Here is a 57,671-nt window from a genome sequence, read left to right on the forward strand (position 1 = left end):
GGGACTCATGATCACCCTGATTGATCTTCCTTTTTCAATTTCGCCTGTGGTGGGCGGGTTGATCTTTGTATTGGTCTTTGGTTCGAATGGGTGGTTAGGGCCGTGGTTGTCCGAACATGATATTAAAATCATTTTTGCGCTGCCAGGCATTGTCATTGCAACGCTGTTTATTACCTTCCCGTTCGTAGCGAGGGAGTTGATTCCACTAATGGAGGACCAGGGAACCCGGGAAGAGGAAGCGGCGGTTACGCTAGGTGCTTCCGGGTGGCGAATCTTCTGGAGTGTAACCTTGCCCAACATCAAATGGGGACTGCTGTACGGTATTATTCTGTGTAATGCCCGCGCTATGGGCGAGTTCGGAGCCGTATCTGTGGTGTCCGGGCATATCCGCGGGGAGACCAATACGTTACCACTTCATGTCGAGATTTTGTATAACGAATATCAATTCTCGGCTTCATTTGCCGTAGCTTCCCTGCTCCTGATTCTGGCTCTCGCCACGTTGCTACTCAAGAGCTGGCTTGGACACAAAGCCGTTTCAGAAAAGTGATTATGAGAAGAAGAAAATACAGATTGACAGCTACTGGAAGCCCTGCTAATGTATAAACCAAGTATATAGGTTGGATAAGAATGATTTATAAATCCGTTGGATGACAGCGTACTTAGGAATATGGCGGGCAATAGCCCGAGAAGAGGAGGCGGCTCTATGGCTAAGCCGTTAAAAGTGGATGAGGTATGGTTGGACCGAATTGCCGGACAGCTGAATGACATGGAGTTTGGTTCATTGCATATCGTGGTGCACGAAGGTCAGATTGTGCAGATGGAGCGGACCGAACGCAAGCGTTTTGAAAACACGCCCTCAGGCAGCGCCTCCAAATCCGGAAGCACGGCACGAAGCAGTTCAGCCCGTTCACTACGCGGATCAAATGCGAGTGCGAAGGGATAGAGAGTGACGTGAAGGAAGCGAAGATAGGTGCATAAAAACACATGTAAAATCCAGAAACTCATGGGAAATGCATGTTCCAAACCATCCTACCTATTGGGCACGACTTGTCTCCATATGCTCTTTATACCAATGATTCGCTTCGAGCAGTACCTGTTGCCCACCTGCATCCATGAATTCTTCCACAAAGGTATCGAAATACCCCACAGGCTGATCGCCAGTGATGATGGAGATGTACGCTCTGTCTCTCATGCGAATCAATTCAGATGAATATTGAATGAGGGCAGGGGTTGCAACCTCCAGGCGATTATAGATACCATTCTCCGTCAACCCTGCAGATGCAGCCCACTGTTCACGTTTATCCGAGGGTGTACCTGGAACCGTCATCCCGATACTTGAGCCGATCATATTAATATAATTCTCCATTCTGTTGTATGGGTAAAGTAAATGGAACGAGTTTGAATCTTCAACGCTCCAATTCCAGTGTTTTCCTGGAAGGCCATACTCCATTTTGATCTGCTCCTCCGGATCGGGGTTGGCACTTACATAATCGAGTATCTCCAAAATTTTCTCCAGTTTTCCCGGCTCCTTCGCAGCCTCAGCACCTATAGCAATAAAATTCATCAGCAGATTGTTCCCTTTTGAACCGCTATGTCCATCAGGACCAATAACAGGAGAACCAAATACAACCTCTGCAGTTGCGTTCTTCTGTAACAGCTCATTAACATTGAACGAGGCCCCCACTGGAGTTTCTTGGCCATTTTCATTAAGGACACTGTAGTCTCCCTCTTGATTCCAATGATAATAGTTGCCCATCGAGGTCATCCCAATTTTTCCATTAATAAAAGCATGGGATAGATGTTTATAGCCGCCTTTATTTTCGCCGGTTATAAACTCAGGGTCGATAATCCCGTCCCGATACCACTTTTGCATATAAGTCAGGGCTTTTTTCATCTCAGGCTGCAAAGCACCGATCACGAGTTGGTTGTTTTTTTCATTAAAATACAGTTGCTCGGTGAAAACGGACTGTCCAAAAGCGCCAAACACCACATTTAAGCCCTCTCTGGATAGGCCATACGTATCTTGTTTACCATTCCCGTCCGGATCATCTTTGGCAAAAGCATACATAACCGTTTCAAATTCATCTAATGTCTTTGGCACCTCCAGACCAAGCTGCTTAAGCCAGTCCTCTCGGTATACAACAGGGGTTCGATAGATGTTGGTCTGATTAATAGCCGGAATTCCATATAAGCCACCGTTTATTTTTCCATACTCTAAATAACGTGAATCATAATCGCGAATTCGCTGTACGATATTTGGCGCATATTGTTCAAGAACTTCCGGGGGAATTTCCGCTAAGACCCCTTGCATTTGATACTTAAGCAGATCATGCGGTTGTCTGATCCGGAACAGATCGGGTATTTTCCCTTGAGCAAGCTCCAGGTCCAGCAGTTCCTCGTATCGCTTGTTCTCAAGATTCCACACCTCCAGATCGACATCAAACCGATCCTCAATATAGGTAATCATCTCGGCGTCTTCAGGAACAGGGATATTTTGATGCATGGTCCAGGATATCGTATACTGCGGTGCTGTATCCTTCTCAGCGCTTGCTAGATGGTCTTGCTGTTGCACTTGTGCTGTTTCTCTTCCTAAAAAGGTACACCCACTTGTAAATACGATAAGGAGGAGCATTGCGGAATATAGACATAACTTTCTTGAAAGGTTGATGTTCATAGCAGTTCCTTTCCTGATTTCAAATTCTATATAGGTTTAATCAAAGAATATTTACACGGACACTCCGATGACAGAACAACCTTCCGATCGCTGTTATTCCCAGATTTCTTTTGATCCCTTCTCTAAAGGAAGAAATCCGGGAATAGCGTATGCTTCCGAAGTAGCTTTCTTTCAGAAAGCTTTTAGGCGAACGCTTCGCTTCTTCAGGTTCTTTCTGTCCTCTCCGTTTTTGTGTAAATGTTAAATTGATCCTATATAGATCCCTGCTCCATTAGATTGCGCATGAAGTTTTTTGGCGTACAGCCGTGGATTTCTTTGAACTTCTTAATGAAATAAGCAGGGGTTCGGTAACCGACAGTACTTGCGACCTGCTCAACTGTGATTTCACGCTGTGTCATGAGTTCCCGTGCGCGTTCCATTCTCTGATTCGTAACATATTCGGAATAAACAATCCCGGTTTCTTCCTTGAAAAGTTTACTGAGATATTTAGGGCTGATGAATACTTGCTCTGAGACATGATCCAGCGTGAGATCGCCTGATAAGTGCTCGTGAATATAGGCTTTGACAGCCGAGATGGTATCCACACTTCGTACCTCACTTCGCTTCTCCATCTGCATCACAAATTCGGTCACAAGATGAATCATCCATTCTGAATAGCGGTTGATATTGTAGAACAATGAAAATTGCTTGTACATATTCAATGAACTCGCCTCGGTGGGTTGCAGGCGCACCTGATTAATACACTCAGCGTAAATAGATAACGTTTTTAATAAGATGATCCGACTGTATTCGGCTGAATAGGGGCCTTCTTTTATTGTAGCGACCAATTCCTGAATGGCCTGAACTGTGCCGTGCACATCCCGAGCCTGCAATTTCTTTTCAAAGTTTACGAGGTATGACTCCGGAATTTCCAAACTGCTGACTTCTCTGTTCAGAAGATCAAGATCCTGAATGGCAGACTGCTCGGGAAAGAAGTAGCTGTATCGAATCAGGGTATTCGCCTGATGATAGCTTGTGTGAATCTTCGTGAAGTGTTCTACCCATCCGCCTAACGATAGTACAAATTCCAGACCAAATCTGCTGCTCGCCTCAGCGTGAATAAAGTCTACAATGTGATCAGAGAGCGGTTCTTCGGGTTGGTTGGTACAGATGATTACTGCTATTTTGTGATCCTGCAATTCCTCTGCCAGCAGTTGAGTTCCATCCATTTCTGCGATCTCCAGTTGCTGGATCATCGTATACAACGTATGCTGCAACTGTCGTGGCTGCAGATCCTTCCACTTCTCATTGACGGGGTCAATGACAATGCAGCGAAAGCGAGAGTAGGCCATTGAAATGTGAACAGACTGGAGCTGTTCCGTAAGTTCCTCGGGTGTAAATCGGTTATTTAACATATTGAGCATGATACTATGCTTAATCATTCTGTGATTGGCCTGTAAAGTTTCTTCAAGACTATCAACTTTATTGGACAGACTGTTAAACGTTGTATCGATGAACCGATATTCGTCCTGCTTTAAGCTGGTTGGGCTATCCATCCGGCTCTTGATGTTATTCATGATTCGTTTAAGAGGACTATAGTTGGCCCTGGTAAAGATGGACGACATCGCTATTCCAACCGCAACAGCCAATAAACCGAGAAGAACCGAAATCTCCTTCAAGCTATCCAATTTATAATAGAAGCTTTCATTAGGTGTGGTTGTGTAGATTCTCCATGCATTTCCTTTAAATTGATCTTGGGTAACGACATGAGAGTCATAGTTAAATACAGGTGTGAAGCTCTCATCTGAAGAATGAAAGGTGAGCAGCGCCTGCGTCAGATTATCCTCCGTGGAGCTACCTATCAACGTTTTGTCCGCGGCAGATATGACGGTTCCGTCCTGATCGATGATTAATGTATTTGCATAGTCAGCAGGGAGCATATTTTTAATGATCTGACTGATCGCTGATTCTTTGATATCAATCGCAATCATGGCCTTACTGTCTTGTCCAGACGATTGAAACGGGTAACTATGGACATAGGAAATTAGAGGACTCATCTTGCCTTGTTCCCGTGATTCGATATAAGCATCCTGAGGCACCATGCGAGTCTTCATCCATAAGGAGCTTTCTGGAGTCTCTTTCATCGCAGTAATCCAATCCGTCGTATGATCCACACTCGAAGGCGTGTCCTCATAGAGCAATAGCCCATATACAGATGAGACGATGAAGTGGTTCTTCGTATCGTACACATGAATAGCTTCAATGAGATCGGAGTAATTTTGCACCATATTTTTGAGGGACTGTTCAATGTCCAGGATTTTGCTATGGTTTCCTTTTAAGCTATCTAGATCGATACTAGCGGCGTTACCGAGTGCCAGGGACAGATAGACCTGATTCACCTTCTGGATAACGGAGCTCTCAATAGTATTGACAGTGCTTTTCAGTGACAGCTGATTATTGATTCGAATCTCTTTGCTGTATTGATGGGAGAAGAAGAGGTATAGAATGGAGCCGAAAAGAAGCGCAATGACAAGAACAACAGCAAGGTAGGAAAGAACCATCTTGGATCTTACAGTTTGAAATGGCTTATGCATTCTTTTTCCCCCTTCATGTCTCTTTTCTAAACAACTTCATCATTATATAGCAGGCCGAGGACTAGAAATCATGTTGATCGAAATTTAACAAACTCCCACTCCATAATTTACTTTTAGTTAATAAAGCGTTTACAAAAGTAGGTATTTTAATTGATAAATGTAGTATCTAACTCCATTTTTCTTGGCATATAAGCTCCAGAACGTACGATTTTGATATAAAACGGAATTTGTTCTATAGATGCGAAACGCTCCCTAATGCTACAGTAACGGCAGATCAGACATCTGTATAGAGTCTTTCTTACTCATTTGCAGATGCAGAAGCAAAAAAATAATTTACCATAACGGGAGCGTGTATTTGCAAGCCATGAGAAAACCACTTAAAAAGTCACTGGCATTACTTCTAATGTTGTCTATGGTAGGTCCGACATTTGCAGAGAAGAGTTTTGCAGCCGATCAGAAGATTCAGTTCTCTGATATTAAGGGACACTGGGCGGAAGCAAATATTCAAGCATGGGGTGATGAAGGATTAATTCGAGGTTACCTGGATCATTCATTTAAACCGAATACGTATATTACAAGAGCAGAATTTATGAATTTGGTAAACGGTGCCTTTGGATATTCCGGACAAGCTAAAATTACCTTTAATGATGTGTCTGAGAGTGCATGGTATTACGAAGCAATTTCTATTGCAAATGCGAATGGATATATAGATGGATACACCGATGGCACAATGAAGCCGCAAGATCCGATCACCCGTCAAGAAGCAGCTAAAGTGATCGCTGGCATTTTGAATCTGGAGTTAAATGAAACAGCAGCGAATGTATTTAGCGATTCATCGTCTATAGCGGCGTGGAGCAAGGGAGCTGTAGGTGGAGCGGCAGCAACGAAAATTATCTCCGGATATGCAGATGGAACCTTCAAACCGCTTAATTCCATTACTCGTGCCGAAGCGGTGTCTGCGCTCGTTAAAGCTGTGGAAACAGATGCTACTACAGCTGCCAAACCAGCTAAGCCAAAAGGAACGGCAACCGTTCTGAATGTTAATCCCCCAGCAGATGAAGCTCGGTTATCCGCCGTGAAGCACGGAGCCAATGCCGGAGACGACACCTTGAAAAATATTGCGGAAACCAATCCGTTTATTGATATTTTAGACGGTTTTGATCAAGTATGGTCCATGAACCTAGCGGATTGGAGAGATGGAACAGCGGCAACTAAAATTGGAGCTGACGGGAAAAATGCAAAGTATGGAGATGGACCGACTCCATATTATGACGGCTTTAAGAATGATCCAACCGTAGCTGTTGCTGATCAGAAAACATATGCAAATGAAGAGATCCGAAACAAAGCAACTTGGGAAGCCAATATCAAATATGTAGAAAAGGTCACGCAAAATCGCACAGGTGAAGAGACATTGGCAGCCTATTATGATGACCAAAGAGATAAGATCTATAGCGTGATGGAGGGCTTTGGTCCGTTGGCTAACACGTATGTAGATATCATCAAGCCAAAGACAAACGTTGAACGAACGGTGGACGAGATGAATGTGGTATTGACCGAAGAAACAGTGGAAGATGAAAGCCAAGGCATTGGAGATTGGGAAGCAAAGACGGAACTTGCAGACTTGGTTCATTTAGTTGATCTGGTTCGATTCAAAATTCCTGCCTCATCTAATCCCTCTAAATATTTCTACTCTTCCCCTAGACCGTGGAGAATGAATTCCAATGGAGAAGTGAAAGAAGTTGTTGACAGCAAAGGACTGCCTGTATGGGAAACCTTGGGCGAAGGTGAGAAAAAAGAAGTACCTTTGGCTTCAGGCGGCACCAAATCAACAGGAGAAAAACATTACCAGCAATACGAAACTAACGTTAAGCTTATTCCTGCGTTAACTTATGTCAAACGAATCGCTGAGGATGGAAGAGGGAAAGATGGTGCATTTCCGAGCGGACATACCAGTGCAGCATACTTATCCGTATTTCCTTTGGCATACGCTACACCAGAACGATTCACTGAATTGTTAACGAGAGCAGCTCAGTTGGGCGAGAATCGAATCGTAACGGGGATGCACTCACCGCTTGATGTTATAGGAGGAAGAATACAATCCACAGCCATGGCTGCATATGCACTTAATCAGGCTGAGAATAAAGATGTGTTAGAGAAAGGTTATAAGAATGCAGGAGAAGTATTTGGAGCTGCAGCCAAGGAAAAAAATATGAGTCTGTATGAGTATGCACATACCGTAACAGAGGATTACACGTTCAAGAGTGCTTACGATGAACACAAATGGGAAGATCATGATGCCAATAAAGCCTTCTATAGAGAAAAGATGACTTACGGTCTGCCACAAACCGGAACCAAAGGTTTGGCTCCAGTTGTACCGCAAGGAGCAGAAGCCCTGTTAGAAACACGTCAACCGTATTTAACAGATGAGCAACGCAGACAAGTATTGTATACAACATCCATTGACTCTGGATATCCTGTACTGGATGAATCCAAGGGCTGGGGTAGAATTGATCTGGTCACGGCTGCGGATGGATACGGTGCATTCTTGAACAATGTAACTGTGGATATGGACGCTTCCAAAGGGCGCTTCAATGCAGAAGACTGGTGGAGAAATGATATCACCGGTAGTGGAATGCTCACGAAAAAGGGAACAGGAAGCCTTACATTGGCAGGGAAAAATAGCTACACTGGCGGAACATTGCTGCAAGCAGGAACGCTGGTAGCTGAATCTGCAACTGCTTTTGGTACAGGTGATCTGTATGTAGAAAATGGAACAGTTGTCGTTGATGTCGACGGAGCACTCAACTTAGATAGAAACTTTACCATGGATAACGGTACGTTGGAATTGGTAGTGACTGACAACAACAGTCAGCTGAATGTTGGCAGAAAGCTCTATATTGATGGAGGAAGTCTCAAACTCGACTTGTCCAACTATAAGATTGAAGGTTCCAAAGATATTACGTTAATCACGGCTAATGGAATTACAGGTGAATTCGACAGTGTAACGGCAGATGGTTATGACGTGACTGTCACGTACGAAAAGGGCCGCGTCATTGCACATGTTGTAGCCAAATAAGTGAAGTAATTATCCATGATATAAAGTGAACTAAAGAATGTCACACATGCCACTTCGATGACAGAATAACCTTCCGATCACTGTTATCCCAGATTCTTTCCTTCTTCAAAGGAAAAAATCCGGGGATAAGCATATGCTTTCGATGGAGCTTTCTTTCCGAAAGGCTTTAGGCGTAGCGAATGCTTTCGAAGTAATTTTCTTACAGAAAACTTGTAGCTTCGCTTCTTCACGTTATTTCTGCCCTCTCCGTTTTTGTGTAGTTATTAAAATTCATTTTATATCGTTCAATTCTTCGCAAGAAAAGATTATAGAAAAGGGCTTAAACTACAATGTAGTTTAAGCCCTTTTTGCGTACAGATACGTTGGATATAGGGGATGTTTTCAACACGTGCTGAAAGCCGAAGTGTATCTGAACGTGTCCGGAGTAGGCAAGCGCTAAATACTGAATGTAAGAGCAAGCAATTAGGACGTCGCAAAAGCGATTTTCCTATTTTCCACTACCAATGAGAATTTTCGCTTCGTACGAGAGAGAAACGAGGTTTCCTCTCAGTCGCGATTGGAACAGAGCATGAACAGGGGTTGAGCGCTAACGAATATGAGGCGTCTTATTCAAGGGTTTGAAGCACCCGCAGAAATCTAAGGAATCTGAGACACGTTATATCGAAATGTACGGCGTTTTAGAGCGTTTTTATCGAGCGATTTTGGGAAATAACGTGTCTGAGGTTCTTTACAATTTTGAAAGAGGCTGTAGAGGTAATATAAGACGTCCTGTGTTCCTTATAAAATCGATAGGCTACTCAATAGGAACAGCCAGACGGGAGCTCGATAAATTTGGGATACTGACATTCATCATCGTATAGCATGCCGAGTAAGGAGACATGACCTGATCGGTGAAAATCCAGCCGAGGGAGGGCCAAGTCTCGTATCATCGATGTGGGTATCTAAGTTTAATCATACGGAAGCGGCTGAATCGTAGGTTATTCGTCGGTGTTGGTACCAGATGTACGACGTGTGTTTCCTTCCATCTCCGTAGAGACTTGCTTCGTTGGTTCCAGATCCGTATGTCCTGCGTAGGGGCGCTCACTTCGAGAGCGTGTCCCAGTCAACCCGAAACCCGAAGTGAATATAATCAGCTGTAATCCAAGGGCGTAGGGCGCAGCAATAGGTCCAATCAGATGGAGCAACGAGCATAGTGCGATCAGCAAGGAGAGCATTTTGGTTACTGTACTTGACCTATCCCGTCGTGGGCTGGCCCAGAGCAGGTAACCATATATTATGGTGATCATTATGGAAGTTGCGCGAATCCATGGCAAGATGCTGTCCCATGAGTCTACATGGACGTCCAACATCCGCTGACGAAATATCAGATCTGTAACTAGAAACCCTGTGGCTGCTAGTGCCAATGGTTCGGCTGCAGGCCGAAGGATGGTCCATACCGCTGTGCCCCAATGATCTGCATGAGTATCCCGGCTGAGTTCATCCGATAATACGGTGCATTCCCGTTCCAGTGCTCTGTGCATCAGTCCAATTCTGGCAGGGTCATGATCCTTAATACAGTCACGGATCTGGTCCTGTAGCTGAGGAGATAGGTAAGATGCAGCTTTGCAGGCTAACATTGCTGTTATCAGATCGTCATGTTCGTGTTCCGATCGTTCATAATTCCGATTTTCCTGGATGGTAAGTTGTCCCAAGAGGGCTGTACTTATGTATAATGTATCTCGTATCCTTCTCATTCGCCTTTCGTGGCTGCGGCGAACTTCAGTGGCAGACCATATGTATATCCCCAGAAGCAAAGCCATGACTCCAAACAGTACAGCCACAGCGCCTGGGCGCGATGTTAGATCTTCAATCCAACGTTGAAACACACTTGTTCCTCCTTTGCACCAACTTCACGTATCATGAAACACGCTTCACGTAAGCTTTCTCTCACTATTACACAGGAAGTAGATGAATTCAAGCAGAAAGGGGCACAATTCATGGATCATGTGAGTATTGAACACACACCACCCGCAGCGGTGGAGTATCTTGCCTTACGGCAGATTGCCGGCCTTAGTGCAATGAGCAGGGAAGGCGCAGAGATTGGATTACGGAATAGCCTGTTTGCCGTATGTCTGCGTGAAGAGGATATGCTGATAGGCATGGGGCGAGTGATTGGAGATGGAGGTTGTTTCTTTCAGGTCGTCGATATTGCTGTACACCCGGATGTTCAGGGAATGGGGTATGGAAAACTGATCATGAGCGAGATTATGAATTATCTGCGTGAAGCAGTACCTGCCCGTGGTTTGGTCAGTCTGCTGGCGGATGTTCCGGCTGATCAACTTTATGCTCAATTTGGATTTGAATACACCAGCCCAAAATCGGAGGGCATGTGGTGGAGGCAGGGAGAAGAAGGACCGACTACCTAGCGGAACGGAAACTGAAATTTTGAGATAAGAATAGACTTATGTCGTATGAAACTATCTTAGTATAGCCGCATTTAGCGGCTTTTTTGCATGATTCGTGTTGAGTGCTAGCGGAGAGAGGGGATACTTAAGAGTGTCGGTGCTTCTTCCGCTAGTTGAAGTAAAGATTATTTTTCTACATATAAGCTGTAAGAGATAGGTTTACAAGTTGTTTACATCCGGTTTAAGATGGCGTGAGCCGTTTAAGGTATATAACAATAGGATTAAGTATTAAAATAACGGTAAGTTGACAAGATGATATCTACAGAAAAGAGGGAATTCATATGAAAGTAGCCATTTTTGGAGCAACCGGAGCGATTGGCAAGATGATACTGTGGGAGCTGATGGATCGTGGGCATGAAGTGACAGCGGTGGTGCGTGACCCTTCGAAGGTTGAGATGGTTCATGAGCGTTTGCGTGTAGAACAGGGAGATCTGCTTAACCCGGATCAGGTGGCTGATTTTGCAGCGGGTCAGGAAGTGGTTGTGAGTGCATATGGACCGAAGTTTGGTGGAGAAGAAGAGATGCTGGAAGTGACACGTTCGTTGATCGAGGGCGTGCGCCGGGCAAAAGCAGGACGTCTGGTTGTAGTTGGTGGAGCGGGAAGCTTGCTAACCGATTCCGGGGATATGCTGATGGATACGCCGGGATTCCCGGAAGAAGTCAAACCACTGGCAAAAGCCCATGCAGAAGCATATGAGCTGATTGAAGCATCAGGTATTCACTGGACCTACATGAGCCCTGCTGCGACAATCACAACAGGACGTCGGACAGGCCAGTTCCGGGTTGGCATGAACCGTGTGATTACGGATGATATCGGGGAAAGCTCGATTTCCGTTGGCGATTTTGCAGCGGCTTTGGTGGATGAACTGGACGATCCGCAATTTATCCAAGCACGGTTTACGGTAGGTTATTAAGCGTAGACAGGCTTTGGAATGGATGATTTAATCTGAAGGTCTCGTACACGGATCGATAGAGTTTTCGATGATGTATCGAGTGGATTGTGGTAACTGGATGAGGTAAGAGGAAAGATAGCGATACACATATAAGATGCAGAGTTTAGGTGCAAAGTTGCTACTTTCAAGTATGAGATGAGCTTGTCACGGGGAGGGATGAACGTTGTTTATCGTAACCGCTGAACAGATGAGAGCTGTGGACGAGTATACCATTCATAAGCTGAGTATTCCTGCTGCCAGTCTAATGGAGAATGCAGGCCGAGCCATTGCTGAGGAAGTCATCAAGCTGTGCCGGGAAGGACAGGCAGAAGGCCGGCTTGTGGATTCAGAGCAGCTTGACTATAGCAGCCAGACCGATGCTAGGCGGGCACACACCGGGCCCGGCGATCGGCAAGGTTATGGTGGCGACATCATCGCCGATCCGGCGCTGGTGATGGAGCGCCCGGGAGATCAGCTGTGGTACATGCTGATCGGCAAGGGCAACAATGGCGGCGATGGGCTGGTGGCCGCGCGCCATTTGGTTGAAGCAGGGCTTGGCGTGACATTGGTCTACGCCGATGCCCCTGATGCACTGCGGGGCGAAGCCGCAGTGAAACGGGATGCCGCCGCGAAGCTTGGCATCCCTGCTCTTGTCCACGGGCGCGAAGCCGTGGACTTCAGCCGGTGCACAGGCATCGTGGATGCGCTGCTGGGCACCGGGTCGCGGGGAGCGCCGCGCGGAGCTTACGCGGCGCTGATTGAGGCGGCGAACGACAGCGGCAAGCCGGTCGTGTCCGCCGATGTGCCAAGCGGGCTGGACGCCGACACCGGAGAGGTGTACAAGCCCTGCATTCAAGCCCGGGTGACCGTATGTCTCGCGCTGCTTAAGCGCGGGCTGGTGCAGTACCCGGGCGCTTCTGCCGCGGGGCGCATTGTGGTGCGCGCCATCGGCATTCCCGCGCGGCTTGCGCCAGAGCATGGCCCCTCGGTCCGTCTGCTGACGGACGAGGTGCTGCGCGGTGCGCTGCGCGTGGATACAGGCCGTCTACGGGCACCGGACGGCCACAAGGGCACCTACGGCCACGTACTGTTGGCCGCAGGAAGTCTGCCGATGAGCGGCGCTGGCCTGCTCTCGGCCAAGGCCGCGCTGCGCGCAGGCTGCGGGCTCGCCACATGGGCGCTGCCCGCGGCACTGTTGCCGCATGTCATCGGCACCGTGCCCGAGCTCATGCTTGCTGCCGCCGCCGATGGCGACAGCGGCGAATGGAACGCGGCTTCCGCCGACGCCGTGCTGCGTCTTGCGGAGAGCCGCGACGTGCTCGCGACCGGCCCAGGCCTTGGCCGCTTCCAGGGCGACACAGACTGGCTGCGCCGTCTGTGGCAACAATCGGATCGTCCGCTCGTCATCGACGCGGACGCCCTCAACATGCTGGCAGACGCTGGCCCACATGGGCCTCGCGACTGGGGCCAGCGAAGTGCGGCGACAATCCTGACGCCGCACCCTGGCGAGATGGGCCGACTGCTGGGCATGTCGACCCAAGAGGTGCAGCGTGACCGCATTGGACACGCTGCAAAATACGCCCGCGAGCAGGGCGTGACCCTTGTGCTCAAAGGAGCACGAACGGTCATCGCAACGCCATCCTGCGAGGCGTACATCAACACCACCGGGCACGCCGGCATGGCGACTGGCGGTGCCGGAGACGTATTGACAGGCATCATCGCCGGTCTGCTTGCCCAGGGGCTCAGCGCGGAGCAAGCCGCCGCGTTCGGCGTATATCTCCACGGACAGGCCGCCGAACGCGCAGCCCTGCTGCGCGGTGACCCATCGTCCTTGCTGGCCGGAGATATCATCGATGCACTGTGAGGATGGGGCAGGTGTGGGACAAACTCTCGGTTTTGGGTTACTGCCTATGACGATTCGTTTTCAAACTGCAAGTGATCCAACGAAGCAGCGCACCAAAAGTAGATGAGTGAACGTTGTCCATTGTTCATTGCTCAGTACTCATTTGCTCAATGAACATTGATCAGTACTCAATGCTCAATACCCAATGCCCTAACGAACCTGATACACCTTATACCACGGTTTACATGGAGGAGCAAAAGCTAACGAATCTCATCCACGTTATCTCTGTGTATTTCAGAGAAAACACCTGAAAAACCGGACTAAATTAGGGAATAGAATGCCTGAGATTCGTTAGATTTTATAATCTGCAATTAATGGCCCAATAAGGTTTGCTCAGTTCGTTAAACGTTTGGATCTGAAATGTTGATGCCTTGTTATCTATATAAGTTGATCTAAAGAATATATACACTGGACACTCCGGTGACAGAACAACCTTCCGATCGCTATTATCCCCAGTTTTTTTTATAAATTAGGAAATCCGGAATAGCGTATGCTTCCGAGGCGGCTTTCTTTCAAAAAGCTTTTAGGCGAAGTATATGCTTCCGTGTCAGCTTTCTTTCAGATAGCTTTTAGCTCCACTTCTTCAGGTTCTTTCTGTCCTCTCCGTTTCGTGTAAATGTTTAGTTCAATCTATATACTTTCATATCTTTGAAACGAGTTAATGGTTGGATGAAACAATGATTAGTTACTGAAAAGGGGAGCCCTGTCATGATTCATGACAGGGCTCCCCTTTATTTGTTTGTTTGTATGTTCACGCTACCTGATCCTGGCTCGGCTATAACCTACCCATAACATGCCTATAATCTGCATCTAAACTACTTCTGATCTACGTCCAGCCCAAAATTCTCCCGGCTTACAGCCGGAATCGCAGCAGTTCCTGATGCATCTCTGCACTAATATCACGCAATGACTTCACCTTGATACTTGCATCAGCGAAGGAACGTTGTTGTTCCGACGTGGAGGCGGTGATCTCTTCACTGCTGGCAGCCGACTGCTCGGTGATGGCACTGATATTTTCGATGGCCTGTTGCACCTGTGTACTGAGTTCATTGGATTGTTGCATGTCCCCAGCAAGTTGATGGATACCCGTACTGATGCGCTCCACACTTTCACGAATAGCAGAGAAGGATTCGCGAGTCTGGCCAGTGGCTTGTTCCTGTTCGCCGAATAACTGCATGCTTTGTGCTACAGAGTTCTTCACCTTGTCCATGGAGGTTGTGATCTCGCCAACAGCTGCATAGATATGTTTGACCGATTGCGCAGATTGTTCGGCGAGTTTATTCACCTCGCCCGCAACAACAGCGAAGCCACGTCCGGCTTCTCCAGCGCGAGCAGCCTCTATGGAGGCATTTAACGAGAGCATGGTTGTTTGTTTGGCAATCTCCGATACATATGTCGTCATCGTAGTGATTCGAACCGCGCTTTCTTCCAGTTCCCGCACCGTTTGTTCTACCTCGGCCATCGCCGTACGATTCACTTCGGCCAAGCGGAGTTGCTCCGCTACAGCCTTATTACCTTCCTCAACGGTAGTTAATACTTCACGACCATCGATTACCGATTGGGAAGTGGACTCGAGATTGCTATTGAAGGTAGACTGCATTTTGTCCACAACCATCACCGTTTCACTCAGATCCTCGGCAATCTTTTGACTGCCAATTGAGAGTTCCTCCGTGGTGCGGGATACTTGCTGCACAATCGCTTGGGCTGTATCATTACCGCGGTCAATATCTTGTGCCATCAGATCGACACGATGACCCGCTTCACCAATCGACTGAATAATGCCGCGGATATTATGAGTCATGATACCGAAGGAGCGACTCAGGTCATCGAGTTCATCTTTGCCCCGAGATTCCGGTAATTGTCCGGTCAGGTCACCGTCCGCAATTTGTCCAGCGGCGTCTTTGAGTGTTCGAATACGCTTGGCAATCTGACGTGAAGTATACATGTTAAACAGCATCACGGCGACGAGCAATACGATAGCTCCTACCAGAGCGGCTTGCCACGTTTGCTGAATGTTACGTTCCAAATCGACGGTATATTGATCATAACGATCCCGAGTCATCTCATCTAACGAATAGATATCATTCTGTATGCCCCGAACCCGAGTGCTGTAACGTTTCGCTTCCGCACTGTTCATCGCACTCATCGCTTCGGTGGCTCCCTGGTTGAGAGCTTCTAATTTTGTCTCGATGGACTGAATAAGTTGTAACTGCTGATCTGTTTCGAGCAATCCGTCCGTAAGCTCCTGAATCATCGTTTGGCCTTCATCCAGCAAGCGAAGCACGGCGTCCTGGTTTCCTGCTGTCATGGAGAATGAGTAGACATCCAGCGCTTGCTGGGTCTGAATCTGATTGGCGTTCAGTTCACTCACCTTGAGCATGGCTGGTACCAGATTTTGATTTTTGGCATTCATGTTGAGCAATTGCATGATGATATAAGCGACTAGCACAAGGCATAGAAGTAGTGAAATTAGAGCATTAAGTATCAGTTTTCCCTGTAGTTTCATGTGCGTACCTCCTCGTATCCGATGGGTTATTGATCAAGCGTAATTTTGATTTGACCGGAAGAGATCTTAGCCTTCAGATCTTCGAAGGTTTGCTGTTGTTCATCACTGAGCGTGATATTATGTAGAGCAGTCAGACCCACGGCGTTCTCCGCCAGCCCCTCCACGATTTCCTTTTGAGGGAAGGTATGATTGTTTTGAACAAACGTGTTAACGGCATTATAGATAGAGACATCCACATTTTTCAGCATGGACGTAAGAATGGATTTTTCCGCCAAAAAGAATTGATCGGTATCTACACCGATGGCGTATTTCCCTAATTTCTGAATCTCCGTCAGTGCACCAACGCCTGTGAGACCAGCAGCTACGTAGATCACGTCAGCGCCCTTTTCCTGAATCATCTCTGCAGCCAGTTGTTCACCCAGCTCGGCATTGCCGAAGTCCCCTGCGTAGACGACATCAACGGTTGCATTCGGCTTGACAGCCAGAACACCTTGTTTAAAACCCTGCTCGAAATTACGAAGGACTGGTATCTCTATTCCACCAAGGAAGCCGACATGATCTTCCGTTGAAGCCATAGCGGCAATAACACCTGCCAGATAACTTCCTTCTTCCGCCCGGAATGAAATGGAGGCAATGTTAGGCAGTTCGGACTGACTGTCAATCATGAGGAACTGCTGGTCAGGATATTTGGCTGCAACTTTCTCCATATCCGCTTGGACAGCATCACTCAGGCCGATAACCAGATCGAATTTGGCTTGCGCAAACTCTTCAAATGCAGCTTCGGCATTGTCGCCCGGTTCACGATAGTCGAAGACAATGCTTTTCTCATTTCTGGCCTGAACCAGTCCATCAAAAGCAGCATCATTAAAAGAACGGTCACCCAGACCCACTTCCGTAAGCACGATCCCAACCTTTGTTCTTGTGTCTGTTGCCGTTGTTGTATTGTTGGGTGAACATGCCCCCAGGATTAGTACCGTCAGGATCATCATTATGGTGAGACCTAGACCTGCGCGTCTTTTCTTGTTTGTTTTCATGTGTGGTACCCTCATTTCTGTAGTCGCATTTTTCTGTTTTGCGTGATTCCTTAGCTCCAGGGAAGTACGTGTGCATGATGACACGTATGGTGAGGATTTCCCTTTATCTATATCGGTCAGAAAGGCACTGTGATTTATGGTGTGTAGTGAAAATTTACGAAAAAATAAGTATTTTTCATGAATTACACATTATTTTTACATTTCTCTGGTTAAAAGGGTACATAAATATCTACAGTATGTTGTTTACTGATGTTAGAAGTCGAAAAAAGGCACAACAGAGATGACATGAATCATCTCTGTTGTGCCTTAAAATTTCACCCTATACGGATGATAAGGTGATCATCCTATTATAAAAATGACGCGAGTTTTACCAAGCCGCAATCGAGCCATCCGCTCGGGTTTCCGTACCCCCGCATAATACGCCATTGTCCGGGTTGCGCCAGATGATCTGACCGCGTCCAAACTGGGATGGATCGAGTGCCACTTGAATATCATGTCCTTTGCGGGCGAGTGCCTGAGCGATATGCTGCGGGAAACCCGGTTCCACGAGAATTGTTTTGCCCTTCGTCCACTGCCAGCGCGGAGAATCCAAGGCGGCCTGTGGGTTCAGGTGATAATCGATCGTATTCATAACCACCTGCACATGACCTTGCGGTTGCATGAAACCACCCATGACACCGAATGGCCCAACCGCTTCGCTGCCACGGGTGAGGAACCCCGGAATGATCGTGTGATAGGTTCGTTTGCCTGGCTCCAGGGCGTTGGCATGATTAGGGTCCAGTGAGAAGTTGTGTCCACGATTCTGCAAAGCAATGCCTGTTCCCGGAACAACGAGCCCAGACCCGAAGCCCATATAGTTACTCTGGATAAACGAAACCATGTTGCCTTCACCATCAGCCGTAGCCAGATACACCGTTCCACTTGCACGTGGATCACCTGCCTCAGGTGCTCGTGCGGTATCACCAATGAGTTTGCGCCGTTCTTCCGCGTATGCCTCGGACAGGAGTTCCTCCACCGTCACACCCATTTTGCGTTCTTCAGTAATATATTTCTCCCCGTCGGCAAATGCCAGCTTCATAGCTTCAAGTTGCCGATGATATGCCAGAACGGATTCTTTCTCGTCAAAATCATATCCCTTCAGGAGATTAAGCGCCGCGAGAGCAATCAATCCTTGTCCATTCGGCGGAATCTCCCATACATCGTAACCACGATAGGAGACGGAGATGGGATCAACCCACTCCGGCTGAAAAGCCTTCAGATCTTCGCGAGTCAGATAACCACCGTGCTCTGCCATAAAGGAATGAATGCGCTCTGCCAGTTCTCCTTCGTAAAAGTCTCGTGCTTCGCTCTCGCCAATCTGGCGCAAAGTCGCCGCATGATCCGGCGAGCGCCACATCTCTCCAGCTGCGGGAACACGCCCGCCTGGAGCAAATGTCTCAAACCACGCCCGCCCTGCTTCCGCATCACCCTGGCGTGCATAGATCTCGGCTGCCCTTGCCCAGTGGCGGGCCAGCCCAGGCGCAAGCGGATAACCTTCCTCCGCATAGCGGATGGCCGGTTCTAGCGCTTCCGCCAGCGTGAGCCGCCCAAAACGGCGGCTCAGCTCAGCCCAACCCGCCGGTGCGCCAGGCACCGTCACCGGAACAACCCCAAGCTTCGGCATCTCCGTATGGCCTGCCGCTTGAAGCGCCTCAATGGATATGCCCTGAGGCGCAGGGCCGCTGGCATTCAGGCCATGCAGTTTGCCCTCGGTCCAGACGAGGGCAAAAGCATCGCCTCCAATGCCATTGGACGTTGGCTCCAGCACCGTGAGTGCTGCCGCAGTTGCAATGGCGGCATCGATGGCATTGCCGCCTTTTTTCAATACATCCAGACCAGCTTGTGCAGCCAGTGGCTGTGACGTGGCGACCATGCCTTGTTTCGCATACACAGGCACGCGGTAAGAGGGATACGGTTGGTAGAGTGGATCGAAGTTCATCAGGTTGTTCAGCTCCTTGTCGCTAGATGTCAGGCTCCGGCATAACCGGATCATACTCCTAACCCTCTTCGCAACTGGACAACCGATATCCTGCCACACCTGCCAAATCCAACCTGACATCAGCCTATGTCGTTACCATATCGCCGCCATTTACATGAATGCATTCACCTGTGACGTAGGATGAATCGCGGGAAGCGAGATAAACGTAGGCTGCCGCCAGTTCGTAAGGCTGACCAGCTCGACCCATGGGTGTATCTGTTCCAAATACCTGTACATCCTCAGCGGAGAAACTGGCAGGGATGAGCGGTGTCCAGATGGGTCCCGGGGCGACGGAATTCACACGGATTCCCTGTGCAGCGAGCGATTGGGCGAGTACACGAGTCAGCGATACGACGGCTCCTTTGGTAGAAGAGTAGTCGATCAGTTGAGTGTTACCTTTATATGCTGTAATGGAAGCCGTATTGATAATGGAGGCACCTCTGCACAGATGGGGGAGAGCGGCCTGAATCAGAAAGAAATAAGCGAACACATTGGTCTGAAAGGTGTGATACAGCTGTTCTTCTGTAATATCAACGATGCTTGGCTGCACATACTGTACGCCATGATTGTTGACCAGAATATCGATCTTCCCGTAGGTTTCCATGGTTGTGCGAATGACGGCTTCACAGTTTTTCTTTAAGCGGAGATCAATCTCGATTAAGAGACAGCGCTGTCCCAGTTCTTCGATCCGTTCACGAGTCCTTTCGGCATCTGTCCGTTCATATAGATAAGCAATGACGATATCCGCACCTTCCTTGGCAAAAGCGATGGCGGCCGCCCGGCCGATTCCACTGTCACCACCCGTAATAATGGCAACTTTACCTTGGAGTTTGCAGCTACCTATATAGGCAGGATCTTCACTGATCGGTTCAGGCACCATCAGAGTTTCCAGACCGGGTTGCTGGTCCTGATGCTGGGGTGGGAATGCCAGCTTTTGCTCCTTGCATACCGTTTTCTCACCATAAAAAGGATAGACAGGATTCATTCGCTTTACATCCTCCTCGAACGTTCATTGATACGGATAACCTATGCATTCGCCCAGAAGAAGGTGCGGGGGAAAACAGCAGAGCGGTTGTTTTTTGCGCAGAATATACCATAATAAGGATAGATCCTTAAATCGATGGAGGTGTCAGGAGCCACATGAATATTCAAGGAATTAATCATTTGTGCTTTTCCGTATCCAATCTGGAGCGGGCCATTACCTTTTATGAGCAGGCTCTCGGTGCCCAAATTCAGGTGAAAGGACGCAAACTGGCTTATTTTAAGCTTGCCGGTCTTTGGATTGCCCTGAATCAGGAGGATGTTATTCGCAACTATACGGAACGAACCTATACCCATATTGCATTTACCGTTACAGAAGAGGAGTTCGACGCGTCTGTGCAGCAGCTGCGAGCAGCGGGTGCTGACATTCTTCCCGGAAGGCTAAGAGATCCGCGGGATGCATTATCCGTTTATTTTACCGATCCGGATGGTCATTTGTTTGAACTGCATACAGGTACGATGAAGCAAAGGCTGGATTATTATCGCGAAGACAAAGATCATATGACCTTTTATACGTGAGTTTCATGTGCAAGTAGAGGTAAATGGTAATTAACGTATTTAAAGTCATTGCAATTATCCGTACAATACATCTTAGGTTCGCTGAAGTGTACACGGTATGTTCGGCTGCCAAACCATATGCACAAGGAGAGATGGACGTGGATAATAAAATATTCAAGCTTCGGATTGTTGCGAGCGGGTTGTCTATGGCCATTGTCATGTTGTTTTCATTGTACAATGGACATCTTCAAAATTCAGGGGAAGCTCTTCAGTCCCGTGTATCATTGGGCTACTCGTCAGATAAACAAATAACGGTTCACCCGCTTGATCTGAATGATCCTGTTCCTGAATAGTTGTTAGGAGAAGATGGGGGCCGTATTTATTTGATATAGGATTTATAGTCATCATAATTCATTTTCTGTTCTTGTCCGCTAAGAATTAAAAGTTTGTGGCTAATATCAGCCTCACGATCTGCATGGATGCGTTTAAGCAGATCGTAACTCATTCGAAGGAAGTAATAGCCTTCATTGGTGTTGTCTTTCTCATGAAATACAATGCCGAGAAGACGATATAGTTTTGCACGGAGCATGCCTTCATCTCGTTGATCCAGCAGTTTAAGAGCTTCCTTGATGGCTGTTTCGGCCAGTAAAGGTTGCCGTTCTTCGAGATAAATTTTACTGATTTCCTCTAATATAGAAGCCTTCTTGTGAGGCAGATTGCGTTTGTCGTAGATATCGGCGCATTCTGACAGCAAGGGAAGGGCTTCTTTTTTTTGTCCCATATGAAGTTGAATGACAGCCAGATTGTGAAGAGCAAGTACATAGGATTTACTATTTGCCTGTTTATATGAATCTACCGATTTCTTGGTCCAGTCATAACTTAAGAGCAAGTGTCCGTCCTGTTCGGACATATAATAGGCCTTGCCTAAACCCAGCGTAATTTCGCCATATAACTCCGGTTGCCCGGTCATTTGGGCTTCTTTTTCGGCTTTGAGATAATAATCCAGTCCCTTATCCACGTTACCGAGCCGCAAATGGGTTGTTCCGAGAAAGGTTAACGAACGGATATGTTTATCTTGCAGATGTTTGAGTTTGCTGCTGTAGGTATAGGACTGTTCGTAGTATTTACGGGCAGCGTGAAACAGTTCTGCATGAAATGCAGCTCTTCCCATTTCCAGGTAATAGTCGACAATGCGCTCCCGGTCTCCTGTTCGGGTGACTGTAAAAGCCGCAGTTTCCCCATCATCCAGAGCTTGGCGGTAATCGCCAAGCCTATTGTGGCTTCGCATGATGAGCAGATAGGCTTCCGTTTGATCCAGTGTATCTTCCGTCAGAGTCAGAACTTTCTGAGCCATACGGATACAGGCAGGATCATTCTGCTCAGCATAGTAGGCTTTGGCTTTGTCCAGGACAGCTTCACCAATATCGGTGTCCGTTGTCGCACTTCCTCCCAAGAAGTACTCCATTGGTGTATTGAGTCTGCGAGCAATGATTTTCAACATACGCTGAGAGGGAACGGCTCTGCCTTTTTCGATGAGGCTGATGTATGAGCGTGTCATATCCTCACCTGCCAGTTGTTTCTGAGACAGTCCAAGTTGCTCCCGGATTTCCCGAATTTTGGGTCCGATCATGATCATTCACCGTCCCTTGAATTAGTTTGTGATTACGTTGTGAAATGTGAGTTGTATATTGAATGCTTGGAATTGGTATTAACAAGGGGTAAGGCGTGCGAGAAATCCATTTACCTCCTTTTACAGTTTAAATCCAAATTGGGAGATTATAGAATGATAGTATCCAAGACGAAAGGAGGAATAAATCAATGATCATTAAAGCGACTCCCATTACATTGGAACAATTGAAGAACAAAGAGTTGGAAGCAGTACAATCGGAAGTGAACGTGCTGGGCGAAACACGTGAAGTTAGTGCTCGTGCAGTAGCAGCTCGTGCAGTATCTGCCCGTGCAGTAGCAGCTCGCGCAGTATCGGCTCGCGCAGTAGCAGCTCGTGCGGTATCTGCTCGTGCAGTAGCGGCTCGTGCATAATCCCTTGTATCTACTATGGCATTATGGTTAGTCCAATAGATGAGAGCTTCGGATGAAGCTCTCTCCCTATATTGAGAGTGCTCCGTATGATGGGTATAACGAGGTGTCCTAAACCGATGCATATCAAGCAAATATGGTCATACATTCCCAAGTTCGTCGTTCCTGTCCGGGAGTTGAGCGAACATCTGGGACTCAAACAAGCCCAGACCAAAGTGTTGGAGAAAATTCACGGTCTGAAACAGGTTCCGCAAGACAAAGACGGTGATCTGACTAAGCTGTTAGGACGTGTACTCGCCCAGGTGGTAAACAGTCCGACAGTTGTTCCATCTTCTATCAAGTATATCATTTATTGCCACACAATTCAGGAAAATTTTCCCTTTCCAATGAAGGTATTGCAAGGTTTGAAGCAGGCTTACGGTATGCATCATGCCATTGCGTTTTCACTGACACAGCAGAACTGTGCCTCAGGTCTGATTGCGTTGGATGTTGCTGCAACATTGCTGCCCTCTTTGGAAGAGGATGATCATATTTTAATCGTAACAGGTGAAAAAACGTTCAGTCCCATTGTACAGCTCATCCCCAATACAACCGTTATGGGCGAAGCTGCGGCCGCCATACTGGTTGGTAAATCCGGCCCGGGAAGCAGGATGATGGGGCTTACGAACGTAACCCTTGGACAATTCTGCAACGTGCTGACAGGTGATCCCGAGACGCTCAAGGAATTTCAGGAAATCTATACACCCCAGCTCTGTGATGTCATTCATGAGGCAATAGATGGGGCGGGCCTGACGTTGGAGGATATCCGTTATATTGTCCCGCACAATGTGAATCTGTCTTCATGGAAAAAGGTTGCTGCACGATTGTCCTATCCATTGGAGCGGGTGTACACATCCAATGTGGGAGAAATCGGGCACTGCTTCTGTTCCGATCCCTATATTAATCTGAAAGAGATTTCAGATCAGGGGCTTTTGCAGAAGGACGACTACTATTTGCTTGTCACGGTTGGGCTGGGAGCAACATTCAGCGTGGCGGTGATGCAGTTCGCAGAAGAACGAGGTGATGAGATTGACCACACTGTTGACCGGATTTTCGAGAAAGCTGAAGCAGGCGCTTACAGGTCATGATGAAGCTGTTTTTATTTATATAAACAATTTTGAAGTCGAAGAATACTGGAATGAGCAGGGGGTACTGAAGTTGCCTTCCCTGAGTGTTGGTTCGGCTGCTGACGTTGTAAACCGGATGGAGGAGCTGGGGATTTTCTTGGCAGGTGAACAGGATGTCGTATTGCTCAAGGAACTGCCGGATTCCAGGTTTATAGCAGATGCACAGGCCATCGGTTTTGGTCGATCACGTTTAATTGCTACTGAATATAATGAACCGGGATTGAACATTACGGCTAACATCCTGCATTGTCAGCGTACGCTGGACAGGCTGCGTGAACTTGCAGATAGACAGGATATACAGGCTTATCTGGTTCCCTTCGGAGCCTCGGATCAGGAAGAAGAACTATCCCAACGCACAGGTATTCCCCTTGCCGTACCACCGGCTGACATTTTCCGCAAAGTCAATGATAAGGGCTACTCCCGAAGGCTTAATGCCGAACTGGGTATCCGTCAGATTCCTGGCTGTGAGTGTTACTCCCTGGAGGAACTTACGTCCGGATTTGAAGATATGAAATCCGTGTTGGAACAGGGCGGGCGTATTGTTATGAAGGATTCGATGGGCGTCTCGGGCAAGGGAATCACCGTTATTGCAGATGAAGCCCGTTTCCACAAATGCATGAAATTGCTGGAGAAACAGGCAAGCAAGAATGGGACAAGAGCTGTGAATTATGTGCTGGAGCAGTGGATCAACAAAACATGTGATCTGAATTACCAGATTTTAATTCATCGGAGTGGTGAGGTTGAATTTCTTGGTGTAAAGGAATCATTGGTCGAACAAGGCGTTCATCAGGGGCATCTCATGCCACCACATCTTGGTGATTCGCAGATCGCGGTAATCCGGGGCGCTGCGTTGCAAATAGGTGCTGCGCTCCATCGGGATGGATACTACGGTGTAGCCGGTATCGATGCCATTCTGGATGAGGACGGAAGTGTGTGGCCTAATCTGGAGATCAATGCAAGGTTTAACATGTCGACGTATCAGACTGAGATCCAGAACCAGTGGATTCCTGAGGGGATGTTAGCTTTGGCCAAAAAATATACACTTCGTTTGAATCACCGCCTGGATTATGGAAAGTTAAGGTCAACACTTGGTCCTCTGTTATTTGATCCGCTGAAGGGCGAGGGGATACTTATCAACAATTTTGCAACGGTCAATGCGGCCTTCAAAGGTGAAGATCGTGTGTTCTCTGGTCGTCTCTATGGTGTCATTATTGCTCATTCGGCCGAGCAGCTACGGGCGACGGATGCTGCGGTTGAAGCCAAGTTATCATTCATAAACGAGGTGAAGTAGATGTCTGGAGATTATCAGATTCAAGGGCTTGCGATTTCGGCCATCGCTGCACAATTCGGTACACCATTATACGTCTATGACGCTGAGGTATTAGAGCGAGTATATGAAGAGCTTCGCAGCCTGCTGACTCCAAAGGTGGAATTGTTCTACTCATTAAAGGCTAATCCGAATATTTCAATTGTTCACCTGCTTCAGGGGCTTGGAGCCCAGGCAGAGGTCTGTTCCATGGCCGAATTACATACCGCACTACAGGCGGGTACAAATCCGGAGCGTATAATCTTCCTCGGACCAGGCAAGACCGACGCGGAGATAACCGCATGCATTCGTCATGGCATCTACGCAATCGTCTGTGAATCGTTTCAGGAGCTTAACCGCATTGAAGCCATTGCAGCTGAAGAGGGACGGATTGTCCCCGTGGCACTGAGAATCAATCCTTCTTTTACCGTGAAGGGCTCACGGCTGACGATGGGTGGCAAACCACGCCAGTTTGGCATGGATGAGGATACTGTGATGCAGGGGCGACAGCAATTGGAACGATGCTCACATGTGGATATTATCGGTCTGCATGTATACATGGGAACCCGTATGCTTGACGTGGAACCTATTGTGGAGAACACACGTCACATTCTGGAGCTTGCCGAACGGCTGGAGGAGCAACTGGGTATTCGGCTGCAGATGGTAGATGTGGGCGGTGGTCTCGGAGTTCCGTATTACGAGGGAGAACAGCCTCTGTCTGTGAGTGCCCTGTCTGCACAATTGAACCCTTTGTTCGAACAATTCAAGGAAAAACATCCTGACATCAGACTGTTCATGGAACTGGGAAGGTATCTGGTGGGAACCAGTGGGATGCTGGTTAGCCGAGCCTTATATGTCAAGGAGTCGTATGGAGAGACGTTTGTCGTGACTGATGGTGGTACCAATTGTCATATGGCTGCGGTCGGAATCGGCTCGTATGTGAAGCGTAATTTCCCGATTGCATCTTTGTCACGATACGGAGAATCCCCGGTTGCAGAGTTTAATATTACCGGCCCTTTGTGTACCCCGAATGATGTTATTGGCAAAAAAGTAAACCTGCCTCCCGTTGAACAAGGGGATTTAATTGGTGTATTTCATTCCGGTGCCTACGGCCCTACTGCTTCACCGACCCATTTTCTCAGTCATGGAAGTCCGGCTGAAGTGATGATTAGTGGTGGAGAAGCCCATCTGATTCGGGAAAGGGATACTCCCGAAGATCTACTGGGCAAACAGCGTTTGATCCCTGTTTCACATTCCGCAGTAACCAACAGATGAGGAGAGATGATCATGACAACCGCAGTATTGCTTGAAGAAATCAAAGGTGCCCTTGCCGAAGTGCTGAATATGGAAGAGAACCACGCTGTTACATGGGACACATCTTTATTTGATGAACTTCATCTGGATTCAACGTCTGTTCTGGAACTATTGATGACGTTGGAAGACCGTATTGAGGGGCTGGAGATCGACCCGGATGAACTGGAGCCAGATGTATTTAACACAGTGGGTTCGCTAGCCACATATATCGAAAAGCAACTCGTTGCTGCCTGATGGCGGCGCCTGTTACCATCCGGGACATGAAGGTCAGGCTGTTTACGGACAAGCAGCCTCCGTTCGAACATCTGGAGTTGTTAAGATTTCACAGTGATTTGTTGGCGGGGTCCCCCGTGGTACCCCAGTTTCATCTGCTGGAGGGTCGTTATAACAATGCCTATCATGATATGAGTGTACTACTGCTCGAAGAGTCGGGGCTGGATCAGATCATGGGAGACGTGGATGTTCTCCTGCTGGCCTATCATTTTCCCAATATTCGTCCAGATATCTCCATTGTCAACTATCTGATGGACCGTTATCAGGCACGGTTCCTGAGTTTTGCCGTGAACGATATGGGGTTCGGGGCACCGTTCGCGGCACTTCATATGCTCCAGCATTATCTGAACAGCGGCAACTACGATCGGGGAATGCTGCTTGTGCTTGATCAGACGTCTCTTCCCTACGAGACGGAAGGAGTGGGCGAGATTGTAGAACCGGACACGGGAGCTGTTCTGGTTCTGGATCGGTTGGCAGAAGGCGGTTCATCCCTTGTTGGTGTGGAAATACAATATGCCGAGAGTTCGATTGCCGAGACAGCAGAATTGTTGCTGGACAGGCTTTGCGTTCAGGTATCCGTTAATCTGGCTCAGATCAGGCTTCTTGTCCATCCGCTGTTGGAGCAGGAAGTGTCCGGTACCGAATGGTTTCATGCTACAGGCTGGCAAGGGAGTTACGATCCTGCCCACTGGAGCGCTGCACCATTCTTTGGTCTGAAGCAACTTCTTGAAGATCGGTGCACAGATGAATACATATGTCTGATGCACCTGGAGCCAGATGACAAGTTTATCTATGCACTTCTCATTCATGCAGGTGGATACGAAGAGCTGTAATCAGGAGGAGGGAAACGTCATGGGGCTGGGTATAGTGGATATCGGTGTGTATTTGCCTGATCAGATCGAAGAGCCTGAGGTTATCCTCGAATCCTTGGGACTGGGTAAAGGAGAGCTTCAATTACTGCGCAAATATCATCGTCTGAACGGTGTTCCAGTTACCCCTCCGGGTCAGCATCTGGATAATTCTATCGTTCGCGCGATTGGACAGCTTGTTGACAGACAACCCTTGCCTGCCATTGACCTTGTGCTCTATGCCCATTCAGCACATGTACAAGCACCAGGGGATTATAGGCCCTTGCAGCGGGCTCTGAGTGAATATGGGCTCGAGCATATCCCCTTTTATAGTATTTCACAGATGAACTGTGCGTCCTCGATAGCCGCTCTTCAATGGCTTGAACGAATCTCCCGTACACAGCCTGATATTCGTAATGTTTTATTGGTATGTGCCGATCAGTTTAATTTCATGCCACCCGACTGGAGATATATTCGAAAGTCTACGATTCTGGGTGACTCGGCTGTTGCCATGCTTCTATCCAGAAACTATGGTCAGCACATCTTACAGGCTGCTCATGTTCTTCGGGATACGAGGTTCCATACCGGATATTATGCGGAAGTGGAAGAGATGACGTCATTTAACAAGCTGTATGTGGATCATATCATTCGAGGTATGGAAGAGCTGCTGTCAGCAGAGGGCCTGACACTTCATGATGTAGATCATATCTTTCCCCACAACGTCAATTGGACTACATGGAAGGAGTTTTCAAAGCGTACAGGCGTGGATCAAAAACAAATTTACCTGGATAATATCCCGCGGATTGGACATACCTTCTCCACGGATGCGTTCATCAATCTAAGCTCTGGGCTAGAGAATGAATGGGTGCATAAGGGGGAGAGGTCCGTACTGGTCAGCATTGGGCTGGGCAGTTTTTTTGGTTTTGCGTTAATTGAGCATGGAGATTGTTGATCATGAGTCAATAGGAGGAGTGCATATGTCAGTCTTGAATTCTGATGAGGTAGGTACTGTGCCGGCTGGTACAGAGGCCGCAGGTCGTCCGGTACCCACTGTAACAGATCTGCTGGAAGCAGCAATGTTGCGTTTGGATACACGTCCCGTGTTGTTATGCCAAGGGGGGATAATACTGGCGACACCTGAACTCGTGAAAAGTGGGCCATGGATATGTCATGCAGAGACAGGCCATATCTACGAATGGAAACAGGTACGTGCGGATCGGGTGGAAGATCGGATGTTGGAGCCTTCAGGTCTTTTACTCTATCGAATATCGGAACTTCGGAATGAAGATGTGGCATTTTTTGAAAGACAAGATGATGTCACAGGTGATATAGCTGATCTTCGAAAACGGTTGCTTTATTTCCGTACTGAACTGTGCAACGCAGGATTGGAGCAAGTGCGTAATCATCTATCCAGTCGCAACTCAGGGGGGCAATCCACACTTCAGCATCAACTGGTCAAGGGCATGATTGCTGATGTTTTGACTGTACTATATATGGCTGAGACTATCCAGTCGGATGAATTCGTATTAGAGCAATCAGACATTTCGGAGGCGCGTACAAGTACATGGGTTCATCAAGAACTGGATGAGGCCTTCCGTCAATTGCAGCGTCTTGGAGGAGGATTTGGCTATTTGCGACATGCGATCTCGGCTTACGTGTATGCAGGTCAAATGGTCAAAAATATGCTGCTCATTCCGAAGGAGGCCTTCTGATGATTACACGATCTACCATTGCTGTTTTTGAGCAGGAAATGAAACAATATGCCACGGAATTACGTGATATTGGCCTGGTCATTGACCGTGAACCTGAGCGTATAGCTGAGTTCACACATCTGGTATCTCTGCAAACCATCAATCGCATGATGATCCCGCCGGAATATGGCGGTGAACCGATCGTCACTGTAGGTCAGGAACGATATTATGGTCTTTCCTGTCTGGAAAGAGTTATCGCGATTGAGGAACTGTCAGCAGGTGATGCCGGTGTATTTCTCGGGAGCCCGGGTCCATCGATGTCCAGTGTAATCATATCAGCTCTGGCTGACTCACAACAGAAGGAGCGGTACTATTCTCATTTTCTCAAGGGACCCGCATGGTCATTCTTCGCTCTTACTGAACCGGAAAAGGGCTCGGATGCTACGGGTATTGGCACACGAATTTCGCGGAACAAGGAAGGCAGACTGAACCTTGACGGACAGAAGTACTATATCGGTAATGGTAGTCGTGCCAGCATCGGACTGGTATTTGCTCAGACCAATCGTACGCCTCTCGGCATCCAGATTGCGCTGGTAGACACGTCTGTGCAGGGATTCAGCGCTACACCTCTGGATACGATGGGGGTTAGAGGTGTGCAATTGAGTCACCTCACGTTGGATGGTTTTCCGCTGGCAGAGGAAGATATCATCGGGCGTCATCTCAGTCCAACCAAGCGTGGATTATGGGGCGCGCTTCAGACCTTTCATCGCATGCGGCCTGGTGTCGCTGCACTTGCGCTTGGAGTCGCACGGGCAGCATATGATTATGTGAAGGAGCAGAGGTCTGTTTTCTCGGAGAGGGAGAAGGTGGAATTAGAGCGACTGGAGATGCGCCTGCATTCACTCCGTAGCATGATTCGCAGCGCAGCGGCGGAGATTGATGCGGATGTGCAGAAAGGGTATCTGGCTTCCCTGAGCAAAATTCGTGCTGGAGCACTGGCTGAGGAGGCCACGGAACTGGCGCTTGACCTGATGGGACCTGGTTCTATGATTGACCATCCTTTATTGAATAAATGGTATCGGGATGCGCGTGCCTTCGAATTCATGGAAGGAACTACCTCCATTCAGAAGATCAACGTTTTCCAAGCCTATGCCAATGGAAAAATGAAGCATGCCTGATACGCTGAATAACCCTCGTGCGATGTCTGTCTATGTTAATCATATCTGTTGGGTTACGGCCGAAGATCACTTGTATACCACGGACATGCTCGATGTTGAAGATTACTATTACTTATCTCCACACATATATATGGAAGAGAACTATTATGACAGGTCTATTGTGCGAACCCGCTCTTTGCGATCCGATGATCAACGGGTAACTGCCGGTGATCTTGCGCTAGTTGTCATGGAACCTTTGGCTTCTGGTACAAGTGAGTGCTGGGATCTGTTGATTCTGGCCCAGACCTATCCTGAACGCTACGCCATGAATCCACCTTTGGCCCGAATTCTGGAGTCTACCTCCTGGAAGGTGGACTATCCACTGGCACTTTCCCATATGGGGCCACTCGCTGCTACGGAAGGAATGCAGGCTGCAGCATGGACACTAGGGAGAGAGGAACGAGGGATGTTTGTTCTGGCGGAACAACGTGTAATTGAAGAGCACGACTCTCCCGGAGATCTGTCTGATATGGCTGTTGCCTTGGAGTTAAACAGACAGTCCGGTGCTCTTGCCGTGAATTATATAGGAAAGAGAACGGTTGACGATATCGAAGGGAGTGTTATGGCTTCAGAGATTATATCCATTATAGATGAGTTCATGGATGCTGGTCAGACGGAGAATATTCTTCTTCAATCCCGTTTACGTAGACACATAACCCCTTATTCGAAGCCAGGCATATCCTTGATCAAGTCAGTCTACCACGTACCTGAAACTATTGATTACCAAAGTGGCGACGTGTGGATACAGCTCGCTGAACAATTACAGAACGGAAATATAAAGGTGGATGATCGTGTTCTATTGATATCCTGGGATGGCGAACGGCTGTTATCAGCCTGCTGTGTACATGTAGTACATATGCCTGTCCTGACTCGTCTCACACTACATCAGGAAGTGAAGACATCATGAATGGAGGAGGAGATTGAATTTGAAAGGTCTGGATTACACTTCGGGATCGGTGAACCGGTTGTTAATCCGCACTGCAATACCGATGCTGCTTGCTTCTTTGGTTAACGTAACAACGCAGCTGGTCAATGTTTTTTTTATGGGTCATACCAGTCAGACCGTGTTATATGTGCTATCACTGTATATTCCCATTTCCTTTATCATGATTGCGCTTGTGGAAGCCATGCAATTGTCGGTTCAGGTTGCTGTCTCACGGAGCAGAGCGGAGGGTTCGCGAGCTTTTACATCGCTACTTGGGCATATGCTTGGCAGCGCAGCTATTTTTTCAATTGTTGCTGGCGGTGTGGTTATGCTGGTGTCGCCACTTCTCTCCTGGTTTTATGCCGTCCCTATAGATGTAAGGCCCATGTTTACCATTTATGTGGCGGGCATGATGGCAGCAGGTGTGCCCGCTGTGCTCGCAGCGGTGGGTGGTGCCGCATTGCGTGGGTTGGGCCGAGCTCAAGCGGCAGCGTGGAATTCCGTAGGTACGGCATCGCTCAACATTATGCTGGTGTACTGGTTCGTTTCGGTGGCTGGAATGGAATTGAAGGGAATTGTATACGCCAATCTTATTTCTTCAACACTCTCTTTGCTCATAAGCCTTCTGATTCTGATATTGAGGAAGGAATTTGTGTATGAACGGGTAACATTTGTGTGGAAACATCTCATTGCACTTCAGCAGGTAGGCATTCCCGTATTTATTTCGTACTGTCTTATCTTTTTGAGTACTTTCTTTTTCAACAAAATCGTCAGTCAATTTGGGGAAGGGGTAGTTGCTGGATTCGGAGTTGGATATCGAATTCAGACGATGGCTATACTGCCCGGAATCGTTATTGGATCGGCTATCGGGATCATGATTAATCATAACCTCAAAGAGGCTCATCGACCACGTGCATACGAGAGCTATCGCAGAGGTCTGGTACAGTCATTCATTCTTTATGCCGTAATTGCCGTATCCATCTGGGTATGGCGGGAACCGTTGACAGCTTTTCTGATTGCGGATCCCGTATCCCGTGCAGAAGCGGCCCGATATCTGGCAGTGGTTTCCCTTTCCTATCTGACCATGGGTCCTATGATGACAACGCTGCTTACCATGGAACAGAGTGGACGCGGCTATCAGGCCCTGCTTATGAATGCTGCATATTTTCTGCTTATTATTGTTGCAGGGTGGGGGCTGACACGAATCTTTGATCATGTGGGATACTTCTATGGCGTCATTGCCTTTGTTAATGCAGCGAGTTTATTATGCATCTTACCCGTGATCAGGCTGTTCAAAAAGGACTACACAGATTCATCCGGGCATAAACCAACTGACGCGGATGAGCAGGAGGGTCTAGCTGCTCAGAGTTATTCGACCTAGATATAACCAATATCAAATAGAGGAGGTCTCATTATGAAAGCTCCGGAACCTGTATACCTGGTACGCCGCATCGGCGATACGTTGATTGCAGCCGATGAGACGTTCAGCCAGTTCTATCAGATTGAACCCGCTGAAGAATTGGAGACACGTCCGATCCCCCAGCTAGATGGCATTGACCCTCCAGATGAGCCTTATTTCTCACTGGAACCTCTCGTAGGTCAAGATTCACCGCATCTCTATATGCTGGGTATTCCCTATTCGGGAGGTTCAGGTATGGAGGGATCAAAAGTCGCGGGATTTGAGCAATCTCTTCGGGCCGAATCATGGAAAAAGGTAATGTATCCAGCTCTGACGCAATCCCACATATCAGGACTATATGACATTGGCAGTGGCCAGAGATTGCTTGAATCAGTAATGATGCAGGATTTGGGTACTTGCCAAACAGATGATACGGATTCTTCCTACTCGAAGGGTCTTAACTCAGCTCTGGTATATACGGAAAGGGAAGAGGCGCTACTGTGCTGCATTGGTGGGGATCATTCCATTACGTATTCCATCCTGAAATCCATATTGAGTCGATCCAATGCAAGAATCATACTCGTCCAGTTTGATGCCCACCATGATTGCGGGGTGGATGCTATTCATCAGAATGAGATGCATCATGCCAATTTTGTGAGGCATCTACTGACGGAGGACGGTATCGCCGCAGTCGTGCAGATTGGTCTGCGCGGCCTTCGTTCTGTAGATCAGATGTACAAACATCCCAAATTGGTTCAGATTCCTGCAGAACAGATGACCCCGGAACGAGTGCGGACAACCCTGCTTGATATACAGCACAAGTTTCAGGCGGAAGTGGCCTATTTATCGTTTGATTTAGATTGTCTTGATCCTGGGAGTTTTCCTTATGTTGATTTTCCTATCAGTGGAGGCCCGTCATGGTTTAACACCCGAAACTGTGTGGTCGCAGCGCTGGAATCCTCCTTGCCCTATGTGGGCTTTGATATGGTGGAAGGGCAGGAAGCAGAATCGGATGAACGCATTCCGGGGCAATATGAGATGGCCCTCAGAATGCTTACGTATATGATGGATGGCATGCATCGAAATTACCTGCGACATGGAAAGGATGCTCTTAGAGTTTCTCAAGCCTTGGAGGGGACACGTAGATGATGAACTTTAGATCTTTATATGATATGTACCGTGAACAGGTCAGAGATGAACTTCATAAGGAGCGACAGGATGGCATTCATTTGGGGTCCTTTTATGCACTGATGAACATTATCAAGGAGATGGCTCCGCTTAAGCCGAAGCAGTCTGCTGAGTCCATCTGGATGGACTATCTCGCATTTCTTCGTACAATTAATGAGCACAAGAAAAGCCCCTATTCGTTTATGGAGTGGGATGAGGTAGAGGGGCGGGAACATCTGCAGGCAACGTTGCGTGAAGGTGGGGCATTATTAACCTGGCATTATGGTTTTGTAAGGCACAATATGATTACGATTGGACAGGAAATACGTGCAGGCCATATGTCTGCCAAGCTTCCATTCTATCTGATCGCCGAGCAGGAAACAGTGGAACAGGAGAAGAAGCTGTCCGGCTGGGAGGCCATCCGCAAGTATGCAGGTGCGGAACTGCTCAATGCGGAGGATGAGATGATTGGTATCAGGCTGTATTCCCATTTGCGGAAAGGTGGATCATTCAGTCTTTTTGTAGATGGACAGACCGGATTCAATACGGATAACCATGCTGTTGAACTACCTTTTCTAAGTTCGAAAATTCGCACTCGAAGTGGTATTTTTCGTATTTTGGCCAAAACACAAAAGCCAGTATGTGTATACTTTATGACCCTTACAGAGGACTTTCGTTCCAAGATCGTTTTTCTGCCGCCGGTTGTATTGGATCAGGATATTCAGGCTTCTGCTGATAGGATATACGAGCCATTTCGCGAGCAACTGTTAAGCCAGCCAGCATTGTGGCGTTTCTGGGACAGGCATCACCAGCAGGTCATCCACTGGAGAGATGATGAAACATCAATTACTGATGAAACAGTCAGCCGTGTGGACTGGATTTCCAAGCCACTTGATGGTTTTGGACAGTTAGGTCTGAACACGGACAGTGGAGCAATCTATAATATCAGTTCGTAGATGGAAGTGAGGAGGGGCGAAAAGATGCAGTCTTTTACTACTGAGAGGCGTAACAATCTGTCGGTGCACGTGCTGCCAACACACCAGTATGCCAATTATTACGTGCAGATTAACCTGATCAATGCTCAGCAAACCATACCCTCAGCTATATTTGTCATGATAGTCCGTTTGTTAATGAACAGCTGTCGTCGCTTTCCATCGAACAGGCTACTCCAGCAACAGTTATGGTCCCTGTATGGTGCAGACCTGACCTGTCGTTTTGATTACAAAGGCGATACTCAGATTGCCTCGATCACAATGCGCATACCTCGTATAACAGAAGATAAGTTAATAACTGGAACGCAGATGGAAGCCATACATAGCGCTGTGCAATTACTCGCAGGCTTGTTGTATGACCCAGCGGTTGATGATCATGGCATGTTCGATGAGATGCAAGTACAGGATGAAATGGCTTGGACTGAACATCATATCGCGCATGATGGAACGGATTGGGACAAGGTGGTGCAGAGCCGCTGTCTGGAATGGATGGGATATGAAGGGCAGAACCGTCAATTGGCTCTGGATGAACTACGGCATTGTGTCATATCTCATGAGTTGTGTCGGCACTATCAGGCATTGATCCAAATTCCGATCCATGTTCATGTTCTTGGCGATATCTATCCTGGGCGAATTATGGATCTGATCTGGGAACAATTTGAATGTGGGAACAGGGAAGTGTTCAAACGCTGTTGTTCGGAGAGGGAATCAGAACTACACCCAATCAACACACAATATCCAGGAGAGGATGAAGTAGAGGGGCGACAAGGTAATCCTGCCGAGCAGCGGGAGGCTGAAGCCATGATGATGGAACTGTTGGACATTCAACAGTGCAAGATCAATGTTACTTATAGTACAGATATTCGATATGGCTCTGCTTTATATCCGGCTTTGTTTGTATTCCATACCTTATTTGGAGCGACACCCGCGTCCCGGTTGCAGGTTGAATTACGTGAACGTTCCCAGTTGGTATATCAAGTTACCAGCACATTGGATGATTTTCGGGAAACGCTTCACATTACAACGGGCACCAGCAGTGCTAACGTGACGGCTGTTCTCGAAGGAATCGATATGGAATGGAAGAGAATCTGTGACGGAGATGTATCCGAGAGGGAGTTATATACCGCTGTGCAGAATGTGATGCATTATGTTCAGGTCGGATTCGATCTGCCACATCAGGTCATTACAAATCATATGGATCAGGTGTTGAGCGAAAGTCAGATGACGACTGTACAATTCCTTGAAGAAATAGCAGAAGTAACTCCTGAAAGGGTGGCTTCCGTTGCTACCGAGTTGAGGAAAGAAGTCACATGGATTCTGTACCCTGAGAGTGAATATTCCGCATAGTACAGGAGGGAAATCATGAGTACTACTATATTAAATTCATGTGTCTGCAAGCGTTTATCCAACGGCCTGAACGTGAGTATACTGCCACAACCCAAATATAGTCATACATTTGTATCCTGTTCTGTACCCTATGGGTCCATTCACGATATTGCCCTTGCGGGTACGGCACATTTCCTTGAACACATGATGTTTTATAATCCCGATGGTCAGTCCGTCAAATCACTTCTTCATGCCGAAGGGGCCTCAACGTCGGCGCTGACGCGTTATGATGTAACGACGTACCAACTTGCTTGTACAGGCAATCTAAGGAACAGCCTTCAACTTTTTATGAATATGATTGCAACTCCCTATTTCACGAAAGGAAACATTGAGCGTGAGCGGGCGGCGATTCATCAGGAACTGGAAATGTACAAGGATCAACCCTCCTGGCTGGCTCTTCAGCAATTGTTGCAGATGATGTATGGTAACGACCATCCAATCACACAGGATGTTGCGGGCACACCGGAGAGTATTGCCGACATTACCGTAGAATTGCTGAGCAATGCCTATACAAGTCATTATGCGGCTTCTAGAATGTCTGTGGCAGTAGTGGGACCTGTTGAACCGGCGGAGATATTCGAATGGTTAGAGAACTTTTCGATGGATCAACCCAAGATCATGTCCCCTACTCCATTCATTCAGCCGTTGCAGGAACAGGACGAGACTTATAAGGAAATGAATGGTGGATCTTCGATACCTCTTGTCCGGTTTGGCTTTCAGGAAGAGAGGCCGGTTACGCAATTGGAGACTCAGGTTGCAACCATGATTGGTATCGAAGCTCTTCTAGGAGAGACTTCAACATTCTTCACAGAGAGTGTGAAGTCAGGTTTGCTCAGGAAGGGGAGTCATTGGGATCACTATTACAGGCAGGAATTTGCTTTCTCCAATGTCTGTGGGTATTCCGTTGATCCCATTGAATTACATCAACGAGTTAAGGAAGAATGCAGTCGCATTCAGGACCGTACGCTCTCTTCCGAAGATATACACTTTGCTCGGATGAAGTGGATCAGTAACCACTATGCAGATATGGATTCATTGAAAAAACGTTGCATGAACATCTCTGAATATGGCGTTATCGGGCTGGATTACATGCAAATGAGCGAATGTGCTATGAAACTGACGGATGAGGAGATCGGAATCCACCTAAAACGTATAGCGAAACCGAGTCATCTGAGGATGTCCGTTGTTCGTTGAGCAAGAAGAGTAGGGAGAGGGGGTGACCTTGTGAAACCTGCAGTTACAGAATGGAAGGAATCCGCTGCGGTTCATTTTGTGGCAAATGAAGTACATATCTGGACGCAGCCTCTTCCGCACAAGGGAGAGGATTTTTTGTCAAGGTTGGATATAGACACCTGTGTACTGAGCCAGGATGAAATTGAACGTGTACAGAGAAAACAGAAACAATCCATGCATGATGCTCAGAATCTGGTTATGTCGCGTACATTTCTGAGAGAAGTACTGGCAATGTACACGGGTCAATCAGCGTCAGATATTTATATTGAATATGGAGCTTCAGGCAAACCTTATGTTCGGTGTGGACCGCAGTTTAACCTTTCTCATACCGAAGGATGTTGTGTACTGGCATTAGCGGCTCATACAGAGCTGGGAATTGATCTTGAGTATGTACGTCCGTTGCTGCGGATGAGCGCGGTGATCAGGCGATTTTTGACGGAAGATGAGAAGTGTTATGTACTGAATCACAGGGAGGAAGAACAGGTAACGATCCGGCGTGTTTGGCAAGTCCTCACACAAAAAGAGGCTTGGATTAAGGCGTGTGGTCAATCTCTGTCCGGACAGTGGCGAAAACTGAATACGATGGGAGAAGGGTTAGATGGGCATCACGTTGTGGAACGGGAAGGGCAACATTATAATTTGCAGTCTTTGAACGTAGGTCCGAATTACTCCGCTACCTTATGCACTACAGGGAAGACAAGACCGCTTGTACGCTGGATGAATGTTGCTGATGATAAACAAAGCTAAGGATAATTTTAAATTATAACTCACATATCTATTGTCTAAACATTGGCATTACCTATAATATGGACAAATGGTACCTTAATTTACCAATTTTAAATTCATTGGTTCAATTCCAAGGAGGTTTGTCATGATTCAGTTTCCTAAACCGGATGTCGAGCAATATTTTCAGACGTACCGTATTTCACATTTTGCCGTATCGGCAGACGAGAAACGTTTGTTCATGGACAGCAATCTGAACGGTCAGCCGAATATTTGGGCGATGGATTTGCCTGGAGGATACCCGTATCCTTTAACGTACTTGAATCAGAGCAGTCAATTTATCAAAGCAGACCCGCAAGAACGTCATCTGCTTACCGCGTTTGATCGGGATGGAGATGAGAACTATCATCTGTATGCACTTCCACCCGAGGGTGGTGTTCCACTGCCTGTGGTTCCGGCAGAACCGAATGATCGCTGTTATTTCGCTGAGTTGTCCGAGGATGGACAACGTCTCTATTATGTCACCAGCGCGGGTAATCCGAATTATCTGAATTCACGCCGCATCGATCTGGAGACAGGGGAAGATGAACTGTTATACAGTGGAGAAGAGGTTACGAGCAGCCTGGTTGCTGTAAGTCCTGACGAGAAGAGTTATGTCATTTTAAAAATGTACTCCAATACGTACCAGACGGCGCATCTGTATCGTAACAATGAAGAAATGGTGATTCTGCCAGCTTCAGAACGTTATAGTCAGGTATCTGATCTGATTTTTGCAGATGATAATCGTCTTCTGTTCATTACCAATGATGACTCCGCATACGCCTATGTGGCTGAATACCGTATCGATACCCGCGAATTCCGCTTATTGTGCAGAATCGAAGGGGAAGATGTGGAGTTCATCCGCTGGCATCAGGCTTCCGAGACCTTATATTTCTGGACACTTACAGGGCCAGAGAATCGTATGTACGTATTGGGCAAAAATGACGATGAGCCTCGGCGCATAGAGATGCCGCTGGATACGATAGAGCAGGTGAACGTTACAAAGGCTGGCAATGTGTATATCCTCGGACGTGGAGCGATTCAACCGCATAACATTTATCGCAAAATAGCAGGTGCTGAGTCCTGGGAGCCGCTGACTGCCAATCGGGTAACCGGACTGGACCCAAGTGATCTCGTGTACCCTGACGTTATTCAGTATAACTCCTACGACGGACTGGAGATTGAAGCTCTCTTGTTCAAAGCAAAACCAGAGCAAGCCAATGGTTACACCGTATTTTGGCCTCATGGTGGGCCGCAATCTTCCGAAGCAAAGTTTTTTCGGCCGATGTTCCAGATGATGCTCGCTCAGGGCTATCATATTTTTGCACCGAACTTCCGGGGCAGTACCGGATATGGTGCGGAATTCGTCAAGATGGTTGAGCGTGATTGGGGTGAGGGTCCAAGGCTGGACTGTGTTGCCGGGATCAACTGGCTGTTTGATCAGGGAATTACCTCGCCGGAGCGGTTGTTTGTGGTAGGTGGAAGTTATGGGGGATATATGACCCTGTTATTGGCAGGTCGCCATCCGGAACTGTTTCGGGCAGCGGTCGATATTTTTGGGCCAAGTAACTTGTTCACATTCCTGGAATCCGTACCGGAAGACTGGAAACCGATGATGGATAACTGGCTGGGTGATCCGGTCCGTGACCGCGAACGTTTAACGAAGGATTCACCGATTACGTATCTCGATCAGATGGTGAACCCAATGTTGGTCATTCAGGGTGCTAATGATCCAAGGGTCGTGAAGGCCGAATCCGATCAGATCGTGGCCGCGCTCCAGTCGAAGGGACTTGATGTGGAATACATCGTTTTGGATGATGAAGGTCATGGCTTCTCCAGGAAAACAAACGAGATTCTTGTGTACCGCCGGATGCTGGAGTTTTTGCAGAAACATCAGGAGTCACCCGTTGCACAAGCTTAAGTTGAGAGATTTCATCGTTGACTTAAATATAGTGAGATGAGGAAAACCGCCAAAGATCAAGGATGATCTCTGGCGGTTTTATACGTGCGCCCGCATGTTGGGCGGCATATATGGAACGATACATTCTACTAATCTAACAATGCGACAATCGAATTAATGGACTGCTGCGCCCACTGTGCAAAAGGCAGGTCGGCTGCCCAAGTCACTTGTCCTGTGGCGTTGGCTTCCCCCCACCACAAGATACGTTGATAGAGCAGATGCATGCGGAGACGTGTGCGGAAGTGTTGGCATTTCTCCTCATCTGCTCCACAGACCAGATCCCGGTAGCAGCGAAGGAACTGTGCGGCCAGTTCTGGTTGACCCTCACGAACATACCTGGTGGATATTTTGGTGAGGTCGGCTGTTCCGTCTCCGAAATAGGCCGTTGTAAAATCGAACAAACCACTAATCTGCCACCCTGAAGAACGGCCGTCCAGATTTTGAATCAAAATATTCTCGACCTTGAAGTCTCCCATAACAAAACACGGAACAGCTCTGGACCGAAATGCCGGTTCAGCATTCTTGAATTGCTCGTCCACCCATTGAACATCTTCATCCGTAATCACCGAGTACTGTTCAGCATCATGTAACCAGTGACGAATGGTTCCGTACAACCAGTCCAGATAATCGCCTGCAAAGGAAACAATCTGCTGTGCTACAGGATCATATTCCCCGGCATCAGGCACCTTCCAGCGGTGCAGTTCAGCCAAAGTATGGGCAAACATACAGGCGATCTCTTCCTGATCTTGCTGTGACAGTGAAGCCTGGAATACTGGATCATACAGGTGATTCCCGGGCAGGCGTGGCATTATGGCATAACTCCAGCCTAGCAGATGGGTATCTTCATGTAACAAATATGGATCAGGGACAGGAATGGACGTATGTTTCGCCAGTTGTTCTACAAAAAACTTTTCTTCCTGTAACTGTCCTGCATATAAAGGATTGCCTTTCAGAATATACTCTCCACGGGAAGAGCGAATGAGCAGTGTCTGACCCATAACACCTTTATCCGTTCGTCGATAATCTTCAAGGGTTCCCAGGTCAAGCTCATTCAGCGCATCCTGCAATGGAACTGCGGCCACTTCGCCAAGTTGATTGGAACCAAAATATATACGGGTTGTCATATGGCCGGACCCTCCTGGGTTTTAGTCCTCATGCTCTTCGTCAGACAGGTCATACGTATCCTCATCGACCAATCCACGGATGAAAGCTTCAAAATTGGGCACAAGATATGTAATCTCATAATCATTTTCCTGATCCACATGAACTACACAGGGTTCGCCTTCAGGACCACAGAAACGATAATCCAACATAACAACATCATGACCAGCGGATGGACAATCACAGATCACAATCCCCAGATCGGGGTATCCCCAATCTTCGATCATGAACCGACTTCCCAGCTCACCAGCGAGTGCGTATATTTTATCGTGTCCAATTCCCATAATGCTTGAAATGGCAATGTGATCCTCAGCCCAGGAAGTCGCTTCTTTGGTGGGAAATACAGTGAGCGCAGGGATACCGCCGTTTTGCGTATTCATCAGTTGAATATAGGAAGCGGGCAGCTTGTAACCCAATTCTTTCTCAATAGTCAAAATCTCTTCTTCATCAAAAGGTTCTGATACATGATTGTCCTGCGCATAATCACTCTGTACCCAGAACGTTGCGGGATCATAAGTCCCTGAAGCGGCTCTTAGATGGTTCTGTGTACCGCTCTGCTCCAATGCTGCGATATTCTCTTCATGGCGTTGACGATCCATTCGCATCTTCTCCGCTTGGGGACGAATCTGGCGAAGGAATTCAAGGGTAGATTCATCATGGGGCAGAAGTTCATCAGCTCTCTCAAAAGCCAGTAGTGCCTGTTCATAACTTGCTATATGACAGTATGCATAACCCAAGCGGTATTGCCAGAGCGGGTCGCTTACCCCTTGCTCCTGGACAGACAACAAATGTTGAACGGCTTCGCGGTAACGTGCGTCATTGTTATAGGCTCTGGCGAGTTGACCAATCAGATCATAATCCCGCTCTGAGACGGGGATTCGTTCAATATGTTCAATAATGAGACTGAATTGGTCCTGCTCATGCCACAAGTTGATTTGTTCCAGCAGTTCTCTTTCCATGAATAGGCCTCACTTCCGTAGGAGGGGTATGAATCTCTTTCAAAACTATCTTACAAGGTTAAGAGACAAAAAAACACTCCCGCATGCAGATAGCCATGAAGGCATTCTATCAAAGGGAGTGCTTTAATTTGTGTTTATTTATACCGGATATACTCAAGTAGTAGATACCCGATCAGAAGATTTTACAAATCGTCAAATCCGTTATCGTCGCCAACTTTACCGTAGTTACGGGATTTAGCTTCAAAGAAGTCGGTTTTGGTTGCATTCAGTGCTTCATCGGAGAATGGTTTGATCCAAGGCATGCAGTTTACATCCACACCTTCATATGCTTTCTCCATACCCATCAGACGCAGACGTTTGTTGGCGATGTACTTGATGTAATCTTCCAACTCGTTCAGGTCAATACCGCGCACGTTGCTGAGTGTGTAATGTGCCCAGTTGGTTTCAAGCTCAACAGCACGATGGATGGTTGTGTATACGTAGTCCATGTTCTCAGGTGTGTTCAGTTCAGGGAAGTCTACCAGCAACTGTTTGTACACTTCGGCGAAGAAGTAACAGTGTTGGTTTTCATCTCGCTGGATATACGAGATCATCTGGCTGGTTGCCATCATTTTCTGGTCACGGGCCAGGTTGTAGAAGAAGGCAAACGTACTATAGAAGAAGATACCTTCGAGTACCAGATCGGCGACCATAGCCTGGAAGAACGTCTGTGGAGACGGCTCGTCCCGGAATGTTTGGTAAATGTCTGCGATGAAACGGTTACGGTCAAGCAGGACTGGATCATGTTTCCAGTATTCAAAAATTTCCTTTTGCTCCCGATCAGATACGATCGAAGACAGGACGTAGGAGTACGATTGGTTATGAACGACTTCCTGTTGTCCGATAATGGCCGAGATAGCTTCGAGTGAAGAATCGGTAAAGTAACGTTTTACGTCACCAACAAACATCGTCTGCATGGAATCAAGTACCGCGAGCAGGGAGATGTTGATTTTGAATGTACGTTGCTCTTCTTCATCCAGTTGAGCAAACTGGGAAGCATCTTTGGACATTGGAATCTCGTCTGCGATCCAGTGGTTAAGTAGCAGTACTTTGTACAATTTGTACATATGAGGCATACGAATGTCGTTCCAGTTCAGGATACCGGAGCATTCACCTTCAATAATACGGGTTGATTGGTTAGGGGCTTCGGTGTTAAAAATTTTCTGTACTTGCATTGTTCCGTTCACTCCTTGAATGAATTTGCACTGTATAACTACGATGACAGAACAACCTTCCGATCGCTGTTATCCCCTGATTTTTTTGATTCCCTCTTTTAAAGGGGAAAATCCGGTGATAAAGGCGAAGTGTATGCTTCCGAAGTAGCTTTCTTTCAGAAAGCTTTTAGCTTCGCTTCTTCAGCTTTTTTCTGTCCTCTTCGTTATCGTGTAATCATTAATTCTTTTATATATATTAGGGTTGTATAATGTGGCATCTATATCAACATCTTGCGATGCTGTGATCGTTTTTTAGGCAAAAAAGAACCAGGGCAACGCCATTTTGCAATCAAAACAGGATGCCCTGGTGGTCACCTCGAATCTAGTAAATCTTCTCTATCATGGATAAAACGTAACTTGCGTAAAAATCAAGATTCTTCAATCGTTAATGCACGGCTACGAACATAATAAGTTGATTTCATGCCGGCTCTCCAGGCGTGCAGATGCAATTCCAGGAATTCTGTTGCTTTAATATCTGGTCGAACATAGAAGTTGAAACTTTGTCCCTGATCGACGTGGCGCTGACGGGCAGCCGCCATATTAATGGAAGCATGTTGGTCCACCTGGAACGCCGTTTGGTAATAAGGGCTTGTTTTTTCGGACAGATCCGGAGCCGGATTGGCAATTTTGTAAGTTGTTTTCTCTTCATAAGATAACAGCTCATAGAGCGGATCAATACTAGCCGTTGAACCGGCAATAATGGACGTGGAACCGTTAGGTGCAATGGCGAACAACCAAGCATTACGTACACCGTTTTGTCGTACTTCGGCTTGCAGTTCTTTCCACTGTTCGGTTGTCACGAACTCGCCTACGCGCTCACCTGATGTGTACTCGCGTTGGTCGAAGTAATGACCACTTTCCCAATCGGAACCTTTGAATTTCGGATAATGTCCTTTTTCTTTGGACAGCTCCATACTGGATTTCACGAGCAGGTAGTTAATTTTTTCATACAGATTATCGTTATACGTTACAGCTTCTTCAGACTCCCAATGAATGCCTTCGAGAGCAAGCAGGTGGTGAAGTCCAAACGTTCCCAGACCGACTGCGCGATATTGGCTGTTGGTATATTGGGCTTGCAACACTTCAATGTTGTTAATGTCGATAACGTTGTCCAGCATGCGCACCTGAATTGGAACAAGACGCTCCAATACATTATGAGGTATAGCACGTGCCAGATGGATGGAGTTCAGGTTGCAGACAACAAAGTCGCCAGGCACTTTGGAAATCACGATGCGAGTTTGTCCATCCTTGGTTACGAGTTCTTCCTTTTCAATTACAGTGGCAGACTGGTTCTGCATAATTTCGGTACACAGGTTAGAGGAGTATACCATACCGTGTGCACGGTTAGGATTCGAGCGGTTAACCGTATCGCGGTAGAACATGTATGGCGTACCTGTCTCCAGTTGGGACTTAAGTACACGCTTCATGATGTCAATCGCCTGTACTGTAATCCGGGACAGCAGTGGGTGATTCACCGCTTCTTCGTATTTATCACGGAACGCACCTTCACCAAAGGACTCATCATAGAAATCTTCCAGTCCGAGTGCACGACCATTCTCGTCCTTCCAGCCCATCACTTTCTTTGTTTCGTGCGGACAGAACAGGCTCCATTCGCCGCGAGTGGATACCCGCTCCATGAACAAGTCAGGCAGACAGATGCCGTGGAATACGTCATGCGCACGCATACGCTCGTCACCGTTGTTCAGCTTCAGATCGAGGAAGGCCAGAATGTCTTTGTGGAAAACGTCCAGGTACACGGCAATGGCACCTTTACGCGTACCGAGCTGGTCTACGCTGACCGCTGTATTGTTCAGTTGGCGAATCCAAGGGATTACACCGGAACTTGTATTTTGGTGACCACGGATATCAGAACCACGAGCTCTGACTTTGCCGAGGTAAACGCCGATGCCGCCACCCATTTTGCTCAGACGAGCTACATCCGTGTTGGAATCGAAGATGCCTTCGAGTGAGTCGTCCACCGTATCAATGAAGCAGCTGGAGAGCTGACCGGCTACTTTTTTACCTGCATTGGACATCGTAGGAGTAGCTGCGGTCATGTACATGTTGCTCATGGCCCAGTATGCTTCCTTGACGAGATCCATACGTCTCTCGGCAGGCTCTTGGTGCATTAGGAACATGGCGATAATCATATAACGCTCTTGCGGCAATTCCATTACTTTTCCGTCAAAATCGTGAGCGAGGTAACGTTCTGCCAGTGTGAGCAAGCCGATGTAATCGAAGAGCAGATCGTTGCGGTAGTCAATGCACTCAGCAAGTTCGTCGATCTGTTCTTTGGTGTAACATTCCAGTAATTCTTCGCGGTAGATACCTTTCTTCACGAGATCTACAAGAAGAGGGTGAAATGCGCCATAAGGCTCGTCCGGGTAAGACTTGTATCTGCGGTTGGTAGCCGCTTTTTTGTAAAGGGAAGTGAGCAGGGAGCGCGCCGCTGCAAATTTCCAATTAGGCTCCTCTTTAGTTACCAGTTCCAGTGCGCTCATGATAAAAGCGTTGCTGATTTCGTCTCCGGTAACTTCATCACGGCGGAGCTTGCTGTTTACCCCACGTACCAGACGTTCCTTGTCCAGCATTTCCAGTCCTTCCAGAGTACGGTCGGCATATACCGAGATGCGCATATCATCAAAGGCAAGCTGGCGGTTGTTCGGCTTGGTCACAACTTGTGGCATGAATATTCCTCGCTTTCGCATGTTAAAGATATAAATTGGAGAAATTCTTTATATAAAGAATTGAGTGTTGTCTTACGGTGAGAAAAAGGTAAAGGTTGCTTTTGGCAGACTGAAACGGCGGTGACAAGTTCATGTCTTAAATCGCTCAACTTGAGGAGCACAAAACAGCACAATTCAGAACATGCTCATATAAAAAGCATTCTCCCGCCTCGCGGCTGAAAATGCCCATGGATGCTCTGGCTTCCTTACTGTCTTAGAAGTTCTGGATATCGACAGAAAAGGGTGCTTATGTAAGCTTTGGTCTATTGCAGATGTGCCTGTAGTTTGAGGATACCGGATGCAGTCCAAACAGCCCCGTTAACCTCCATGTCAACTCTGTTTCGAGAAAGCGATTTACACCTACAGGGACGTGCCTTTGGAGGTGATTTCATCCTGTTTTTCGCGAGAATGCAGAAGGTGACTAATAGAAGCGGAGAAATCTAGTGTTACTACATTTTGTAGCTGTCAACATACTGTAACCCAACATATTGTGTTTGTAAAGTGGGCCGATACAGTAAAACGTAATTCCGAGTATACCATTTAAGCCAGGAATCCGCAAAGGAAAAGGACTGGAAGATTTGAAGATTTATCAAAAAAATTTTTGAACAATTTGAATGACGTCTTCACGTCAGTTTGAATTGTAACGCATTCAACTGGTAGAATAAAAATAGTCAAAAATCGACTAAAATTAGCGGCAGCGGTTGTTCACGGGGCCCAGAGGAGGCGGAGCAAAATGGCAATAGCAGAAGTGACTGTAATTCCAATCGGAACGGGTACAACCAGTCTAAGCAGTTATGTGGCGGACATGCAAAAGGTATTGGAACATCAACGGGGCATTACATATCAGTTAACTTCCATGAGCACCATTATTGAGGGACCGCTTAACGAGATCTTTACAGCAATTGCGGCTCTGCATGAAGCACCGTTTTTGTCAGGAGCTCAGCGTGTTTCCACATCCGTCAAAATTGACGACCGTCGTGATAAACCGGATGCCTCAAGTATACAGAAGTTACAATCGGTTCAGGATAAACTGACGTCACTTCAGGCAAGACCTAATTAACAATTAATCAATTGTTCTGAAAGAGAAGCAAATTCTTCATATATTAGAAATGGAACTATCGATATTTTTACGTAAAGAAAAACAAAACAATCCTCGTTGAAATTCTCTAACCGAGGATTGTTTTGTTTATTAGACTATTGGATCAAACCAGCTTTTTTTAGATCTCCACGATTCAGAACTAGGGAACCCTGTAATTTTTTGTAGCGGATTGTTTTACCTGAGGGATCCGCCACAACTTTTTCCTCGTTTTCCTTAAGACCATTGGCGTTGACACTAAGGATGGTTTTTAGATTTTTTGAGACGTTGTAAACATCCGCCGAATCTCCTTTTAGAGCAACTTTATATCCATTAGATGCGGATAGATCAATCAGGCTAATCCAATCTGCTTGAGATTGACTCTTCGCAGAAAACTCAATGGAACGGGACGCACTGGTGTAATTAACTTCATAGCCAAGGATCTTGGCAACTTCACGAAGTTGTAAATACGTATTGCCCTTATAAAGCAATTGATCTGACGTAACAGTCTTGGACTGACCGTTAACAATAACTTTAAAGTTTGCCAAAGTTGCTTGAACTTTTTGTGAGGTAGCAGCCACAGCCATTGAAGAAGAACCAACCAACATCCCTATAGATAAAGCAACGATAACCTTTTTCATTTTCACCTTGATCATCAACTCCTATGTAATTGTATTATACCTGAGAATAATACCCTAATTAGGAAGCGTTGACACGGGTGGAAACTATTATTTTTTTGCTTCTTACGACTCAAATTTTGCTGAACCACTGATAATTTGAACAATTATTATGAAATTATAATAAGGATGAATTAATTCAGTCAAAAATCGACTAAAATTAGCGGCAGCGGTTGTTCACGGGGCCCAGAGGAGGCGGAGCAAAATGGCAATAGCAGAAGTGACTGTAATTCCAATCGGAACGGGTACAACCAGTCTAAGCAGTTATGTGGCGGACATGCAAAAGGTATTGGAACATCAACGGGGCATTACATATCAGTTAACTTCCATGAGCACCATTATTGAGGGACCGCTTAACGAGATCTTTACAGCAATTGCGGCTCTGCATGAAGCGCCGTTTTTGTCAGGAGCTCAGCGCGTTTCCACATCCGTCAAAATTGACGACCGTCGTGATAAACCGGATGCCTCAAGTATACAGAAGTTACAATCGGTTCAGGATAAACTGACGTCACTTCAGGCGCGTCCGAATTAATGGTTTAGTATAAACATCCGTATATACGGTTATTCGGTATGTTATAAGTCATTAATTAAAGGTTAGATTGTGTCTCTGCGTAGTTAACGTGAATTCTATAAACTGAAAGACAAAAAGACCAGCTTAACGTTCATTAAGCTGGTCTTTTTGTATACTCATTTAACATTTTAATTAATCTGCAACTACCAATGAGGCTCCAATCAAAGTGGCGTTGGTGTAACCACCGCCAACATTTTCAAAAGAGAAGTTGGTAATTGGCGCACCGATAACAGTGGCATAATCACCGTCAAGCAGATCTCCAGTCGTTGCAGGGTACAACGCTATAATATCGTTTCCGTTCTCATCCATGACATGAACGATAGAGAAGGTTGCTCCGAGAGAGCTATCTTCTTCAACGGAAATGACTTCCCCGTTAACTTGTACGAAAGTATTGTAATAGTTGCCTACATTTTTATTCAGATGACGGGTCGTTACATTGGAGTCAACGAGCCCCTGTACCTTTTTGCTTAGTTCTGTCGTAATGGCCGGGAATACATCGTTATGTTTACCAAAGAAATCATAAGATGCCTGCTCCATAAAGGCTGTGTCTTCTGTAATGTACGGAGTTAACTCATTAAAGAAATCCGCAGCTGATGCCGTAACAGATGAATTTCCAGTTGTTGCAGTTGGTGCTGTTTGCTCCAGCGGAGCAGTAATGCTCAGGGAATCAAGGATATCTTTGATCTCATCCTGATTATAAGTATCCTTGGCGTAGGTTAACGTCATGGTATAGAGTTCTGTATTGGTCGGAATCAGATACTGCACAAGGATAACATCTGTACCCGAGGAATGCTTATAGGCTCCTTCCAAGACACCAGCGCTATATTCTTTATAAGGCTTGTTTGTGTAGCTGGTTTTTTTATAATCGGAAATGCCGATGCTTGAACCGCTTTGTGTGTAATAATCCACTATATTATTGGCGTATTCTTCAGGATTAATTGAACCGGTTGAGCTGGCCTCAATCGTCAGATTCATATTATCTGCAAATGTGACTGATGAAGATTGGTCTGAAAAAGCAGCTTTAATGGATGGAGCATTCATTTGACTTGTATCTACGCTTTTCCAGGATTCAGGATATGCAAAAGAAAATCCTTCTCCACTATATGTAGTGTATTTCGTAGCTTTAGCTTCTGATGAGACAGTTTCAGTTGCCTTGGATGCTTCGGTCGTTTGGCTATTGGTTGTTGTGTTTTTTTCTGAATTACCACAAGCACTAAGCAATGTGGCTAATGCCAAAATCGTAATAAGTTTCTTCATTATGTCTAATTTCTCCTAATGTGCTTCCCATCGGTTGGGATTTTTTCTAAGGTCATCATTTCGTTTGGGATAATCTAGTTTAGGTCGTGAGCATAGAAACTCCTTTCTACTTTATTAGTAAAATAATAACATAAATAAAGATTTCAGTATTCATAATTACTAAAAAGGTAATTTATCTGTATTTAACAAGTTAAAAGCTAATAATATACCGTATGGTTATCCATTTTGAACGATAGTACATACATTTGGTTGATATAACCGTGGGATTTATTTATGACTTAAACATATTTGAACATAACATTCCGACTTAAGAACTAACCCTTTGTGTAGGTGAAATTAACGAATAGTCGGTGGAAAAAAACAGCCCATTTTCGACCTGAGCCCGGTCCCATGTGTGATTGGTGCATATAGTGAACTGTACCTCAAATCAAAGGAGGGGTTTACATGAGTGGAGTAGTAGGTGGATACGGCGGCGCATGGACATCGACTGGCGCGATCTTGGTTCTCTTTATCTTGTTGGTCATCATCTCTAAAGCATTCTTGATCTAATAAACCGCTTGGACCCTAATATATTTGTAAAGGAGGGTTCTGCATGAGCAACGTAGTTGAAGGCGTAGGATACGGCGGCTGGACATCGACTGGAGCAATCCTGGTTCTGTTCATTCTTCTCGTAATCATCACTAAATCTTTCTGGGTATAATATGGCGAGCTCTGCCGGGCAACCGGTGGGGTTTTTTTTCTAGAGGACAAGCATGGTGGAGAGATAGGAAGCTAAGATAGCTTGTGGTTGAGCGGAGTATGCTTCGAAAATGGGGAGGGTACCTCATGGCTAAAAGCCCATTTTGTCAAAATGAGGGCGATAGCCCGGTCCAGAGGTAGGCATAATACATAGCTTAGGGGTGTAGGCAAATGTTAAGGAGGAATGAACAATGAGCGAAGTAAAACCGAATTCACCGAACGGACAGGGACACGTATACGGACATATGGGAGGTTATGAGCATATGCAAGGATACCAATACACAGGTCATGAAATGCATGGGTATGGATATGGTTGTGGAACAATGCCAATGGGATATGGCTATGGATACGGACACCATGCCAATCAGGCTCCAATGATGCACGGTTATCAACAGGGTTGTGGAGTATCCTATGGTCATGGCGGCGGAAGCTGGGGTTCCATGGGTACGATCCTCGTACTGTTCATCTTGCTGGTCATCATCTCCAAAACGATGTTTATCTAAGGATTTGTGAGTGCAAGGGGACTTTGCTGATCGTGGATCGTTGTGATAGATGCTCTAAATAAACTCCGAAGTCTGAGTTCCATGTTGGGGCATAACGTACCTATGATTCAGAAAGGGACAGCGTAGGATTCCATCCTGCGGTGTCCCTTTTTTATTAGAAGTGAAGGAGCGTTGGGATTACTTTCTTTAACGAACTCCACAGACGCTATTCCATGCATTTTTGCCATTTCAAAAGTTTAACGAATCGTAGACGTTTTATTTCCTCAATTTGGGCATGTTTGGAGCTTATATTCATGAAGTGACATGGATTAACGTGGCTGAGATTCGTTAGATTTTACATAGCACAGAAATCCCCAATATAAGGTGTGCAGGATTCGTTAGCGTCTGGTGAGCGTTAACATTTGCTTTAGAGGCCGAAGTTATTTGCACAATTGGAGAAGTAAGGAAGTATCGAGGAGTGCAGTCAGTGGGAGAATGGAAAAGTTTTAAAAGCAGAGCCGAATTTATCTGGTTAGTCTGATAAGTGAAAGGAGGACTTTTCTTAATGTAGGAACGGTGTCCGACAGTCTGTAGATGTTACTAAATTGGATATGTAGACATGGATAAACACCCGGAACCCAATTCCGGGTGCTTTGTGTATGTTTTCAATCTTCTCAAGAATAAGTGATATCCAAAACAACAAAAGCCCTACCTCTCTTTTGTCCTTGCGGCTCCGATGACCGCGCCAGTGTGAATGGGAACATCTTGTGAAACTCTGTACTACCGGGTTATTGTGATTCAGGTTCTTCAATCTTCATAGGTTAATTGTGCTTATAGTTCGCTGCGGTCGCAGCATGAAGAAAATATTCCGGGGTTTAAAGAAGACAGAAATCATATGAGGTTGTTTAATACAACTCTTATAGTGTACCACAGGTTGTAATTTTCTGCAATAAAAAGGAAAGCGCGACCAGAGAAACATGTATTCGGACTGTTTTTATGTTAAAAAGTGAAAGGTTAGTTTGAAAAGATACAGAAAAATTTTCAAACTATTTCTTCATAGGGGTAATCCTCTTCAAAAGTTTCTGCGTAGGTTATAATAAGAGGGAAGAAACAGAAAGGGGCCCTCGCATGACTGAATCGATGGAGGACAGCAGGTTAATGCGGCAGATCGCGGAACGTGATTCCTCCGCACTTGAGCTTTTATATGACCGTTATGAGCGAGCGGTGTATTCTTTTGCCTACCGGATCGTTGGTGATCCCATGACGGCAGAAGAGACCGTTCAGGAACTTTTTATGCGGGTCTGGAATAATGCTGAACGATACGATGCCTCACAGGGGAAGCTGACCACATGGATGTTTGCGATTACGCGTAACATTGCAGTGGACATGCTGAGGCGGAAATCAAAAGGGGCAGCGACTACTTCAGTTGAACACGAGACACTGGCGGCCTATGCCGATGAACATACAAACACGGAAGAAGAAGTGCAGCGTAAATGGGAAGGTACCCGGATTAAAGAGGCGTTGTCCCAATTGAACGGTGATCAGCAACAAGTTATAGAATCGATTTATTATGCGGGATTAACCCAGCAGGAAGTATCCAGCCGATTCGGGATTCCGCTGGGTACAGTAAAGAGCCGTGTCAGGCTTGCCATGCGACAGCTCCAAAAGTTGCTGGCCGATGCTGAATTGCATCCGGACGCGGGAAGGGAGGGCATACATCCATGATAGAACGACATGAGGAGTGGTCTGATCTGGCACCGATGTATGTGCTGGGCGGACTGGAAGCAGAGGAAGTGGCGGCGTTTGAAGCGCATATGGCAACTTGCGAACCTTGCCGCCAGGAGGTAAGGGAATTGCAGGAAGTGACTGGCTTCCTGCCACTTGCGGCGGAACCTGTAGCACCGCCGCAAGGCATGCGAGCACGTGTGCTGGGCAACGTGCTCGGACATGCGCAGGAGAGCGCCGAGGCGAAGCCAGCGGCTACTCCTGCAGAGCCTGAAGCACCCGTGGTGCTTCAGGAGGATCTTGCGCCGCAGCACAAACGTGCGGCCCGGGTGGAAGAGGCTGCCCAGGCACAGCCATGGCAGCCACAAGCGCGCGCGCGTGCGCGCAACAGCAGCGCCTGGCGCATAGCCAGTGCCGGCCTTGCGGCCGCGGCACTGTTGCTGGGCGTGTACACGGCGCAGCTGCGGAGCCAGATCGACTCGCTGACGCAGCAAGCGGCGGGCTCGTCGGCTACGCAAGAGCAACTGGTGCAGGCACAGGCGCAGAATGCACAGCTGCAAGAGCAGCTGGCATCAGCTCTGAAGCCCGCACAGGGCATGAAGACCGGCGAGGCAGTGAAGCTGAATCCTGCAACGCAGGACATTGTAGCTCAGGGTCTCGCAACCATCGTTATTGACAGCAAAGGCACTCACCTGGTTGTGCAGGCTGAGAACCTGCCGAACCTGGAAGGCAACGAGGCTTTTCAGGTCTGGTTGATCAAAGGAGATACCCCTCAGAATGCGGGTACTTTCCTTAGTCGTGACGGAACGGGAGCAGTATACTACACATTGGATTCGGCCAACGACTATGATACGGTTGCCATCACGCTTGAACCGGATGCAATGGGAGATGAGCCGCGCGGTACAATGATTCTGGCTGCCAAGATTAAAGGATAAATATAGGATATATCACCAAAGGCTGCTCCGTCGTGGAGCAGCCTTTTTGTGTTTTCCAGTTCTGATGCCCATCCATTGGATTTTATTAATTTTTTTAGTCGGAGCAACCGATAAACAAATAGAAGGCAATACCCTTAATCTCCCTGTATCTCAAGGGAGAACTGGTTGCACATAGAGAGTGAGGGGTTCAGTTGGAAGCATACCGTTCATTTATCTTTCGCCTGATACGCAATTATCTGATCGGTTCACTGGCAGCTGTTTTTGTTGTCGGTACAGTAGTTATGGTATCTACTCTGCAAATACCCAATATTCAATTTGTTCGGCTCATCTTCATTGTACTGATTTCACTCTTGTTCATGCTGGTTGCAGAATTAATTACGCTGTGGGTGCAGCTAGGCCCCATAAGACAATTTTTCACTTCCGAGCATCACGAGAGAGACGAATTGAACCACATGTATGAGAAAATTCATCGTTTTCCGGGACAGACCATATATCGGATCATGGGTCCGCACATGCTTGGTTTCTCACTTCCGGCAGCCGGATTAACATTATGGATGATATCCACAGGGTGGCTTGAATTTCCTTACTTCTATACTGTCGTGGCCGCTGCGTGTGCCTTTCTGATTGCCATCATGCATGCGCTGATTGAGTATTACTTAACGGTGCGGGCGATTAGACCCCTGTTACTTGAGATTCGACATCGAGGCAAAGTCCAATACGGGATGGAACCTTCACTGGGAGGGCGAATCCTGGTATCGATCCAGCGTAAATTTCAGCTAAGTACGGCACTGATTGGCTTATTTCCTCTATTTCTATTTTTCCTGGCTACATATATCAGACTTCAGTATATGGACAGTGAATTTGCGAAAGAGTACATACTGTGGGGAATTCTCATCGTTGTTCTGGGCGCGGGGTTTGCGCTGGTGGGAAGCTGGCTGTTGATTCGTGATGTTCGTGATCCAGTTGCTGAACTGACGCATGAGATGAACCGAATTCAGGGGGGAGATCTTGGCAGACGAGCTCCGGATCTATATGCGGATGAGTTTTCGGCACTGATCTCCGGTTTTAATATGATGATTAATCGGCTGGAGATGAGACAGGAACGCAATCGACAGCTGTTGCAAAGTTATTTTTCTACGCTGGCTGCTGCTTTAGATGCCCGAGATAAGTACACGGCAGGACATTCCATGCGTGTGGCAGAGTATTCGCTGATGATTGGTAAGCTGAGCGGAATGAGTGAGGAACAGGCGGATTTATTGTACAAATCAGCCCTGCTTCATGATATCGGGAAAATCGGCATACCTGATGAGGTGTTGCTGAAGGATGGAAAACTAAGCGATGAAGAATTCGCAATTATTCAGACACATCCCGTGCAGGGAGAGAGTATTCTGCTCCAGATAGAACCCATTGATGCCATGGCTGACTTTCTGCCTGGTGTACGATCTCACCATGAGAGATATGATGGCAAAGGGTATCCGGATGGGATGGCAGGCGATGAGATTCCGCTATTTGGCCGCATCATTGCGGTAGCGGATGCCTTTGATGCCATGACGTCTGATCGACCATACCGGAATGGGATGAGTCATGAGAAAGCGCTAACGATTTTGGAAGAAGGAAAAGGGACCCAATGGGACCCCTATTTTGCAGGTTTGTTTATTGATGAATGGAGACGACAACAGCATCTTCAGAAACCATCGAAGTGAGGGATCAGCTGATTCCCTCTGTCCACTTCGATTCTTTTCTGCGTCTCCGGTGAAGAGCGAGGCCTGTTATGATGGTGAGAACACATTCGCCGAGTATGACCGCACCCAAGGCGTCATAGATCACATGTTGTTTGATCATTAGCGTGGATACTATAATGGTTGCTGCCCCGGCGGCCACCAAAATCTTGATGGGTTTGCGGATGCTTGGAACCGAGAGAACAGCACGCATAACCAGATAAGAGTGAAGAGAATGAATACTTGGAAAACAATTATAAGGACGATCCTGGCTATAGAGCCATCCGAGGACAGATGCTCCCAGGCCTGTACCCGTAAGTTCCGGGCGCGGTACCATGGTCTGAAAGTTGAAGTAGATCAGATAACATATCCAGACACAGATATTCATGGATAACAAGACGCGGTAATACGTCAGGCGATCCTTGGCACACAGGTAAGCGAGCACACCGAATACAAACGGGTACCAGCCCAAATATGGAATGGACATGCCAGGCACGTAAGGAATGATCCGGTCAAGCGGCGAATCAAGCACTACGAACCCGCGTTCTGGACTATTAAGAATATCATAGAAGAGCCCCATGACGGCCAAAGACAGCATTAAACTCAATGACAGCCAATAGGATTTGCTTTTTAACAATTGCACAACACCTTACTCCTTTCATTCATGCTCCCTAGGAGCATGACCCCAGCAAATAACTAATTCAAATTTAAACAACAATATATTCTACTACGACCAGCGCACAAATTGAATCCTGATTTGTGTATTTTTGTGTATTTTTTTGACGAAGAAGGAATGCGGAAGTTTCAATGGGCATGATATGATAGAGACACATACGGACGAAGGCACTTTGGCCAGTAAAGTCGGTACAACAGGAGTGAGTGAATGCAATTTTCAAAAATGTTCGTATTGAATATGGGGATGCTTATTACCATTGCATATCTTGCTAGTGTGTTCTATAAATATGTCGTAATACGTACCTCTTCCCGAGTGAAGCAGATCAGCTCCGTGCTTGTCCTTATATTTGCAGGTTGGATCAGTACGGTTTTTGGGTTTCAACTCACCGATGAAGTGGTCTTTGATCTTCGATATGTTCCTTTAATTGTAGCCGTTCTAACGTATAGACAACCCTATAGCGTAATTATCGTGGGTATTGGAATTGGGCTGTCGAGGCTGACTTTTGGCATCACGGATGCTACATTGGCGGCAGTTCTTAACATGTCTGTTTTGGGCGTGATATGTGCAGGTCTGAATATATGGATGAGACGCAGCAACTACAGGCTGATTATTAAAGGAATCCTTGTTACAGTTATCGTCAATGTGGTCAATAGTGTAAACATTGCTATCGTTGGTGTGATCCCGGCTACATACTTCTTTTCACATATTATGCCTTATACACTCCCTACAGGTATTTTGCTGAGCCTTATTTTTGCATTTATTTTACGTGATTTTCAGAATGAACAGAATCGTATTTTACTGATCCAGAGTACAAACCGGCTATTGTCTGTGCAAAAGGAAGAGTTACAGAAAGCCCAGATTGTACTGGAGGATCGAGCGAAACAATTGATGATTGCCTCACAGTATAAATCCGAATTTCTCGCCAATATGTCCCATGAACTGCGTACACCACTGAACAGTGTCATTAACTTTGCCCAGATGATCAGCGAGAATGCCGACACGATGGATCAGGAGGATATTGTACGTTTTGCCAATATGATCGACCACTCCGGGCAGGAACTGCTCACGCTCATTAACGATATTCTGGATCTCTCCAAAGTAGAAGCGGGGCGGTTGGATATTGTACTGGAGGATATCAGTGTCGCACAACTTACAGAAGATGCCATGAGCCACTTTCAGCTTGTTGCCGAGAAAAAAGGTATTCAGTTGGTTCTGGACAAAAAACAGGGACTGCCCGAGACGCTATGGTCTGATCCCCAGCGGGTTCAACAGATTTTGCGGAATCTGATGTCCAATGCCATCAAGTTCACTCACCGAGGGAAGGTCACGCTGACCGTAAGCACC

At 46.9% G+C, this 57,671-nt stretch carries 49 protein-coding genes (2 of these 49 cut by a window edge); 34 read left to right on the forward strand and 15 right to left on the reverse strand.

Annotation, left to right across the window (positions count from 1 at the left end; translation table 11 throughout):
• Both cysW and NST38_RS02720 read left to right on the forward strand, forming a co-directional pair.
• Positions 1 to 547, forward strand: the 3' portion of a protein-coding gene (gene cysW, locus NST38_RS02715) for a sulfate ABC transporter permease subunit CysW (protein WP_076254467.1). The gene continues 329 nt to the left of window position 1, outside the view; the window shows 547 of its 876 coding nt (coding positions 330-876); the start codon falls outside the window, past its left edge; its stop codon occupies positions 545 to 547.
• A 156-nt stretch (positions 548 to 703) separates the two neighbouring features.
• Positions 704 to 943 (forward strand): YezD family protein, encoded by a 240-nt coding sequence (locus NST38_RS02720; RefSeq protein ID WP_036607453.1) that lies wholly within the window; start codon positions 704 to 706, stop codon positions 941 to 943.
• 90 nt (positions 944 to 1,033) lie between these two features.
• Here NST38_RS02720 and NST38_RS02725 read toward each other — a convergent pair whose 3' ends face one another.
• Both NST38_RS02725 and NST38_RS02730 read right to left on the reverse strand, forming a co-directional pair.
• On the reverse strand, positions 1,034 to 2,572 hold the full coding sequence (locus tag NST38_RS02725; RefSeq protein ID WP_083685137.1) for an extracellular solute-binding protein: 1,539 nt from the start codon (positions 2,570 to 2,572) through the stop codon (positions 1,034 to 1,036).
• Positions 2,573 to 2,925: 353 nt separating this feature from the next.
• On the reverse strand, positions 2,926 to 5,247 hold the full coding sequence (locus tag NST38_RS02730; protein ID WP_076254471.1) for a helix-turn-helix domain-containing protein: 2,322 nt from the start codon (positions 5,245 to 5,247) through the stop codon (positions 2,926 to 2,928).
• Between the two features lie 364 nt (positions 5,248 to 5,611).
• Between NST38_RS02730 and NST38_RS02735 the strand changes: the two genes are divergently transcribed.
• Entirely contained in the window at positions 5,612 to 8,323 is a 2,712-nt protein-coding gene (locus NST38_RS02735; RefSeq protein ID WP_076254533.1) for an S-layer homology domain-containing protein, read from the forward strand.
• 977 nt (positions 8,324 to 9,300) lie between these two features.
• Here NST38_RS02735 and NST38_RS02740 read toward each other — a convergent pair.
• Positions 9,301 to 10,188 carry a hypothetical protein gene (locus NST38_RS02740; RefSeq protein WP_076254473.1) on the reverse strand — a complete coding sequence of 296 codons (888 nt, stop codon included), beginning with the start codon at positions 10,186 to 10,188 and terminating at the stop codon, positions 9,301 to 9,303.
• A 111-nt stretch (positions 10,189 to 10,299) separates the two neighbouring features.
• On the opposite strand from NST38_RS02740, the gene NST38_RS02745 reads away from it, so the two are divergent.
• The 3 genes from NST38_RS02745 (at position 10,300) to NST38_RS02755 (ending at position 13,563) form a co-directional block, all read left to right on the forward strand.
• The gene (locus tag NST38_RS02745; protein ID WP_076254476.1) at positions 10,300 to 10,728 is read left to right on the forward strand and encodes a GNAT family N-acetyltransferase; all 429 of its coding nucleotides are present in this window, start codon (positions 10,300 to 10,302) and stop codon (positions 10,726 to 10,728) included.
• A gap of 320 nt (positions 10,729 to 11,048) precedes the next feature.
• On the forward strand, positions 11,049 to 11,681 hold the full coding sequence (locus NST38_RS02750; protein WP_076254478.1) for an NAD(P)-dependent oxidoreductase: 633 nt from the start codon (positions 11,049 to 11,051) through the stop codon (positions 11,679 to 11,681).
• Positions 11,682 to 11,883: 202 nt separating this feature from the next.
• Positions 11,884 to 13,563 carry a bifunctional ADP-dependent NAD(P)H-hydrate dehydratase/NAD(P)H-hydrate epimerase gene (locus tag NST38_RS02755; RefSeq protein ID WP_076254480.1) on the forward strand — a complete coding sequence of 560 codons (1,680 nt, stop codon included), beginning with the start codon at positions 11,884 to 11,886 and terminating at the stop codon, positions 13,561 to 13,563.
• A gap of 892 nt (positions 13,564 to 14,455) precedes the next feature.
• On the opposite strand, the gene NST38_RS02760 is transcribed toward NST38_RS02755, so the two are convergent.
• From NST38_RS02760 to NST38_RS02775, 4 genes are all read right to left on the reverse strand, one after another.
• Entirely contained in the window at positions 14,456 to 16,108 is a 1,653-nt protein-coding gene (locus NST38_RS02760; protein WP_076254482.1) for a methyl-accepting chemotaxis protein, read from the reverse strand.
• Between the two features lie 26 nt (positions 16,109 to 16,134).
• The gene (locus tag NST38_RS02765) at positions 16,135 to 17,142 is read right to left on the reverse strand and encodes a BMP family lipoprotein (protein WP_083685142.1); all 1,008 of its coding nucleotides are present in this window, start codon (positions 17,140 to 17,142) and stop codon (positions 16,135 to 16,137) included.
• A gap of 367 nt (positions 17,143 to 17,509) precedes the next feature.
• On the reverse strand, positions 17,510 to 19,120 hold the full coding sequence (locus NST38_RS02770; protein WP_076254537.1) for a gamma-glutamyltransferase family protein: 1,611 nt from the start codon (positions 19,118 to 19,120) through the stop codon (positions 17,510 to 17,512).
• Between the two features lie 124 nt (positions 19,121 to 19,244).
• Entirely contained in the window at positions 19,245 to 20,144 is a 900-nt protein-coding gene (locus tag NST38_RS02775; RefSeq protein ID WP_036607429.1) for a glucose 1-dehydrogenase, read from the reverse strand.
• Between the two features lie 155 nt (positions 20,145 to 20,299).
• On the opposite strand from NST38_RS02775, the gene fosB reads away from it, so the two are divergent.
• Together fosB and NST38_RS02785 are read left to right on the forward strand one after the other, a co-directional pair.
• Positions 20,300 to 20,719 carry a metallothiol transferase FosB gene (gene fosB / locus NST38_RS02780; protein WP_076254484.1) on the forward strand — a complete coding sequence of 140 codons (420 nt, stop codon included), beginning with the start codon at positions 20,300 to 20,302 and terminating at the stop codon, positions 20,717 to 20,719.
• A gap of 137 nt (positions 20,720 to 20,856) precedes the next feature.
• A complete protein-coding gene (locus tag NST38_RS02785) occupies positions 20,857 to 21,051 on the forward strand; it encodes a hypothetical protein (RefSeq protein ID WP_143781120.1) in 195 nt (64 codons plus the stop codon).
• A 26-nt stretch (positions 21,052 to 21,077) separates the two neighbouring features.
• Here the strand turns inward: NST38_RS02785 and NST38_RS02790 are convergent, their stop codons facing one another.
• Positions 21,078 to 22,328, reverse strand: a complete 1,251-nt coding sequence (locus tag NST38_RS02790; protein WP_179087965.1) for a helix-turn-helix domain-containing protein — start codon at positions 22,326 to 22,328, stop codon at positions 21,078 to 21,080.
• Between the two features lie 188 nt (positions 22,329 to 22,516).
• On the opposite strand from NST38_RS02790, the gene NST38_RS02795 reads away from it, so the two are divergent.
• The 17 genes from NST38_RS02795 (at position 22,517) to NST38_RS02875 (ending at position 40,335) form a co-directional block, all read left to right on the forward strand.
• Positions 22,517 to 22,738: a hypothetical protein gene (locus tag NST38_RS02795; protein ID WP_036607418.1), complete on the forward strand. Its 222-nt coding sequence runs from the start codon at positions 22,517 to 22,519 to the stop codon at positions 22,736 to 22,738.
• 116 nt (positions 22,739 to 22,854) lie between these two features.
• The gene (locus NST38_RS02800; protein WP_076254489.1) at positions 22,855 to 23,862 is read left to right on the forward strand and encodes a ketoacyl-ACP synthase III family protein; all 1,008 of its coding nucleotides are present in this window, start codon (positions 22,855 to 22,857) and stop codon (positions 23,860 to 23,862) included.
• Positions 23,798 to 25,192, forward strand: a complete 1,395-nt coding sequence (locus tag NST38_RS02805; RefSeq protein ID WP_076254491.1) for a preATP grasp domain-containing protein — start codon at positions 23,798 to 23,800, stop codon at positions 25,190 to 25,192. The genes NST38_RS02800 and NST38_RS02805 overlap by 65 nt, the downstream gene beginning before the upstream one ends.
• Positions 25,193 to 26,482 carry a diaminopimelate decarboxylase gene (gene lysA, locus NST38_RS02810; protein WP_036607414.1) on the forward strand — a complete coding sequence of 430 codons (1,290 nt, stop codon included), beginning with the start codon at positions 25,193 to 25,195 and terminating at the stop codon, positions 26,480 to 26,482.
• A 12-nt stretch (positions 26,483 to 26,494) separates the two neighbouring features.
• Positions 26,495 to 26,755 (forward strand): acyl carrier protein, encoded by a 261-nt coding sequence (locus NST38_RS02815; protein WP_047840308.1) that lies wholly within the window; start codon positions 26,495 to 26,497, stop codon positions 26,753 to 26,755.
• A gap of 26 nt (positions 26,756 to 26,781) precedes the next feature.
• Positions 26,782 to 27,627, forward strand: coding sequence for a hypothetical protein (locus NST38_RS02820; protein ID WP_179087966.1), 846 nt, complete (start codon positions 26,782 to 26,784; stop codon positions 27,625 to 27,627).
• A 19-nt stretch (positions 27,628 to 27,646) separates the two neighbouring features.
• Positions 27,647 to 28,594 (forward strand): ketoacyl-ACP synthase III family protein, encoded by a 948-nt coding sequence (locus NST38_RS02825; protein ID WP_047840306.1) that lies wholly within the window; start codon positions 27,647 to 27,649, stop codon positions 28,592 to 28,594.
• Between the two features lie 25 nt (positions 28,595 to 28,619).
• Positions 28,620 to 29,354, forward strand: a complete 735-nt coding sequence (locus tag NST38_RS02830) for a hypothetical protein (RefSeq protein WP_076254495.1) — start codon at positions 28,620 to 28,622, stop codon at positions 29,352 to 29,354.
• Positions 29,354 to 30,511: an acyl-CoA dehydrogenase family protein gene (locus NST38_RS02835; protein ID WP_083685145.1), complete on the forward strand. Its 1,158-nt coding sequence runs from the start codon at positions 29,354 to 29,356 to the stop codon at positions 30,509 to 30,511. The genes NST38_RS02830 and NST38_RS02835 overlap by 1 nt, the downstream gene beginning before the upstream one ends.
• Complete coding sequence (locus tag NST38_RS02840) at positions 30,504 to 31,457, forward strand: hypothetical protein (RefSeq protein ID WP_076254500.1); 954 nt, start codon at positions 30,504 to 30,506, stop codon at positions 31,455 to 31,457. Before NST38_RS02835 ends, NST38_RS02840 begins: the two co-directional genes overlap by 8 nt.
• Before the next feature lie 13 nt (positions 31,458 to 31,470).
• The gene (locus tag NST38_RS02845) at positions 31,471 to 32,856 is read left to right on the forward strand and encodes an MATE family efflux transporter (RefSeq protein WP_143781325.1); all 1,386 of its coding nucleotides are present in this window, start codon (positions 31,471 to 31,473) and stop codon (positions 32,854 to 32,856) included.
• Between the two features lie 33 nt (positions 32,857 to 32,889).
• Positions 32,890 to 34,023: an arginase family protein gene (locus tag NST38_RS02850; protein ID WP_076254505.1), complete on the forward strand. Its 1,134-nt coding sequence runs from the start codon at positions 32,890 to 32,892 to the stop codon at positions 34,021 to 34,023.
• On the forward strand, positions 34,020 to 34,997 hold the full coding sequence (locus tag NST38_RS02855) for an LpxL/LpxP family acyltransferase (protein ID WP_076254508.1): 978 nt from the start codon (positions 34,020 to 34,022) through the stop codon (positions 34,995 to 34,997). The genes NST38_RS02850 and NST38_RS02855 overlap by 4 nt, the downstream gene beginning before the upstream one ends.
• A 24-nt stretch (positions 34,998 to 35,021) precedes the next feature.
• Positions 35,022 to 36,380, forward strand: a complete 1,359-nt coding sequence (locus tag NST38_RS02860) for an insulinase family protein (RefSeq protein WP_047840299.1) — start codon at positions 35,022 to 35,024, stop codon at positions 36,378 to 36,380.
• A 15-nt stretch (positions 36,381 to 36,395) separates the two neighbouring features.
• Positions 36,396 to 37,613 (forward strand): M16 family metallopeptidase, encoded by a 1,218-nt coding sequence (locus NST38_RS02865; RefSeq protein WP_076254510.1) that lies wholly within the window; start codon positions 36,396 to 36,398, stop codon positions 37,611 to 37,613.
• Between the two features lie 30 nt (positions 37,614 to 37,643).
• A complete protein-coding gene (locus NST38_RS02870; RefSeq protein ID WP_076254512.1) occupies positions 37,644 to 38,399 on the forward strand; it encodes a 4'-phosphopantetheinyl transferase family protein in 756 nt (251 codons plus the stop codon).
• A gap of 124 nt (positions 38,400 to 38,523) precedes the next feature.
• Positions 38,524 to 40,335, forward strand: a complete 1,812-nt coding sequence (locus NST38_RS02875; protein WP_076254514.1) for a S9 family peptidase — start codon at positions 38,524 to 38,526, stop codon at positions 40,333 to 40,335.
• A gap of 128 nt (positions 40,336 to 40,463) precedes the next feature.
• Here the strand turns inward: NST38_RS02875 and NST38_RS02880 are convergent, their stop codons facing one another.
• The 4 genes from NST38_RS02880 to NST38_RS02895 all read right to left on the reverse strand — a co-directional run bounded on the left by NST38_RS02880 (position 40,464) and on the right by NST38_RS02895 (position 46,434).
• On the reverse strand, positions 40,464 to 41,498 hold the full coding sequence (locus NST38_RS02880) for a phosphotransferase family protein (RefSeq protein WP_076254517.1): 1,035 nt from the start codon (positions 41,496 to 41,498) through the stop codon (positions 40,464 to 40,466).
• Between the two features lie 21 nt (positions 41,499 to 41,519).
• Positions 41,520 to 42,494, reverse strand: coding sequence for an SMI1/KNR4 family protein (locus NST38_RS02885; RefSeq protein WP_076254519.1), 975 nt, complete (start codon positions 42,492 to 42,494; stop codon positions 41,520 to 41,522).
• A gap of 182 nt (positions 42,495 to 42,676) precedes the next feature.
• On the reverse strand, positions 42,677 to 43,708 hold the full coding sequence (locus NST38_RS02890) for a ribonucleotide-diphosphate reductase subunit beta (RefSeq protein WP_036607380.1): 1,032 nt from the start codon (positions 43,706 to 43,708) through the stop codon (positions 42,677 to 42,679).
• Positions 43,709 to 44,115: 407 nt separating this feature from the next.
• The gene (locus NST38_RS02895; protein WP_076254521.1) at positions 44,116 to 46,434 is read right to left on the reverse strand and encodes a ribonucleoside-diphosphate reductase subunit alpha; all 2,319 of its coding nucleotides are present in this window, start codon (positions 46,432 to 46,434) and stop codon (positions 44,116 to 44,118) included.
• Between the two features lie 772 nt (positions 46,435 to 47,206).
• Here NST38_RS02895 and NST38_RS02900 point away from each other — a divergent pair.
• Positions 47,207 to 47,533, forward strand: a complete 327-nt coding sequence (locus NST38_RS02900) for an MTH1187 family thiamine-binding protein (protein ID WP_017690882.1) — start codon at positions 47,207 to 47,209, stop codon at positions 47,531 to 47,533.
• Positions 47,534 to 47,667: 134 nt separating this feature from the next.
• Here NST38_RS02900 and NST38_RS02905 read toward each other — a convergent pair whose 3' ends face one another.
• Positions 47,668 to 48,189: a stalk domain-containing protein gene (locus NST38_RS02905; protein ID WP_256720230.1), complete on the reverse strand. Its 522-nt coding sequence runs from the start codon at positions 48,187 to 48,189 to the stop codon at positions 47,668 to 47,670.
• A gap of 241 nt (positions 48,190 to 48,430) precedes the next feature.
• Here NST38_RS02905 and NST38_RS02910 point away from each other — a divergent pair, with 241 nt between their 5' ends.
• A complete protein-coding gene (locus tag NST38_RS02910; protein WP_017690882.1) occupies positions 48,431 to 48,757 on the forward strand; it encodes an MTH1187 family thiamine-binding protein in 327 nt (108 codons plus the stop codon).
• Between the two features lie 171 nt (positions 48,758 to 48,928).
• Here the strand turns inward: NST38_RS02910 and NST38_RS02915 are convergent, their stop codons facing one another.
• Positions 48,929 to 50,053 (reverse strand): PsbP-related protein, encoded by a 1,125-nt coding sequence (locus NST38_RS02915; protein ID WP_076254662.1) that lies wholly within the window; start codon positions 50,051 to 50,053, stop codon positions 48,929 to 48,931.
• Positions 50,054 to 50,497: 444 nt separating this feature from the next.
• On the opposite strand from NST38_RS02915, the gene NST38_RS02920 reads away from it, so the two are divergent.
• From NST38_RS02920 to NST38_RS02945, 6 genes are all read left to right on the forward strand, one after another.
• The gene (locus tag NST38_RS02920) at positions 50,498 to 50,602 is read left to right on the forward strand and encodes a hypothetical protein (RefSeq protein ID WP_017690880.1); all 105 of its coding nucleotides are present in this window, start codon (positions 50,498 to 50,500) and stop codon (positions 50,600 to 50,602) included.
• A gap of 43 nt (positions 50,603 to 50,645) precedes the next feature.
• Positions 50,646 to 50,753 (forward strand): hypothetical protein, encoded by a 108-nt coding sequence (locus NST38_RS02925; protein WP_017690879.1) that lies wholly within the window; start codon positions 50,646 to 50,648, stop codon positions 50,751 to 50,753.
• Between the two features lie 229 nt (positions 50,754 to 50,982).
• Positions 50,983 to 51,294, forward strand: a complete 312-nt coding sequence (locus NST38_RS02930) for a hypothetical protein (protein WP_017690878.1) — start codon at positions 50,983 to 50,985, stop codon at positions 51,292 to 51,294.
• Positions 51,295 to 52,401: 1,107 nt separating this feature from the next.
• The gene (locus NST38_RS02935) at positions 52,402 to 52,998 is read left to right on the forward strand and encodes an RNA polymerase sigma factor (protein WP_076254664.1); all 597 of its coding nucleotides are present in this window, start codon (positions 52,402 to 52,404) and stop codon (positions 52,996 to 52,998) included.
• Positions 52,995 to 53,933: an anti-sigma factor gene (locus NST38_RS02940; protein WP_341343772.1), complete on the forward strand. Its 939-nt coding sequence runs from the start codon at positions 52,995 to 52,997 to the stop codon at positions 53,931 to 53,933. Before NST38_RS02935 ends, NST38_RS02940 begins: the two co-directional genes overlap by 4 nt.
• A gap of 191 nt (positions 53,934 to 54,124) precedes the next feature.
• Positions 54,125 to 55,636 carry an HD domain-containing phosphohydrolase gene (locus tag NST38_RS02945; protein ID WP_036607368.1) on the forward strand — a complete coding sequence of 504 codons (1,512 nt, stop codon included), beginning with the start codon at positions 54,125 to 54,127 and terminating at the stop codon, positions 55,634 to 55,636.
• A gap of 4 nt (positions 55,637 to 55,640) precedes the next feature.
• Here NST38_RS02945 and NST38_RS02950 read toward each other — a convergent pair whose 3' ends face one another.
• Positions 55,641 to 56,294: a phosphatase PAP2 family protein gene (locus tag NST38_RS02950; protein WP_036607365.1), complete on the reverse strand. Its 654-nt coding sequence runs from the start codon at positions 56,292 to 56,294 to the stop codon at positions 55,641 to 55,643.
• A 240-nt stretch (positions 56,295 to 56,534) separates the two neighbouring features.
• On the opposite strand from NST38_RS02950, the gene NST38_RS02955 reads away from it, so the two are divergent.
• Positions 56,535 to 57,671: the 5' portion of a sensor histidine kinase gene (locus tag NST38_RS02955; protein ID WP_340937124.1), read on the forward strand. Its footprint extends 279 nt past the window's final position; the window shows 1,137 of its 1,416 coding nt (coding positions 1-1,137); it begins with the start codon at positions 56,535 to 56,537; the stop codon falls past the right edge of the window.

Source organism: Paenibacillus sp. FSL H8-0104 (assembly GCF_038050215.1).
GTDB classification, from domain to species: domain Bacteria; phylum Bacillota; class Bacilli; order Paenibacillales; family Paenibacillaceae; genus Paenibacillus; species Paenibacillus amylolyticus.

Coding starts and splice junctions, on each gene's coding strand:
- NST38_RS02720 (WP_036607453.1), top strand. CDS start 704: ATGGCTAAGCCGTTAAAAGTGGATGAGGTATGGTTGGACCGAATTGCC.
- NST38_RS02730 (WP_076254471.1), bottom strand. CDS start 5,247: ATGCATAAGCCATTTCAAACTGTAAGATCCAAGATGGTTCTTTCCTAC.
- NST38_RS02735 (WP_076254533.1), top strand. CDS start 5,612: ATGAGAAAACCACTTAAAAAGTCACTGGCATTACTTCTAATGTTGTCT.
- NST38_RS02745 (WP_076254476.1), top strand. CDS start 10,300: ATGGATCATGTGAGTATTGAACACACACCACCCGCAGCGGTGGAGTAT.
- NST38_RS02750 (WP_076254478.1), top strand. CDS start 11,049: ATGAAAGTAGCCATTTTTGGAGCAACCGGAGCGATTGGCAAGATGATA.
- NST38_RS02760 (WP_076254482.1), bottom strand. CDS start 16,108: ATGAAACTACAGGGAAAACTGATACTTAATGCTCTAATTTCACTACTT.
- NST38_RS02765 (WP_083685142.1), bottom strand. CDS start 17,142: ATGAAAACAAACAAGAAAAGACGCGCAGGTCTAGGTCTCACCATAATG.
- NST38_RS02770 (WP_076254537.1), bottom strand. CDS start 19,120: ATGAACTTCGATCCACTCTACCAACCGTATCCCTCTTACCGCGTGCCT.
- NST38_RS02775 (WP_036607429.1), bottom strand. CDS start 20,144: ATGAATCCTGTCTATCCTTTTTATGGTGAGAAAACGGTATGCAAGGAG.
- fosB (WP_076254484.1), top strand. CDS start 20,300: ATGAATATTCAAGGAATTAATCATTTGTGCTTTTCCGTATCCAATCTG.
- NST38_RS02790 (WP_179087965.1), bottom strand. CDS start 22,328: ATGATCGGACCCAAAATTCGGGAAATCCGGGAGCAACTTGGACTGTCT.
- NST38_RS02795 (WP_036607418.1), top strand. CDS start 22,517: ATGATCATTAAAGCGACTCCCATTACATTGGAACAATTGAAGAACAAA.
- NST38_RS02800 (WP_076254489.1), top strand. CDS start 22,855: ATGCATATCAAGCAAATATGGTCATACATTCCCAAGTTCGTCGTTCCT.
- NST38_RS02805 (WP_076254491.1), top strand. CDS start 23,798: ATGAGATTGACCACACTGTTGACCGGATTTTCGAGAAAGCTGAAGCAG.
- lysA (WP_036607414.1), top strand. CDS start 25,193: ATGTCTGGAGATTATCAGATTCAAGGGCTTGCGATTTCGGCCATCGCT.
- NST38_RS02815 (WP_047840308.1), top strand. CDS start 26,495: ATGACAACCGCAGTATTGCTTGAAGAAATCAAAGGTGCCCTTGCCGAA.
- NST38_RS02820 (WP_179087966.1), top strand. CDS start 26,782: ATGAAGGTCAGGCTGTTTACGGACAAGCAGCCTCCGTTCGAACATCTG.
- NST38_RS02825 (WP_047840306.1), top strand. CDS start 27,647: ATGGGGCTGGGTATAGTGGATATCGGTGTGTATTTGCCTGATCAGATC.
- NST38_RS02830 (WP_076254495.1), top strand. CDS start 28,620: ATGTCAGTCTTGAATTCTGATGAGGTAGGTACTGTGCCGGCTGGTACA.
- NST38_RS02835 (WP_083685145.1), top strand. CDS start 29,354: ATGATTACACGATCTACCATTGCTGTTTTTGAGCAGGAAATGAAACAA.
- NST38_RS02840 (WP_076254500.1), top strand. CDS start 30,504: ATGCCTGATACGCTGAATAACCCTCGTGCGATGTCTGTCTATGTTAAT.
- NST38_RS02850 (WP_076254505.1), top strand. CDS start 32,890: ATGAAAGCTCCGGAACCTGTATACCTGGTACGCCGCATCGGCGATACG.
- NST38_RS02855 (WP_076254508.1), top strand. CDS start 34,020: ATGATGAACTTTAGATCTTTATATGATATGTACCGTGAACAGGTCAGA.
- NST38_RS02860 (WP_047840299.1), top strand. CDS start 35,022: ATGCAGTCTTTTACTACTGAGAGGCGTAACAATCTGTCGGTGCACGTG.
- NST38_RS02865 (WP_076254510.1), top strand. CDS start 36,396: ATGAGTACTACTATATTAAATTCATGTGTCTGCAAGCGTTTATCCAAC.
- NST38_RS02875 (WP_076254514.1), top strand. CDS start 38,524: ATGATTCAGTTTCCTAAACCGGATGTCGAGCAATATTTTCAGACGTAC.
- NST38_RS02880 (WP_076254517.1), bottom strand. CDS start 41,498: ATGACAACCCGTATATATTTTGGTTCCAATCAACTTGGCGAAGTGGCC.
- NST38_RS02885 (WP_076254519.1), bottom strand. CDS start 42,494: ATGGAAAGAGAACTGCTGGAACAAATCAACTTGTGGCATGAGCAGGAC.
- NST38_RS02890 (WP_036607380.1), bottom strand. CDS start 43,708: ATGCAAGTACAGAAAATTTTTAACACCGAAGCCCCTAACCAATCAACC.
- NST38_RS02895 (WP_076254521.1), bottom strand. CDS start 46,434: ATGCCACAAGTTGTGACCAAGCCGAACAACCGCCAGCTTGCCTTTGAT.
- NST38_RS02900 (WP_017690882.1), top strand. CDS start 47,207: ATGGCAATAGCAGAAGTGACTGTAATTCCAATCGGAACGGGTACAACC.
- NST38_RS02905 (WP_256720230.1), bottom strand. CDS start 48,189: ATGAAAAAGGTTATCGTTGCTTTATCTATAGGGATGTTGGTTGGTTCT.
- NST38_RS02910 (WP_017690882.1), top strand. CDS start 48,431: ATGGCAATAGCAGAAGTGACTGTAATTCCAATCGGAACGGGTACAACC.
- NST38_RS02915 (WP_076254662.1), bottom strand. CDS start 50,053: ATGAAGAAACTTATTACGATTTTGGCATTAGCCACATTGCTTAGTGCT.
- NST38_RS02920 (WP_017690880.1), top strand. CDS start 50,498: ATGAGTGGAGTAGTAGGTGGATACGGCGGCGCATGGACATCGACTGGC.
- NST38_RS02925 (WP_017690879.1), top strand. CDS start 50,646: ATGAGCAACGTAGTTGAAGGCGTAGGATACGGCGGCTGGACATCGACT.
- NST38_RS02930 (WP_017690878.1), top strand. CDS start 50,983: ATGAGCGAAGTAAAACCGAATTCACCGAACGGACAGGGACACGTATAC.
- NST38_RS02935 (WP_076254664.1), top strand. CDS start 52,402: ATGACTGAATCGATGGAGGACAGCAGGTTAATGCGGCAGATCGCGGAA.
- NST38_RS02940 (WP_341343772.1), top strand. CDS start 52,995: ATGATAGAACGACATGAGGAGTGGTCTGATCTGGCACCGATGTATGTG.